General features: G+C 63.4%; 54 protein-coding genes, 1 tRNA gene and 1 pseudogene. 21 read left to right on the top strand and 35 right to left on the bottom strand.

Annotation, left to right across the window (positions count from 1 at the left end; all coding sequences use genetic code 11):
- A pseudogene (locus tag FJ964_RS29435) lies at positions 1-237 on the bottom strand (DNA-binding response regulator); the annotation flags it as partial.
- 45 nt (positions 238-282) lie between these two features.
- Here FJ964_RS29435 and FJ964_RS29440 point away from each other — a divergent pair.
- Both FJ964_RS29440 and FJ964_RS29445 read left to right on the top strand, forming a co-directional pair.
- Positions 283-1,056, top strand: coding sequence for a response regulator transcription factor (locus tag FJ964_RS29440; protein ID WP_181172658.1), 774 nt, complete (start codon positions 283-285; stop codon positions 1,054-1,056).
- A gap of 159 nt (positions 1,057-1,215) precedes the next feature.
- A complete protein-coding gene (locus FJ964_RS29445) occupies positions 1,216-3,303 on the top strand; it encodes a sensor histidine kinase (protein ID WP_181172659.1) in 2,088 nt (695 codons plus the stop codon).
- 135 nt (positions 3,304-3,438) lie between these two features.
- On the opposite strand, the gene FJ964_RS29450 is transcribed toward FJ964_RS29445, so the two are convergent.
- Positions 3,439-3,849 carry a hypothetical protein gene (locus FJ964_RS29450; protein ID WP_140554122.1) on the bottom strand — a complete coding sequence of 137 codons (411 nt, stop codon included), beginning with the start codon at positions 3,847-3,849 and terminating at the stop codon, positions 3,439-3,441.
- Positions 3,850-3,908: 59 nt separating this feature from the next.
- Entirely contained in the window at positions 3,909-4,301 is a 393-nt protein-coding gene (locus FJ964_RS29455; protein ID WP_140554124.1) for a hypothetical protein, read from the bottom strand.
- Here FJ964_RS29455 and FJ964_RS29460 point away from each other — a divergent pair.
- The gene (locus tag FJ964_RS29460) at positions 4,290-5,492 is read left to right on the top strand and encodes an aromatic ring-hydroxylating dioxygenase subunit alpha (RefSeq protein ID WP_140500615.1); all 1,203 of its coding nucleotides are present in this window, start codon (positions 4,290-4,292) and stop codon (positions 5,490-5,492) included. The genes FJ964_RS29455 and FJ964_RS29460 overlap by 12 nt on opposite strands.
- Positions 5,493-5,542: 50 nt before the next feature.
- Here FJ964_RS29460 and FJ964_RS29465 read toward each other — a convergent pair whose 3' ends face one another.
- Together FJ964_RS29465 and FJ964_RS29470 are read right to left on the bottom strand one after the other, a co-directional pair.
- The gene (locus FJ964_RS29465) at positions 5,543-6,961 is read right to left on the bottom strand and encodes an aminotransferase (protein WP_140554125.1); all 1,419 of its coding nucleotides are present in this window, start codon (positions 6,959-6,961) and stop codon (positions 5,543-5,545) included.
- A 26-nt stretch (positions 6,962-6,987) separates the two neighbouring features.
- On the bottom strand, positions 6,988-7,233 hold the full coding sequence (locus tag FJ964_RS29470) for a hypothetical protein (RefSeq protein ID WP_140554127.1): 246 nt from the start codon (positions 7,231-7,233) through the stop codon (positions 6,988-6,990).
- Between the two features lie 63 nt (positions 7,234-7,296).
- Between FJ964_RS29470 and FJ964_RS29475 the strand changes: the two genes are divergently transcribed.
- The 3 genes from FJ964_RS29475 to FJ964_RS29485 are packed head-to-tail and all read left to right on the top strand — an operon-like array spanning position 7,297 to position 10,146.
- On the top strand, positions 7,297-8,214 hold the full coding sequence (locus FJ964_RS29475; protein ID WP_140554128.1) for an ABC transporter permease: 918 nt from the start codon (positions 7,297-7,299) through the stop codon (positions 8,212-8,214).
- Positions 8,211-9,035 (top strand): ABC transporter permease, encoded by an 825-nt coding sequence (locus tag FJ964_RS29480; protein ID WP_140554129.1) that lies wholly within the window; start codon positions 8,211-8,213, stop codon positions 9,033-9,035. The genes FJ964_RS29475 and FJ964_RS29480 overlap by 4 nt, the downstream gene beginning before the upstream one ends.
- A 37-nt stretch (positions 9,036-9,072) precedes the next feature.
- Positions 9,073-10,146, top strand: a complete 1,074-nt coding sequence (locus tag FJ964_RS29485; protein ID WP_140554209.1) for an ABC transporter ATP-binding protein — start codon at positions 9,073-9,075, stop codon at positions 10,144-10,146.
- On the opposite strand, the gene FJ964_RS29490 is transcribed toward FJ964_RS29485, so the two are convergent.
- From FJ964_RS29490 to FJ964_RS29510, 5 genes are all read right to left on the bottom strand, one after another.
- Positions 10,110-11,420, bottom strand: coding sequence for a flavin monoamine oxidase family protein (locus FJ964_RS29490; RefSeq protein ID WP_140554131.1), 1,311 nt, complete (start codon positions 11,418-11,420; stop codon positions 10,110-10,112). The genes FJ964_RS29485 and FJ964_RS29490 overlap by 37 nt on opposite strands.
- A complete protein-coding gene (locus FJ964_RS29495) occupies positions 11,417-12,493 on the bottom strand; it encodes an extracellular solute-binding protein (protein ID WP_140554133.1) in 1,077 nt (358 codons plus the stop codon). Before FJ964_RS29495 ends, FJ964_RS29490 begins: the two co-directional genes overlap by 4 nt.
- A 110-nt stretch (positions 12,494-12,603) precedes the next feature.
- Positions 12,604-13,704: an ABC transporter substrate-binding protein gene (locus tag FJ964_RS29500; protein ID WP_140554134.1), complete on the bottom strand. Its 1,101-nt coding sequence runs from the start codon at positions 13,702-13,704 to the stop codon at positions 12,604-12,606.
- A gap of 34 nt (positions 13,705-13,738) precedes the next feature.
- Entirely contained in the window at positions 13,739-14,425 is a 687-nt protein-coding gene (gene betI, locus FJ964_RS29505) for a transcriptional regulator BetI (protein WP_140554136.1), read from the bottom strand.
- A gap of 27 nt (positions 14,426-14,452) precedes the next feature.
- Complete coding sequence (locus tag FJ964_RS29510; protein ID WP_140554147.1) at positions 14,453-15,253, bottom strand: class I SAM-dependent methyltransferase; 801 nt, start codon at positions 15,251-15,253, stop codon at positions 14,453-14,455.
- A gap of 200 nt (positions 15,254-15,453) precedes the next feature.
- On the opposite strand from FJ964_RS29510, the gene FJ964_RS29515 reads away from it, so the two are divergent.
- The 4 genes from FJ964_RS29515 to FJ964_RS29530 are packed head-to-tail and all read left to right on the top strand — an operon-like array spanning position 15,454 to position 20,177.
- On the top strand, positions 15,454-17,073 hold the full coding sequence (locus FJ964_RS29515; RefSeq protein ID WP_140554148.1) for an NAD(P)/FAD-dependent oxidoreductase: 1,620 nt from the start codon (positions 15,454-15,456) through the stop codon (positions 17,071-17,073).
- On the top strand, positions 17,060-18,625 hold the full coding sequence (locus FJ964_RS29520; protein WP_140554150.1) for an NAD(P)/FAD-dependent oxidoreductase: 1,566 nt from the start codon (positions 17,060-17,062) through the stop codon (positions 18,623-18,625). The genes FJ964_RS29515 and FJ964_RS29520 overlap by 14 nt, the downstream gene beginning before the upstream one ends.
- Positions 18,626-18,684: 59 nt before the next feature.
- Positions 18,685-19,920, top strand: coding sequence for an aminomethyltransferase family protein (locus tag FJ964_RS29525; RefSeq protein WP_140554151.1), 1,236 nt, complete (start codon positions 18,685-18,687; stop codon positions 19,918-19,920).
- Between the two features lie 2 nt (positions 19,921-19,922).
- Positions 19,923-20,177 (top strand): hypothetical protein, encoded by a 255-nt coding sequence (locus FJ964_RS29530; protein WP_140517897.1) that lies wholly within the window; start codon positions 19,923-19,925, stop codon positions 20,175-20,177.
- Positions 20,178-20,182: 5 nt separating this feature from the next.
- On the opposite strand, the gene FJ964_RS29535 is transcribed toward FJ964_RS29530, so the two are convergent.
- The 4 genes from FJ964_RS29535 to FJ964_RS29550 form a co-directional block, all read right to left on the bottom strand.
- Complete coding sequence (locus FJ964_RS29535) at positions 20,183-21,241, bottom strand: dipeptidase (protein ID WP_140554153.1); 1,059 nt, start codon at positions 21,239-21,241, stop codon at positions 20,183-20,185.
- A gap of 153 nt (positions 21,242-21,394) precedes the next feature.
- Positions 21,395-21,694 carry a GNAT family N-acetyltransferase gene (locus FJ964_RS29540; RefSeq protein WP_140500600.1) on the bottom strand — a complete coding sequence of 100 codons (300 nt, stop codon included), beginning with the start codon at positions 21,692-21,694 and terminating at the stop codon, positions 21,395-21,397.
- Positions 21,687-22,316 carry an alpha/beta hydrolase gene (locus FJ964_RS29545; RefSeq protein WP_140554155.1) on the bottom strand — a complete coding sequence of 210 codons (630 nt, stop codon included), beginning with the start codon at positions 22,314-22,316 and terminating at the stop codon, positions 21,687-21,689. The genes FJ964_RS29540 and FJ964_RS29545 overlap by 8 nt, the downstream gene beginning before the upstream one ends.
- Positions 22,317-22,327: 11 nt before the next feature.
- Positions 22,328-23,260 (bottom strand): VOC family protein, encoded by a 933-nt coding sequence (locus FJ964_RS29550; RefSeq protein WP_140554156.1) that lies wholly within the window; start codon positions 23,258-23,260, stop codon positions 22,328-22,330.
- Positions 23,261-23,481: 221 nt separating this feature from the next.
- On the opposite strand from FJ964_RS29550, the gene FJ964_RS29555 reads away from it, so the two are divergent.
- On the top strand, positions 23,482-25,047 hold the full coding sequence (locus tag FJ964_RS29555) for an alkaline phosphatase family protein (protein WP_210243398.1): 1,566 nt from the start codon (positions 23,482-23,484) through the stop codon (positions 25,045-25,047).
- A 41-nt stretch (positions 25,048-25,088) separates the two neighbouring features.
- Here FJ964_RS29555 and FJ964_RS29560 read toward each other — a convergent pair whose 3' ends face one another.
- A complete protein-coding gene (locus FJ964_RS29560) occupies positions 25,089-26,384 on the bottom strand; it encodes a PRC-barrel domain-containing protein (protein WP_140554158.1) in 1,296 nt (431 codons plus the stop codon).
- 272 nt (positions 26,385-26,656) lie between these two features.
- Between FJ964_RS29560 and FJ964_RS29565 the strand changes: the two genes are divergently transcribed.
- Positions 26,657-27,577 carry a diacylglycerol kinase family protein gene (locus tag FJ964_RS29565; protein ID WP_140554159.1) on the top strand — a complete coding sequence of 307 codons (921 nt, stop codon included), beginning with the start codon at positions 26,657-26,659 and terminating at the stop codon, positions 27,575-27,577.
- 29 nt (positions 27,578-27,606) lie between these two features.
- On the opposite strand, the gene FJ964_RS31145 is transcribed toward FJ964_RS29565, so the two are convergent.
- Positions 27,607-27,780: a hypothetical protein gene (locus FJ964_RS31145; RefSeq protein WP_181169562.1), complete on the bottom strand. Its 174-nt coding sequence runs from the start codon at positions 27,778-27,780 to the stop codon at positions 27,607-27,609.
- Between the two features lie 155 nt (positions 27,781-27,935).
- Between FJ964_RS31145 and FJ964_RS29570 the strand changes: the two genes are divergently transcribed.
- On the top strand, positions 27,936-29,468 hold the full coding sequence (locus tag FJ964_RS29570; RefSeq protein WP_224713210.1) for an HWE histidine kinase domain-containing protein: 1,533 nt from the start codon (positions 27,936-27,938) through the stop codon (positions 29,466-29,468).
- A gap of 11 nt (positions 29,469-29,479) precedes the next feature.
- Here FJ964_RS29570 and FJ964_RS29575 read toward each other — a convergent pair whose 3' ends face one another.
- The 3 genes from FJ964_RS29575 to FJ964_RS29585 form a co-directional block, all read right to left on the bottom strand.
- Positions 29,480-29,944, bottom strand: coding sequence for a hypothetical protein (locus FJ964_RS29575; RefSeq protein ID WP_140554161.1), 465 nt, complete (start codon positions 29,942-29,944; stop codon positions 29,480-29,482).
- A 9-nt stretch (positions 29,945-29,953) separates the two neighbouring features.
- Entirely contained in the window at positions 29,954-30,280 is a 327-nt protein-coding gene (locus FJ964_RS29580) for a DUF883 family protein (protein ID WP_140517891.1), read from the bottom strand.
- Positions 30,281-30,475: 195 nt separating this feature from the next.
- The gene (locus FJ964_RS29585; protein ID WP_140554162.1) at positions 30,476-31,237 is read right to left on the bottom strand and encodes a Crp/Fnr family transcriptional regulator; all 762 of its coding nucleotides are present in this window, start codon (positions 31,235-31,237) and stop codon (positions 30,476-30,478) included.
- 173 nt (positions 31,238-31,410) lie between these two features.
- Between FJ964_RS29585 and FJ964_RS29590 the strand changes: the two genes are divergently transcribed.
- Positions 31,411-31,731 carry a response regulator gene (locus FJ964_RS29590; protein ID WP_181172661.1) on the top strand — a complete coding sequence of 107 codons (321 nt, stop codon included), beginning with the start codon at positions 31,411-31,413 and terminating at the stop codon, positions 31,729-31,731.
- Positions 31,732-31,799: 68 nt separating this feature from the next.
- Here FJ964_RS29590 and FJ964_RS29595 read toward each other — a convergent pair whose 3' ends face one another.
- Together FJ964_RS29595 and FJ964_RS29600 are read right to left on the bottom strand one after the other, a co-directional pair.
- Entirely contained in the window at positions 31,800-32,351 is a 552-nt protein-coding gene (locus FJ964_RS29595) for an RNA polymerase sigma factor (protein WP_140500591.1), read from the bottom strand.
- A 3-nt stretch (positions 32,352-32,354) separates the two neighbouring features.
- On the bottom strand, positions 32,355-32,558 hold the full coding sequence (locus tag FJ964_RS29600; RefSeq protein WP_181172662.1) for a NepR family anti-sigma factor: 204 nt from the start codon (positions 32,556-32,558) through the stop codon (positions 32,355-32,357).
- 219 nt (positions 32,559-32,777) lie between these two features.
- Between FJ964_RS29600 and FJ964_RS29605 the strand changes: the two genes are divergently transcribed.
- The 5 genes from FJ964_RS29605 to FJ964_RS29625 all read left to right on the top strand — a co-directional run bounded on the left by FJ964_RS29605 (position 32,778) and on the right by FJ964_RS29625 (position 35,845).
- Entirely contained in the window at positions 32,778-33,572 is a 795-nt protein-coding gene (locus tag FJ964_RS29605) for a response regulator (RefSeq protein ID WP_140500589.1), read from the top strand.
- A 184-nt stretch (positions 33,573-33,756) separates the two neighbouring features.
- A complete protein-coding gene (locus FJ964_RS29610) occupies positions 33,757-33,921 on the top strand; it encodes a DUF1328 domain-containing protein (protein WP_140554166.1) in 165 nt (54 codons plus the stop codon).
- A 176-nt stretch (positions 33,922-34,097) separates the two neighbouring features.
- Positions 34,098-35,132, top strand: coding sequence for a PAS domain-containing sensor histidine kinase (locus FJ964_RS29615; protein WP_140554167.1), 1,035 nt, complete (start codon positions 34,098-34,100; stop codon positions 35,130-35,132).
- An 89-nt stretch (positions 35,133-35,221) separates the two neighbouring features.
- On the top strand, positions 35,222-35,425 hold the full coding sequence (locus tag FJ964_RS29620; RefSeq protein WP_140554169.1) for a hypothetical protein: 204 nt from the start codon (positions 35,222-35,224) through the stop codon (positions 35,423-35,425).
- Positions 35,426-35,599: 174 nt separating this feature from the next.
- Entirely contained in the window at positions 35,600-35,845 is a 246-nt protein-coding gene (locus tag FJ964_RS29625; protein ID WP_140500585.1) for a YMGG-like glycine zipper-containing protein, read from the top strand.
- A 208-nt stretch (positions 35,846-36,053) separates the two neighbouring features.
- Here the strand turns inward: FJ964_RS29625 and FJ964_RS29630 are convergent, their stop codons facing one another.
- The 4 genes from FJ964_RS29630 to xylF all read right to left on the bottom strand — a co-directional run bounded on the left by FJ964_RS29630 (position 36,054) and on the right by xylF (position 41,172).
- Positions 36,054-37,676 (bottom strand): CHASE domain-containing protein, encoded by a 1,623-nt coding sequence (locus FJ964_RS29630; RefSeq protein WP_140554170.1) that lies wholly within the window; start codon positions 37,674-37,676, stop codon positions 36,054-36,056.
- A 145-nt stretch (positions 37,677-37,821) separates the two neighbouring features.
- The gene (locus tag FJ964_RS29635; protein WP_140554172.1) at positions 37,822-38,622 is read right to left on the bottom strand and encodes an ATP-binding cassette domain-containing protein; all 801 of its coding nucleotides are present in this window, start codon (positions 38,620-38,622) and stop codon (positions 37,822-37,824) included.
- A gap of 15 nt (positions 38,623-38,637) precedes the next feature.
- Positions 38,638-39,990, bottom strand: coding sequence for a sugar ABC transporter permease (locus FJ964_RS29640; RefSeq protein WP_140554174.1), 1,353 nt, complete (start codon positions 39,988-39,990; stop codon positions 38,638-38,640).
- A 141-nt stretch (positions 39,991-40,131) separates the two neighbouring features.
- Positions 40,132-41,172: a D-xylose ABC transporter substrate-binding protein gene (gene xylF, locus FJ964_RS29645; protein WP_140500579.1), complete on the bottom strand. Its 1,041-nt coding sequence runs from the start codon at positions 41,170-41,172 to the stop codon at positions 40,132-40,134.
- A 256-nt stretch (positions 41,173-41,428) separates the two neighbouring features.
- Between xylF and FJ964_RS29650 the strand changes: the two genes are divergently transcribed.
- On the top strand, positions 41,429-42,670 hold the full coding sequence (locus tag FJ964_RS29650; RefSeq protein WP_140554175.1) for an ROK family protein: 1,242 nt from the start codon (positions 41,429-41,431) through the stop codon (positions 42,668-42,670).
- A gap of 7 nt (positions 42,671-42,677) precedes the next feature.
- Here the strand turns inward: FJ964_RS29650 and phoB are convergent, their stop codons facing one another.
- The 8 genes from phoB to FJ964_RS29695 all read right to left on the bottom strand — a co-directional run bounded on the left by phoB (position 42,678) and on the right by FJ964_RS29695 (position 54,110).
- A complete protein-coding gene (gene phoB, locus FJ964_RS29655; protein WP_010911896.1) occupies positions 42,678-43,367 on the bottom strand; it encodes a phosphate regulon transcriptional regulator PhoB in 690 nt (229 codons plus the stop codon).
- Positions 43,368-43,386: 19 nt separating this feature from the next.
- A complete protein-coding gene (gene phoU / locus FJ964_RS29660; protein WP_140554177.1) occupies positions 43,387-44,094 on the bottom strand; it encodes a phosphate signaling complex protein PhoU in 708 nt (235 codons plus the stop codon).
- Between the two features lie 25 nt (positions 44,095-44,119).
- Positions 44,120-44,923, bottom strand: coding sequence for a phosphate ABC transporter ATP-binding protein PstB (gene pstB / locus FJ964_RS29665; RefSeq protein ID WP_140554179.1), 804 nt, complete (start codon positions 44,921-44,923; stop codon positions 44,120-44,122).
- Positions 44,920-45,771, bottom strand: a complete 852-nt coding sequence (gene pstA, locus FJ964_RS29670) for a phosphate ABC transporter permease PstA (RefSeq protein ID WP_140554181.1) — start codon at positions 45,769-45,771, stop codon at positions 44,920-44,922. Before pstA ends, pstB begins: the two co-directional genes overlap by 4 nt.
- A gap of 3 nt (positions 45,772-45,774) precedes the next feature.
- Positions 45,775-46,764, bottom strand: coding sequence for a phosphate ABC transporter permease subunit PstC (gene pstC, locus FJ964_RS29675; RefSeq protein ID WP_140554182.1), 990 nt, complete (start codon positions 46,762-46,764; stop codon positions 45,775-45,777).
- Positions 46,765-46,829: 65 nt separating this feature from the next.
- Complete coding sequence (gene pstS, locus FJ964_RS29680) at positions 46,830-47,888, bottom strand: phosphate ABC transporter substrate-binding protein PstS (protein WP_140517885.1); 1,059 nt, start codon at positions 47,886-47,888, stop codon at positions 46,830-46,832.
- Between the two features lie 516 nt (positions 47,889-48,404).
- The gene (locus tag FJ964_RS29685) at positions 48,405-52,538 is read right to left on the bottom strand and encodes a PAS domain-containing protein (protein WP_181172660.1); all 4,134 of its coding nucleotides are present in this window, start codon (positions 52,536-52,538) and stop codon (positions 48,405-48,407) included.
- Positions 52,539-53,144: 606 nt separating this feature from the next.
- Positions 53,145-54,110: a DUF2865 domain-containing protein gene (locus tag FJ964_RS29695; protein ID WP_224713209.1), complete on the bottom strand. Its 966-nt coding sequence runs from the start codon at positions 54,108-54,110 to the stop codon at positions 53,145-53,147.
- A 262-nt stretch (positions 54,111-54,372) separates the two neighbouring features.
- Between FJ964_RS29695 and FJ964_RS29700 the strand changes: the two genes are divergently transcribed.
- Positions 54,373-54,576 carry a hypothetical protein gene (locus FJ964_RS29700; RefSeq protein ID WP_140554187.1) on the top strand — a complete coding sequence of 68 codons (204 nt, stop codon included), beginning with the start codon at positions 54,373-54,375 and terminating at the stop codon, positions 54,574-54,576.
- Between the two features lie 175 nt (positions 54,577-54,751).
- Here the strand turns inward: FJ964_RS29700 and FJ964_RS29705 are convergent, their stop codons facing one another.
- Both FJ964_RS29705 and FJ964_RS29710 read right to left on the bottom strand, forming a co-directional pair.
- Positions 54,752-55,123, bottom strand: coding sequence for a hypothetical protein (locus tag FJ964_RS29705; protein ID WP_140554188.1), 372 nt, complete (start codon positions 55,121-55,123; stop codon positions 54,752-54,754).
- 389 nt (positions 55,124-55,512) lie between these two features.
- A tRNA-Glu gene (locus FJ964_RS29710) sits at positions 55,513-55,587 on the bottom strand.
- Positions 55,588-55,614: the final 27 nt, after the last annotated feature.

The raw sequence follows: 55,614 nt of genomic DNA on the forward strand, positions 1-55,614 counted from the left end.
GCCCTCGCCACCCCCGCCTTGGCCGCCATAACGCCTGAGCAGATCACGTCCCTCCGCCTGGCTGAGGCTGTCACCGACGACGACGACGTCGACGTCCTTCCCCGCCAGCATCGATTCCGCCTCCCAGGGCTGGCGCGCCTGACGCACGTCGTGGCCCCGGCGATCGAGATGATCGGCGAGTTCGGTCGCCACCACGTCGGCGACGCAGATAAGCCCGATGACGGCGCGTGCGGCCATGTTTTCCAACCGTTTCCTGGCAACCCGATATGAGTGCTGGACATCATGTTTATACCCAATCTACTTTCCACCGAAAGTGGGAGCGAGCGCATCGTGCGGGCGAGAATTGTCATTGTCGAGGATGAGCCCGATCTGAGAGAGGCGGTTGCCGAATATCTCGGCGCCGCCGGCTATGACGTGGCGACCGCCGAAACGGCGGCCGCCGCGCGCAGCCTGGTCGAAACGCAGTCATTCCATCTCGCCATCCTCGACATCGCCATGCCGGGTGAGGATGGTCTATCGCTCGGCCGCTGGTTGCGCACGAGACTGCCGATCGGCATCATCTACGCCACCGCCGCCGGCACCGCGCTCGACCGCATCGTCGGGCTGGAACTCGGTGCCGACGACTATATCGTCAAGCCATACGAGCTGCGCGAGGTGCTGGCGAGAGTCCGCAGCGTGCTGCGCCGCGTTCCGCAGCCAACGGAACCGCAGGACAGGAAAGCCGGGACGGAGCGCCGCTCCGTCGCCTTCGGACCGTTCCGGGCCGATCTCGACGGCAGGCTGGTCACCGGCGCCAACGGTGCGGTGATCGAGATGGCCAAAAGCGAATTCGACGTGCTGGAGATTTTCCTCACCCGCGCCAACCGGCTTTTGACGCGCGCCGCGATCTCGGAGGCGATCGGCTTCACCGAGGATCCCGAATCCTCGCGCGCCGTCGACATCCGCATCATGCGCCTGAGGAAGAAGATCGAGGCGGACCCGGCCAACCCGAAATTCCTGCGCACGGTGCGCGGCGAAGGCTATATCTTCTCGCTGCCGGCCGGCGACGGCAACTGAGCGGGCGCAGGAGATTCCTCCTTCGCCCGTGCTGGTCTGTGGACGGATCCGACGCAAATGCCTGCCGTCCAAAAACGCTCTCGGTTTGGGACAAGGTATAAAACAAGGATTTGAAACGCGGCGCATGAAATCCGCTTGGCACCGCAACAATGGCTGAAAATGACCGCTGAAGCAGCAGGCACGGACATGCAAGACGGCCGGCAAGGCGCGGCGATGGCGGCAGTGCGTGTGGTCCGCCGGCTGCGCGAGGCCGGCGACTGGCAGCGCGAGATGGACGCCATACTGGAAACGCTGTGCCGCGCCATGGACTGCCAGCGCGGCATCCTGTTCCGCCTGCGCGAACTGCCCGGCCAGGGATTTGCCCAATCCGTCGCCGCCTACTGGATCGATCCCGTGTTCGGTGGCGAGCTGGCCTCGCCGACGGTGATCGTGCAGTCGATCATCAACGCCGATCCGTTGCTGGAACGCCTGCAGGAGGATGAACGGCAGGGCAAGATTTTCGCCGGCCATACGCGCGACCTCGAAGGCTTCCTGAGAGCCGATTTCGAAAAACAGAGCATCAAATCGTTCCTGTCCGTGTCCGTTTTCGCGCACGGCCATCTCTGGGGGACGCTGGCGGTCAATGATTGCGTCGAGGAGCGCGAATGGACCGACGAGGAAGAGGCGACGCTGCACATCATCGCGCTGGCCATCGGCGATGCCATCGAACGCTCGCCCTCCGACGCCCACGCCAGCGAGGTCATCCGCCGCACCATGCTGCAGGCCTCGCTCGATGCCATCATCGTCATCGACGAGACCGGCTCGATCGTCGAATTCAATCCGGCCGCCGAGAAGATGTTCGGCTTCCTGCGCAGCGACATCCTCGGCAAGGACCTGCTCGACACCATCGTGCCGATCTACTACCGCAAGGGCTATGCTTCGGGAGCCGAATATATGTCCGGGCGCGGCGCGCCGATGGTCGGACAGCGGCTCGAGACCGTGACCCAGAACGCCGCCGGCGAGATTTTCCCCATCGAACTGACGGCGACCGAGATGCGGGTCGCCGACCGCCGCCTGATCTTCGGCTCCATCCGCGACCTGCGCGACAAGCTGCGCGCCGAGGAGGAGATCAACCGGCAGCGCGAGAAGCTGCATCAGAACGAGAAGATGGCGGCGATGGGTTCGCTGCTTGCAGGCGTCTCGCATGAGCTCAACAACCCGCTGGCCGTGGTCGTCGCGCAGTCGACATTGCTGCACGAATTCGCCTCCGATCCGCAGACCAAGGTTCGCGCCGAGAAAGTGCGCGCCGCCGCCGAACGCTGCGGCCGTATCGTCAAGAGCTTCCTGTCGATGGTCCGGCTGCATCCCACCGAGCGGGCCGAGACGGACCTCAACCAGGTGATCCGCGCGGCGCTCGAGGTGACCGCCTACGGCGCGCGCTCGAGCGGCATCATCATCGATACCGATTTCGCGCCTGGCCCGTTGCTGGCCATGGCCGACGCCGATCACGTCACCCAGGTGGCGGCCAATTTCCTCATCAACAGCCAGCATGCGCTGGCCGGCGTAGGCGGCGACCGTTTGATCAAGGTGCGGACCTTCCGCAGCGAGCGCGGCGATCCCGGTTTCTCGGTCGAGGACAATGGGCCTGGCGTGCCGGAAACGATCCGGTCCCGCATCTTCGAATCTTATTTCACCACCAAACCGGTCGGCGTCGGCACCGGCATCGGCCTGTCCATCTCGAAATCGATTATCGAGCGGCACAATGGCAATGTCTGGTTCGAGGAAGTGCTGCCGAATGGCGCCCGTTTCGTCGTCCAGCTCCCGGCCATTGCAGCCGGCATCGCCATTGCCGGCCAGAGCCAGCCGCGATCGAGCGGGCTGCGCCACGCCTTGATCATCGATGATGAGCCCGACGTCGCCGGTTCGCTCTCCGACATACTCGAATTAATGGGCATCAAGTCACGGATCGCGCTCGTCTGGGACACGGCCACAACCATATTGGCTGGCCACATGCCGCCCGACATCGTCTTTTCGGACCTGCGCATGCCTGGAACAAGCGGCATAACCATCTATCGAGAGTTGCTTGCCGAAAGGCCGGAACTGGCGCGGCGTTTCGTGCTGGTCACTGGCGACCTGATCGGCGCCAAGGCCGAAATCGAGGCGTTGCCGCCCTTGCAGCGTCCGCAGATCCTGGAGAAACCGTTCAGCACGCTGGATGTGCGCAGCGTGCTTTCCGCCATCGCCGAACAGGCGGCTTTGAAGGGATAGGCCGCGCCGACCGGTATCAAAAAGGGCCCCCGACCGACAAAGCGGCGGGAGCCGAAGGGAGCGCTGGAAGCGCTCGGGGAGCGCCGCGACATGATCCAGAGCGGAGCCGCTTCGGAATCATGTTTCAGCGAATACTCAGAAGACGTTCGGCGTATTGGTCAGTGGCGCGGCATTGGCGATCATCCGGATCGCACGGGCTTTGTGCGCTCCGGACTGCTCGGCTATGGCCCGCAGGCAATCGACGCTCTCGGCGCCCCACGCCTGACCCTTGCAGGCAAAGTCGATCATCGGCACCGGCAGGCGTGCGGTTCTGGTGGTGGTCATTGCGCCGCCGACGACGTTGGCCGGTGGATTGAGCGAAGCAAAGGCGGGGCCGACCGTCGGCGTGAACGCCATGCCGGCGAAGGCGCAAGCAGCCAGCGCCATGAACATTGCCATGGGGTGGTCGCTGGCGCGCTGGCGCAATGCCAGCTTCGGGCGGCGGCTAACGCGCTCCGGAGCCTGGGCCCGGCAGTCGTTCTTGGCAATCTGAACTTTCGCATGCATCATCATCCCCTTCGTTTAAGGTTCTTTTTTGAATGAAACGAACTTAGTCGCGCTCTGTATCAGCGGAAAGCTGGCGTGGATTTGATATTGTAACCGCCTTGAAACGGCACTTCGCGGCCAGATTCCACCAAGGGGACATCACGCGCGTGCTTGCCGATCCCGGCTCGGCGGATCGGCAAGCGGGCAAGACGCGTGGCGCCCTTTTGCCTCGGCTTCCCTGCTGGCAGGATTTGCTTCGAAACCATGCCGGAACCAAGCTTTGAAACCCGACCTAACGCCCGGATTCTCCGGGGTTTTCGGGGCGAGCCGTCACATCGGATCGGATCGCAATCGGCACGCAAATTTTCTTTCCAAAACATGCCTGTTTGCACAAGCCATTGCATTTCAATGAAAAATATGATTATATTGAACGGATATTCAATAAAAAGAAGAGACGTTTTATGAACCCGCATCTCCGTGACGTGGCCATTCCCAACGATTGGGACCGGCGGGGACTGCCTGGCTGGAGCTACCATTCCGATGCCCTTCTCGAACTCGAGAAGGAGCACGTTTTCCGCAACCATTGGCAGATCGCCGGACATGTCAGCGACATCCCTGACGCCGGCGACTACCTGGCCATGGACGTCGTAGGCGAACGCGCTCTGATCGTGCGCGGCAAGGACGGCGTCGTGCGGGGTTTCAACAACATGTGCCGCCATCGCGGCAGCCGTGTCGTCGCCGACAGCCAGGGCAACTGCAAGAACGCGCTTGTGTGCCCGTTCCACGGCTGGGTCTATAATCTCGACGGGACGTTGCGCGGCGCTGCCCGCCCGCGTTCCTTTCCCGATCTCGACAAGACCGAGTTCGGCCTGATGCCGCTCGATCTGGAGGTCTGGATGGGCTTCATCTTCATCCGCTTCCGCGCTGGCGGCCCGCAGCCGTCCGTCGCCGAGCTGATGAAGCCGATCGAGCCCGAATTCTCGCACTACAAGGCCGCCGACATGGTGCCATCCTGGGGCATCTGGACCCAGAAAACTCCGGTCAACTGGAAGTCGGTGCGCGACGTCGACAATGAGGGCTATCACGTCGCCATGGCGCACCCGGCCCTGCAGGACCTCTATGGCGCGACCTATTTCGACGAACCCTTCGTCAACGGCGTGTCGCGCTCCTTCGCCAGCTACAACCCGCATGCCGGCCGTCGCTGGAGCGTCAGGAACTACGTCAAGATCGCGCCGGAGCCGGCGCATCTGCCGGACTATCTGAAGAAGGCCTGGGTCTATTACGGCATCTTCCCCAACGCGGTGCTCTCGGTGATGCCGGAATCGGTGCAATTCTATCAGGAGTTCCCGCTGTCGACGGGTGAGACCCTGCTGCGCGGCGCCATCTACCGCTATCGCGACGAAAGCCGCGAGCAGGCCGCGGCCCGCTACCTCTCCTTCCGCATCGACCGCGACACCATGTCGGAGGATGTCCAGCTTTCGGTGTGGTCTAACGAATCCATGCTGTCGGAAGCCTTCGAGGGTTTTTACCTCTCCGACCTCGAATACGGAGTGCGCACCCACCACGACCATCTGCGCAGGCAGATCCCCGTGCTTGGGCTCGAAACGGCGCCGGAGGAGAAGGACATGTGGAACTTGAACGACGCGCTCAGGTCGCGGGGGTAGCTGCGACCGCGAAGCTGCCGATCTCCCCCCTCGTGGGGGAGATCGGCCAATCACCCCCGCCACACCCCTTCTTTCCTGAGATCATCCATCGTGCGCGAAATGCCCTCGCGCAAAATGCTGACCATGTCGTCGATCTGCTCGCGCGTGATGACCAGTGGCGGCGACATCACGCACATGTTGATCAGCGGCCGCACCAGCAGGCCGAGCTCGTGGCAATGCGCGTCGATGCGTTTGCCGACATCTTTGTCGAGCTGCAGCGGATCCTTGCTTTCGCGGTCGGCGACGCATTCGACGCAGCCCATCAATCCCAGGCCGCGCACCTCGCCGACCAGCGGCAATTCTTCCAGCGTCTTCAGTTGCGCCTGGAAATAGGGCGCGACCGCCTGCGTGTGGGCAAGTATCCCCTGTTCCAGAAGGTCGAGATTCCTGAGCGCCACCGCGCAGCCGACCGGGTGCGAGGTATAGGTCAGGCCATGGCCGAACATCGCGTCGGGATGGTTCGACCGGCGCAGTTCCTCCAGCAGCCGTTCCGATATGATGACGCCGCCGAGCGGGAAATAGCCTGACGTCACACCCTTGGCGAAGGTGATCATGTCGGGATCGATGCCGAACACATCGCCCGAGGCAAAGACATGGCCCAGCCGTCCAAAGCCCGTCACCACCTCATCGGAGACATAGAGGATGTCGTTGTCGCGGCAGATCTCGCGGATGCGCTTGAGATAGCCGTCCGGCGGCACGACAACGCCTCCGGAAGCCTGTATGGGCTCGCCGACGAAAGCACCGATCCTGTCGGCGCCGACACGCGCGACGGTGCCGCGGAACTGGTCGACGAGGAAGTCGGTGAAATCAGCTATGCTCATGCCCTGTGGACGACGGAACGGATCGGGCGAGGACAGCTTGATCACCAGATCGTCGGCGCCGTCCATCCAGTCACGGTCGCGCGGGCGGCCATTGAGCGAGGCCGACAGATAGGTCGAGCCGTGATAGGCGCCGCCGCGCGACAGGATCAGCTTCTTCTCCGGCCGGCCCCGCACATTGTTGTAGAACTGCATGAAGCGCAGCGCCGTCTCTACCGCCGAGGAGCCGCCCGTGGTATAGAAGACGTGGCTGAGATCGCCGGGCGCGTGACCGGCTATGCGACCGGCAAGTTCCGCTGAAGGCACGTTCATCGTGTACCACGGGGTGTTGTAGGACAACGCCATCGCCTGGTCGTACATCACCCTGGCGAGTTCCTCGCGCCGATGACCGACATTGACGCACCACATGCCGGCCGGCCCGTCGATCAACCGCTTGCCGGTGCCGTCGGTGATGTAGATGCCGTCGCCTTCGCCGATCAGCGCGCGCGCTTCCGCGCCGACCGAACCGGCATACGGCCAGGGCTGGACGAGGTGGCGCCTGGCCAACTCGACGGCATCGGCGGCTCCAGCTCCGGCCATGTCGCTCGCCTTCAGGTCCCTCGCAGCCGCCATTGTCATCTCCACATCATTCGTCGATTTCAGGATTTCGAAATTTGGCCGGCAGTGCCGGAAATATCCGGCATAACCCGCGCCATTTTGAATGTCTGTTCAATCAATATCTCAGAAATAGCGCTTGATTTCAATCCGCGGATGCGGGCATGATGAAAGAAAGCCGGCAAGCTTGGAGCGCGATCAGCAAAAGTGGTCACCGGTTTTGCGTTCGATCGCGCTCCAGAACAAAATTGGGAACAAACAGCCGGCGCCAGTCCAATGGGATACCGCATGGCGGGACGCTCCAGGCCAGCAACCGAGATCACAGCCGGAGCCCTGCCCTCCGGAGTCTGGCAATGACGGCGGCGGCGGAAGGGTCGCCCCCGTTGCGCGTGACGCGGGCCAGACGAAACGCCCTTCTGCAATCCGAACCCGTGCAGGGCTTTGCCCTGATCAGCCCGACCTTTCTCTACGCGCTCATCCTCCTGGTCCTGCCGATCCTGGTGGTTATCGCCCACTCCTTCTGGACGCAGAACTATCTGACCATCGACCGCACCTTCACGCTGGAAAACTACCGCATCGCGCTGACCGAGCCGATCTATCGCGATCTGTTGTGGCGCTCGCTGTATATCTCGCTGACGGTCAGCTTCTTCACCGTCGTCCTGGCTTATCCGATCGCGTATTTCATTTCCTTCCATGGCGGCCGCCACAAGAGCCTGTGGCTGTTCCTCATCACCATCCCGTTCTGGACCAGCTACCTGCTGCGCGTGATGTCGTGGAAGGTCATCCTCGGCTATAATGGCGTCTTGAACTCCGGGCTGATCGGCCTCGGCATTATCGACGAGCCGTCGACGGCGCTGCTCTACAATTCGAGCGCCGTCATCATCACGCTGACCCACGCCTGGGCGGCCTTCGCCATCCTGCCGATCTTCGTCTCGCTGGAGAAGATCGACCGGACCCTGGTGGAGGCGGCCACGGATCTCGGCGACGGTCCCTTTCGTTCGTTCCTTCGCGTGACCTTGCCGCTTTCGGCGCCGGGCATCATCTCGGCGGCGCTGATCGTCATGATCCCGACGGTCGGCGACTACGTCACCCCCAAGCTCGTCGGCGGCAAGGACGGCGTCATGATCGCCAACGCCATCCAGGCGCAGTTCGGCAAGGCCTCGAACTGGCCACTGGGTGCCGCCCTTTCCGTCACCACGATGCTGGTCGTGACATTGATGGCCGGCGCCACGGTGCTGGTCATCCGTGCCGCCCAGAGGCTTGCGCGATGAGCGCGGCGCAACGTCTGCTGCCGGGCGGCTGGCTGTCGGTCTACGCCTTCCTCTATATCGTCTTCCTCTATCTGCCCGTGATCTTCCTGCCGATCTTTTCGATCAACACGGCGGCCACGCCGAAATTCCCGCTGACCGGCTACACCCTCAAATGGTACGAGGACCTGCCCAACACACCGGCGCTGCTCGACGCCACCTGGAACAGCCTGATCGTCGGCGTCTCGGCGTCCGTCCTTTCGACGGTCCTCGGCATCCTCGCCGCCCGCTCGATCACCCGCTACCGCTATCCCGGCCGGCGGGCCATCAACGGTCTGATCATGGCGCCGCTCGTGCTGCCGGAAGTCATCGTCGCCATCTCGATGCTGCTGGTGATGCTGCAGCTCGGCTTGAGCCTCTCCCTGTTTACCGTCGTGCTCGGCCATGTCCTGGTCTGCATCCCCTATTCGATGACGGTGCTGACCTCCGGCTTCGAGGGTTTCGATCGCAGCCTCGAGGAGGCCTCGGCCGACCTCGGCGAGAGCGCCTTCGGCACCTTCCGGCGGGTGACGCTGCCGATGGTGGCGCCGGCGATCATCTCCAGCCTGCTGGTCTGCTTCACCATTTCGCTGGACGAGTTCATCATCGCCTTCTTCCTGACCGGTACCGAGGCGACGCTGCCGATCTATATCTGGGGCCAGTTGCGCTTCGCGGCCAAACTGCCGGGCGTGCTCGCGCTCGGCACGCTGCTGCTGGTCGCCTCCTTCCTGCTGATGACCGTCGCCGAAATCCTGCGCCGCCGCGCCGCCAGACGCACCCAGAACGAGGGAGGGCTTTATGCCTGAGCAGGCCCCATCCGGACGAGCCCTGTCCGAACGGACGATGATCGAGATCAACAGCGTCACCCGCAGCTACGGCGCCTTCAAGGCGCTCGACGATGCCTCCCTGAGCATCCGCGAGGGCGAATTCTTCTCGCTGCTCGGCCCGTCCGGCTGCGGCAAGACCACGCTGTTGCGCATGATCGCCGGCTTCGACAACCCGACTAGCGGTTCGATTTCGGTCGGCGGCCAGCCGATGGAAGGCATCGCACCCAATCGCCGGCCGACCAACATGGTCTTCCAGAGCTATGCGATATTCCCGCATCTCAACGTCGAGCAGAACGTCGCCTATGGCCTGAAGCGGCTGAAGCTCCAGGGCGGCGAGGAGAAGCGCCGCGTCGAGGAAGCCCTGGCGCAGGTCTCGCTGACCGGTCTCGGCAAGCGGCTCGCCACTGAACTGTCCGGCGGCCAGCGGCAACGCGTCGCGCTTGCCCGCGCGCTGGTGATGCGGCCCAAGGTGCTGCTGCTCGACGAGCCGCTATCGGCACTCGACAAGAAGCTGCGCGAGCAGATGCAGGTCGAACTGCGCCGCCTGCAGCAGGCCGTCGGCATTACCTTCGTGCTGGTCACCCACGACCAGTATGAGGCGCTGGCCATGTCCGACCGCATCGCCGTGATGTTCGGCGGCAGGATCGCGCAGGTCGCCTCGCCCAAGGAGATCTACCAGCGGCCGGTCAACCGCCAGGTCGCCGACTTCCTCGGCGGCATGAACTTCGTCAAGGCCGAGATCGTCGAGGAGAACGGCGCCTCACTGGTCGTCGACACGCTTGGCTTCGGCCGTGTGAAGACCGACAAGCCAAAAGCCTTCGTGCGCAGTGGCGGCGGCGCCACGCTCGGCATCCGCCCGGAGCGCCTGCGCGTGTTGTGGGACAATGCGACGGCCAAGTTCGAGGTTGCCGGAAAGGTGGTCGAACGCCACTATTTCGGCGAGATCACCCATTTGATCGTCGAGATCCCCGGCCTGGAAAAGCCGCTGTCGGTAACCGAGACCAACGATTTCGGCGCCGACGATATACCGGTCGGCACTTCGATCCGCCTTGCCTACGATCCCGAAGCCTTGGTGGCGATGGCGGATTGACGGTCCGCGATGATCTTTCGCGCCGCAATGCGACCGGCAACGATCGCCCCTTCGACATAGCCGGGGAATGACGGCGACAGCTCCGACGACGCGAAATGAACAGGCGGCGCGCCGGCCAGGAGCACGGGCTCGGCATCGGTCGCCGCGACGTCGACGATGAGGTCGCTGTAGCCGCCGCCGCTCCAGCGGTCATGCGTCCAGTCGCGCTGGCTGAAACCCGCAATTTCGGCCGCGTCGGGGCCGAGGGCTTCCACCAGTTTCCCGGTCACTTCGGCGCGCAGCGCAGCCTCGCCAAGCTCACCCCAGCGCAGGGCGAGCGGGCCGGCGACGAAGACGACCAGCGCCGCGTGGCCTTCATCCGGACTGGCATCGCAGGCGAACAGCCCCGGCAGATCGCGCCACATCACCATGCCGCTCAAGCCGCGGCGGCGCCAGAAGGCAGCGGGGTAGCGCACCAACACCTTGATCACGGCGCCGCTTTCCCAGACGCCGAGCGCCTTCGCCAGGGATTCGGGCAGAGCGGGTGCGAAGTCCAGTTTCGCCGCCATGACCGGCGGCACCGCGACAAGTGCCGCCCGTGCTTCAATGATATCCGCCGCCGAGACGATGCGAACGCCTTGCGGCCCATGCTCGATGCGTGAAACGGCTGCGTTGAGCCACAGCCGGTCGCCGAGATCGTCGGCCAGGTCCTCGGCCAGCGACTGCATCGTCTCGCGCAGGGAATACTGCAGCTCCGGCACCTCATTGGTGATGCGCCGGTCATTGTCGATCAGGTGCCAGAGCGGCAGTTTCTCCAACGCCAGGCACCACAGGCCCTCGATCATCGAGCGGAAGGCTGCCTTGGCGGCATCGGCATCGTCCTGCCGGTCGAGCCAGGCGGCAACGGTCAGCCCGGCAATCGAGGGATCGTCCGGCGCGATCGCGTTCATCCGCTCGCGGATCGCCATCGAACCAGAATAGGTTCGCTTCGCCTCGGCGGCGGAGATCGGCGGCTGGAGAATGAACTCGCCATGGACATAGGTTTCGACCAGCGTCTTGCCGCGCGCGCCGACGAGCGCCATCAACTCCGGCATGTCCTCGCACAGGAACTGGCCGCCATTGTCGATGCGCTCGCCGGAGCCGATCTCAACCGACTCGACTCGCCCGCCGACACGGTCGCGCGCCTCGAGCAGCACGAAATCGACGCCGGCCCTTTTCAGCTCGAGCGCGGCCGACAGCCCGGTGAAGCCGGCGCCGATGATGACGACATCGGCTCTTGCGGATTCGCTGTTCAATAGCCGGCCTTGATCTTCTCGAACTCGGCGACCATGCGCTGCTTGAGCTCCGGCGCCACCGGCTGCTGGAACAGCGTCTTATCGAGGAATTTATCGAGATCGTCGAAGCCGCGGTCGGCCAGCACCTGGTGATCGACCGCGGCCATGCCGGCACCGTTGCCATGGCCGTAGCCGAAGGTCTTGACCATATAGTCCGACACCCCGGGCGCATTGACCGCGCTCAGGAAATCATAGGCCTGGTCGAGCTTGCCCGGCGCGTCCTTCATCAGCACATAGCCGCACACCCAGGTCGAGATGCCTTCCTTGCTGTCGCGGTTCATCGCGATCGGCAGGCCTTGCCCCTTCAGCGTCACATAGGTCTCGTTCCAGCCCCAGACGAGATCGACCTCATTGCCGATGAAGGCCTGGTTGAGATCGGTGTCGTCGGTCCAGTAGAAACGGATGTTCTTGTGCACGTCGCGCAGGAAGGCGGACGCCTCCTGGAACTGGGCATCGGTCATCCTGGTCCAGTCTTTCAGCCCGATGACCAGGCTCGCCAGCGCATAGGCGTCGTCGACATTGTCGCCGATGGTGACGCGGCCCTTGAACTTCGGGTCGGCGAAGATCCTGAGCGATTGCGCCTGCTCCGGCGTCACCTTGTCGGTGCGGTAGAGAAGCGAGGTGTTGCCCCAGTCGAACGGCATGAACCACGCTTTGCCGTCGTTGGTGGTGGCGAGATCCTTCATCGCCATGATGCCGGGATTGAGGTCTTTCCAGCCTGCTATCCTCGACGTGTCGAGCGGCTGCAGCATGCCCGCCTCGCGCCACTTGACCACGCTTTGCGAACAGGGATGCGCGATGTCGGCCCTGAAGCCGGCTCGCATCTTCTCGAAGGCCTCGTCCTCGTCGCCGAAGAAGGCGAAGGTCGGCTCGGCGCCGTATTTGGCGGCATAGGCGGGGTGCAGCAGCGGGTCCTCATAGCCGGACCAGTCGAACACGACGAGGTCGCCGCCACCTTCCGCCCAGGCACAGACGGCGCCGGCGCCGATCACGCAGGCGGCGGCAAGGGCAAGGCGGCGCAGCACTGGCTTCATGGTGCGAATTCCCCGTCGCGAAAAGGCTGCCGCGAGGTTAGGAGAATTCGCCTCTCTTGGCGAGCCCGTCCGCCCACCATCTCCGCAGGCGGACGGGCGGCCGAACCGGCTCAATAGCCGGCTTTGATCTTCTCGAACTCGGCGATCATCTTGAGCTTGAGCTGCGACGGCACCGGCGACTGGAACAGCGTCTTGTCGACGAATTTCTGCACATCGTCATAGCCTTTTTCCTTCAGCACGGCCTGATCGACGCCGGCCATGCCCCTGGCATTGGCCTGACCGTAACCCCAGTCCTTGACCAGCACCTTGGCGATGTCGGGATCGTTGACCGCGTTCAGATAATCATATGCCTTGTCGACATTGCCGGGCGCGTCCTTGAACAGCACATAGCCGCAGACCCAGGTCGAAATGCCTTCATCCGTGTCCTTCTTGGCCTTGATCGGCACGCCGGCGGCGACCGATTGCACGGTGGCGTCATTCCATGCCCAGGCAAGATCGACCTCGCCACCGCTCAAAAGCTGCACCACGTCCGTTGTGTCGGTCCAGTAGGAGCGCACGTTCTTATGCACCTGGCGCAGGAAATCCGACGCCTGTTTGAACTGGTCGTCGGTCATCTTGGTCCAGTCCTTGACGCCGATGGCGAGGCTTGCCAGCGCATAGGCATCATCGACATTGTCGCCGATCGATACCCGGCCCTTGTACTTCGGATCGGCGAACGCCTTCAGCGACTGTACGTCCTTGGCGTCGACCTTTTCGGAATTATAGGTGAGCTGCGTATTGCCCCAGTCCCAGGGCATGAACCAGGCCTTGCCGTCGGCAGTCGTGGCGAGATCCTTCATCGCCATGATGCCGGGATTGAGATCTTTCCAGCCGGTGATCTTCGACGTATCGAGCGGCTGCAGCAGGCCCGCCTCGCGCCATTTCACCACGCTCTGCGAGCAGGGATGGCCGAGATCGGCCTTGAACCCCGAGCGCACCTTTTCGAACGCCTCGTCCTCGTCGCCAAAGAAGGCGAAGGTCGGCGAATCGCCGTTCTTCTCGACATATTTCGGATGGAAGCTCGGATCCTCATAGCCGGACCAGTCGAACACGACCAGGTCCTTGTCGGCGGCAACCGCCAGGGCTGCGGCCGAGGCCGCCAGCACACCGGTCAATGCCAGGGTCAATGTCAGGCGTCGGGCCAATGTCAGTCGCTGGATTGATGTCCTCATTGCTGTTCCATCCTCTTTTATTTTATCGATTGCTTCATGCCTTGCGACGGGTGGCGGCTGCTCCCTGGTAATGTTTGGGGAATGCGGCCGACAGGAATTCATTGGCTGCCTGCAAGGCGCTCTCGCGGGTGGTGTCTTCGGTGCCCATCATCAAGCGCAGCCACAGCCCCTCCAGCATCGCGCTGAGCGCCAGCGCCATGACCTGCGGCTCATAGGCATAGCCGCCGCTTTGCTTGAGCGTCGCGCAAAGCTCGATGAAGATGTTCTGGTAGACGGCATCGCGGGCGCTGCTCAGCGCCTGGTACGTCGGTCGCGACTTGGCCTCGCCCCAGAAGGCGCACCAGGCCGCCAGCTTGCGCTTGTTGCAGATCGAACGGTCGAAATCGGCCGCGACCAGGGTCCGCAGCTGGTCGGCGGGGTCGTCCCCCGCCTTCTCCAAGGCATTGCGCCAATGCGCCGAGTACTCGTCATACATATGTTGCAAGGTCGCGATCAGCAGTTTTTCCTTGCTCTCGAAATGGAAATTGACGATGCCGCGCGACAGGCCCGCGCCATCGGCGACGTCGGCCATCGTCGTCTCCGAATAGCCGCGCTTGGCCAGCGAATCGATCGTCGCCTCGATCAGTTGAAGCTGCCTGACCTCCTTGGAGGCCTTGCGCCCGCGTTTCTCGGGTTCGCTCGATGCCTCGGCGGACTGCTCTTGGCGTACTGCAATTTTCATGGGTACGGTCATGCTCCACATCGCCGGCTAGCCGACCATCTTCGGTTTTTGCCCGCGAAGATGAGTGGGACGGTGCTCGCCACTGTCAAGCACCTTCTGCATGGCCTCCCAGGTTCGTATGTTCTTGTCGACATAGGCGGCGCCCACCGCCGCCGCGACCGTCGGATAGAGTGGCCCCTTCAGCCTTTCCAGTTCGCCCCGCGCCACTTCGCGATACCAGGGATTGCGGTCGCGAATCGCGATTTCGGCAAAGCCCGCCTGGCGCATCGCCCGTGCGTAGCGCGCCGGCGAGGCCATGGCGAAGGACAGCCCTTCGGCGGCGACATAGGCCTTCATCTCCGGTGATGGTTCGCCGTCATGCGAGATCATCCAGTTTGATGCCGCAAAGGCGCCGCCGGTCTTGAGCACGCGGAATATCTCCGCAAACAGCGCATCCTTGTCGGCGACATGCAGCAGCGCATCCTTGGAGAAGACGACGTCGAAGGACTGATCCTCGAAAGGCAACCGCCCAGGCGGCGCCTGGATGAAGCGGGCGCGGTCGGCAAGCCCGCGTGAGGCTGCCCGCCGCCTGGCCGTTTCGATCACCGGCCGCTCGACATCGAAGCCGGTGACGTGCGCAGCGCCATGCCGTTCGACCAGATGCAGCGTGATGCCTCCGGACCCGCAGCCGATGTCGAGGATGGTCTTGCCTGCGAGCGAAAGTCCCTTGAGCACGCGGTCGACTTCGTCGGGCCCGCCCGGCGACAGGTAGCCGTCGCCCCACAGCGCCTCGAGGAAGCGGATGGCGGCATCGTCATACTCCGGCTCGGCCTCGGCCGTTTCGATCATCAACCCTCGATCCCCAATCGATGAATGTCCGTCTCGAACGCCTGCAAAGCCTAGCCCATGTCTGGGAAAACGCAATATCATTTGTTGAACATTCATTCAGTATGGCTGGACAAAACGACGACTGCCATGCCAAATTTCGCGCATTGAGGGGACGGATTGCGCCAAATGAACAGCCGATCGCATGGAAAGACTGGGCCAAAATGAAAGCTTGGGATGCGATCGTCATCGGCGGCGGACACAACGGCCTGGTCAACGCCTGCTATCTCCAGCGCGCCGGGCTCGACGTGCTGGTGGTGGAGAAGAATCCCTGGGTCGGCGGCGCCGCCACCAGCCGGGAGTTGACGCCGGGCTTCCTCTATTCCAACTGTTCCTATGTCTGTTCGCTGTTTCGCCCTGAAATCATGCGCGACCTCGAACTGCCGCGCTTCGGCCTGCAGGTCATTGCCTATGAGGGCGGCGCGGTGTTCACCAGGGACGGCGATTATCTTGCCAATTACCGGGACCACGATGCACACCGGCGCGAATTTGCGCGCTTCTCCCGACGCGACGCCGAAGCCTATGACCGCTATGCGCGCGACGTGACGCGCCAGTGCCGTTTCATCCAGCCGCTGTTGATGCGCACCGCGCCCGACCCGACCAGCCTGCGGCCGAGAGATCTGGGCGAGCTGCTATATCTGGGTAAGAAATTCGCGGGCCTGTCGGCGGAAGAAATGGCGCTGACGCTGCGCTTCTGGACCATGTCGATCTCGGATTTCCTCGATGAATATTTCGAGACTGATGTCATCAAGCCAAACTTCGCTTTGTCCGGCATCATCGGCACCGCGCTCGGGCCGATGTCGCCTGGCACGGCCTACGTGCTTTTGCATCACTATATGGGCGAGGTCGACGGCTCGGTCGGCGCCTGGGGCTATGCGCGCGGAGGCATGGGTGCGGTGACCAAGGCGCTGGCGGCGTCCTTCAAGGCGTCGGGTGGAACCATTCGCACCGGCGCCGAGGTCGACCATGTTCTGGTGAGCCGCGGCAAGGCCAAGGGTGTGGTGCTGGCCGGCGGCGAGGAGATCCGTGGCAAGCTCGTCGTCTCCAATGCCGACGTGAAGCGCACCTTTCTCAAACTGGTCGAGGAAAAGGAACTGCCCGAGATTTTCCTGCGCCGGGTCAGGAACTTCAAGATCCGAGGCTCGTCCGGCAAGGTCAACATCGCGCTCGATTCGCTGCCCGAATTTCCGGCGTTGCCGAAGGATTCGCCGGTCTATCGCGGCGACATGCACTTCACCGATTCGATGGAGCGCATGGAGCGCGCCTATGACGACTGGAAGGCCGGACGCTGGTCGGCCGATCCCTTCCTCGACATGGTCATCCCGACAACGCTCGACCCGACCATGGCGCCGCCCGGCAAGCATTTCATGAGCTGCTTCGTGCAATACGCGCCGCCCAAAGTGAACGGCCATGAATGGACCGACGCCGATCGCGACGGCTTTGCCGAAAGCGTGATTGCGCAGATTGCCGGCTACTCGCCCGGCTTTCGCGACCGCATCGTCCACATGGAGGTGCGCACGCCGCGTGAGATCGAGGCCGAGGTCGGGCTGACCGAAGGCAACATCTTCCAGGGCGAACTCACCTTCGACCAGCTTCTGTTCAATCGTCCGGTGCCGGGCTACGCACAATACCGCTCGCCGGTCGGCGGGCTTTATATGTGCGGCTCCTCGACCCATCCCGGCGGCGGCGTCATGGGCGCGCCCGGCCGCAATGCAGCCGCCGAGATCCTGCGCGACCTCGCCAAATCGACCTCGCATATGAGCCCGGCCCATGACGTCATTTGATGCCATCGTCATTGGCGGCGGCCATAATGGCCTCGTCACCGCTGCCACGTTGGCGAAGGCCGGGCGCAAGGTGCTGCTGCTGGAAGCCGGGAGCGATCTCGGCGGCGCCGCGCGCACGGAGGAATTCGCGCCGGGTTTTCATGTCTCGTCGATCGCCCATCTGCTGAACCGCCTGCATCCCGAGGTGGTGAAGACGCTGGAGCTGGAGAAGCATGGCCTGCGGGTCACCCCAGCCGACTTCGTGCCGTCGATTGCGCTGTCGATGGACGGCCCCTCGCTCGTCCTGCACGGGGCCTATGGCGAAATGCTCACCGGCGCAAGTTCGTCGGAGCAATCCGCGTGGAAGCATTTGCGCGCGCAGTTGCTACGCTACGCCGGCATCCTGGAACCCTTCCTCTCGCGTCGTCCGCCCGATCTGGCCGGCATGTCGCTGCTGGAGACGGCGGCGCTCGGCAAGACCGCTCTGGCGCTGAAAAGGCTCGGCAAGGAAGACATGCGCGACTTCCTGCGCGTGCTCTTGATGAACGTCGCCGACCTGCTCGACGAGCAGCTTGCCGACATCAGGCTGAAAGGGCTGCTTGCCTTCGACGCGACGCTCGGCAGCCATCTCGGTCCGCGCTCGCCCACCTCGCTGCTCGCCCTCTACTACCGGCTGGCCGGCGAGGCCGGCGGTTCGGCCGGCGCGCAGATAATGCCGAAGGGCGGCATGGGCGCGGTGATCGCCGCCATCCGCGCCTCGGCCGAAAAGGCCGGCGTGAACGTCCGCACATCGGCGCCTGTCGCAAGGATCATTGTCGAGAAAGGCCGCGCCGTCGGTGTCGCATTGGACAATGGCGAGCTGCTGCGCGCCAGGACGATCGTCTCCGCGATCAATCCGGCGACGACTTTGCTTGACCTTGTCGGTCCACGCGAACTCGACACCGGCTTCGTGCGCAAGGTGAACAACATCCGCATGAAGGGTGATGTCGCCAAGCTTCACCTGGCGCTCGACAGGCCGCCGCAATTCACAGATGTCGATGCCGCCGGCCACAAGGGGCGGCTGGTTATCGCCCCCTCGCCCGATCACGTCGAGCGCGCCTTCAATCCATCCAAATACGGCGCGTTCTCGCCCGAACCGGTGATGGAGATCACGCTGCCCAGCCTCGCCGATCCATCGCTCGCGCCCGACGGCGCCTGTGTGTTGTCGGCGGTGGTGCAATACGCTCCCTATGCGCTCCGAGAAGGCTGGTATGCCGGCAAGCCGAAATTCCTCAAGGCGGTCATGGCGCAGCTCGAGGCCTACGCACCCGGCATCGGCAACAGCGTCGTCCATGCCGAGCTTTTGACGCCCGCCGACATCGAAACGCGCTACCGCATGCCGGGCGGCCACTGGCACCACGGCGAATTGCAGGCCGACCAGATGCTGATCTCGCGCCCGGTCTCGGGCTGGTCCGGTTACGACACGCCACTCGACGGGCTGTTCCTCGCCGGCGCCGGCTCGCATCCCGGCGGCGGCGTCTCCGGCGCGCCAGGGCTCAACGCCGCGCGACGCGTCATCGCGATGAGGGGGTGAGCATGATTTCGCAATTCGTCAAGGCTGAATTCTACGGGGGGGCGCGAAGGATCGCCGGCATGAACCATCAACCCACCATCCTTCCACCATCCGCCCGCATCGCCGCCCAATCCCATTTCCGCACGCTGCGTCTCGGCACGCCGTTCCAGCCGCGCATCGATGCTCTGGCCAGGACCCAGGATTGGTACAACTGGGCGGGCTACCGCGCCCCCCATTCGCTGTGGGACGAGGAGCTGGAATATTTCGCCATTCGCAGCCAGGCGGCACTCTTCGACATCTCGCCTATGACCAAATACCGTATCGAGGGCACGGATGCCGAAGCCCTCCTCGATCGTGTCACCTTGCGTGACGTGACCAGGCTCAGGCCGGGCCGCGTCCATTACACCGCGTGGTGCGACGACGAGGGCTTCGTCCTTGATGACGGCACGCTGTTCCGGCTCTCGCCGATGCGGTTCCGGCTGTGCTCGCAGGAGCGGCATTTGCCTTGGCTGCTCGACAGCGCCATTGGGTTCGATGTGACGGTGGAAGAAGAAACCGACGCCGTCGCGGGCCTGGCATTGCAAGGTCCGACCTCTTTCGCCGTGCTGCGTGATGCCGGTTTTGCCGGAGTCGAAAAGCTGAAGGCATTCGACCTCGCCGAATTCCCGCATGATGGCGAAACCGTCACCATCTCGCGCACCGGCTTCACCGGCGATCTCGGCTACGAACTGTTCTTACCGGTCGACAAGGCGCTGAGCCTGTGGGACCGGCTGATGGAGGCCGGCGAATTGCGCGGCATCCGCGCCATCGGCTACACCGCGCTCAACCGCGCCCGGCTCGAGGCCGGGCTGATCGTCGCCAATGCGGACTTCACGACAGCCGAACACGCCATCCGCGCCGACCGCTTGCGCATGCCCGACGAGATCGGGCTCGGATTCATGATCGATCTGGAAAAGGCCCATTTCAACGGCCGACGCGCCATCTTCGAGGCGCGCGCCAAGCGCAAGCTGCGGCATGTGCTGGTCGGGTTGGAGATCGAAGGCAACATCCCGGCCGAACACGCCATCGTCTATTACAAGAAGAGCCAGGAGGTCGGGCTGGTCAGTGCCGCCATGTGGTCGCCGATGGCCAAGCGCAACATCGCCATCGCTTCGCTGGCGCGACCATATGGTGATACTGTCGTCGACGACCTCTGGGTCGAGATCTACGCCATGCGCGAGTTGCAATACCAGAAGCTGATGAAGCGGGCCAAGGTGGTGCCGCGGCCCTTCATCAAGCTCGATCGCCGCGCCGCCAATCCGCCGGCGGATTTCTGACCATGGGCGAGGAAGCAGACAAGCAGCAAGAAGAGGCGGCCGAACAGTGGGAACTGGTCAACACGCCGCTCGGCGAAAAATGGTCCGGCCGCACACGCTATGCCGCCGCCATGTTCTTCTACAAGCGCGGCGAGATGAGCGCCGAGACGCTTGAGGTCTACCGCATCTGCGCGCGGCTCGATTCGGAAAACCCGCTGCCGATCATCCGCGACCGCGGCGTCGGCAAGGACTGGCTGAAGCGCATGGGATTCGGCTGAACTTCCTATCCTATGGTCTTCTCCAGCATGGCCAGCCAGTTTCGGTAGGCGATCTTTTCGATCAGCGCGCGGCCGAAGCCGCGTGCGGCGAGCGCATCGATGAGCTTCGGCAGGCCGGCGGCATCGCCAATGACGGCCGGGATCATGGCTCCGTCGAAATCGGAGCCGAGGCCAACCCCATCCTCACCCAGCGCCTGCAGCAGGGAATCGATGTGGCGCACCATGATGTCGAGGCCGGTATCGGCGTTCATCTTTCCGTCCTCGCGCAGGAAACCGGTGGCGAAGTTCAGCCCGACCATGCCGCCGGTTTCGCGAATCGCGCCGAGCTGCCAGTCGGTGAGGTTGCGCGAGTGGCCGCATATCGCATGCACGTTGGAATGGGTCGCGACCAGCGGCGCATCGCTGAGCGCGGCGACATCGCGAAACCCCTTCTCGTTGAGATGCGACAGGTCGATCATGATCCTGAGTTGGTTGCAGGCCTTCACCAGCGCCTTGCCGGCATCGGTCAAGCCCGGACCGGTATCGGGCGAGGACGGAAAGCGGAACGGCACGCCATGGCCGAAAGCGTTGGGGCGGCTCCAGACGATGCCGAGCGAGCGCAAGCCGGCGGCATGCAGCACGTCGAGCATGGTGAGTTCGGGATCGATCGCCTCGACCCCTTCGATATGGAATACCGCGGCGATCGAGTCGCGCGCCATGGCGCCGCGCACATCGGCGGCATTGCGGCAGACGCTCAGCGCTCCGGCGCGTTCCAGCCTGAACAGGATCGAGGCCATCGCCATCGTCGAGACCAGCGCATCGCTGTGCGGGAGTTCGGGCGGCAAAGGCTCGGTGTCGCTGGGTGTCGACGGGACAGCGCCGCGCCGACCTCTCTCGACAGGCGGCGGGAAGATCGCGAACATGCCGCCCACAAACCCGCCGGCTCGTGCGCGCGGCAGATCGATATGGCCGCCCGATTTCCCTTCCATGAACAGCTTTTCGACGTCCGGGTCTTTCGACTGATAGAGTCTGAGCAGCGTGTCGTTATGGCCGTCGAAGACGGGAACGAGATCGGTTTCGGTCATGAAGGGATCATTCGGTTCGATGTGTCGCACGCCGCCCGCGATATATCATATCTACTTAGGCAAGATGGGCCGAGCGTGCAAATGCCAAAGCCGTGCTGGCCTATCACACTGTTTTACTCCCGCGGGTCCCGACTGGTAAAGCGCCGGCTGATTCTACCCCTTCAGCACGTCAGCCCACTCCGGATGACGACGGAACTGGGCGTTGGCGAAGGGACAGAGCGGGATGATCTTCTTGCCCGCCGCGCGCGCGTCCTCGACGGCGCGGGTGACGAGCCGAAGCCCGGCACCCTGGCCGCGAAACGCGTCGGGCACTTCGGTGTGGTCGATGATGATCTGGTGCTCGCCGATCCTGGTGAAGGTCATCTCCGCCTCGGCGCCGCCCGGACCGCGCAGCACGTAGCGGCCCTTGGAACCACGATCTTCGAGTTCGATCTCCGGCAGTTGGTCAGGCATCACTTACTCCTTGGGCCACGCCGGCAAAGAGCCGCAGCGCCGCCTCGATTTCGTTTGGCCGCACTTCGTGCCCGCCTTCATGCCACTCCACTGTGACATCGGCGCCATCGGCGCGCAAATAGGCTTCGAGCCGCGAAGTCAGGTTCGGCGGACAGATCGGATCCCGCCTGCCGGCAGTCACCAGAATGCGGCGCCCGGCAAGACTGCCGTTCACCTCCGGTTCGAACGGGATCAGCGGGTGCATCAGCACCGCCGCGTCGAACAGGTCAGGAGCTTCGAACAGCAGCGATGCCAGGATGTTGGCGCCATTGGAGTAGCCGAGAGCGTATATCGCCGACGGCTTCGCCGCTGCTATCTGCGCCTTGACGAAGCCCGCCATCTTCCGCGTCGCGCGCGCCAAGTCCTGCATGTCATAGACGCCCTCGCCGGTGCGACGGAAAAAGCGCGCGGCGCCTTGTTCAGACACATCGCCGCGTGGCGAGATGATGGTTGCCTGGGGCGCGAGATCGCGCCCCAGCGGGACGAGCTGGCCCTCGTCGCCTCCGGTGCCATGGAAGACGAAGAGCAGCGGACCGCCCGGCGAACCGGGCAGCACCTTGTGGATGTAGCTGTCTGTGCTCATGACCCCGCCCCTCAGTCTTCCAACTTCTGCAGATGCTTTTCGAGATAGGGCCGCAGGTGCTGATGCTGCGCCGGCAGCTTCAAGGCTTCACCGAGATGGGCGGTGTCCTCGTCGCGGTCGAAGCCCGGCTCGTTGGTGGCGACTTCGAACAGAACGCCGCCCGGCGTGCGGAAATAGATCGCCCAGAAGTAATCGCGGTCGATCACCGGCGTCACCTGGTAGCCGGTATCCATCAGCGCCTTGCGCACTTCGAGCTGCTTGGCGCGGTCCTCGACGGCAAAGGCGACGTGATGGACCGAGCCCGCGCCGAGATCGGCAAAGGCGGCACCGGGTAGCGATTCGATGTCGACGACGTCGGCGCCATTGCCGTTCCTGACCGCCAGCCGCCTGACATTGCCGGATTTGTCGACCTCCTCATAGCCCATGAACTTCAACAACTCCTCGGTGGCGCCGCCATCCTTCAGGCGCAACGACACGGAGTGAAAGCCACGGATCGCCTCGTCGGCGGGAACACCGCCCTTCGCCCATGGCGCGCGCGTGTCGGCGCTGTCCTCGACAAGCGCGAAGCCGTCGCCGTCCGGCCCGGCGAAGGCCAGACGCTTCTCGCCAAAGGCCTCGTCGCGCGACAGCCCGGTGATGCCTTTCTCGGCGAAGCGCTGTTCCCAATAGGCGAGCGTGCCTTGCGGCACCGAATAGGCGGTGGTGCCGACCTCGCCGACGCCGTGACGACCCTTGCCGATGTTCGGAAACGGAAAATAGGTCATCACCGAACCAGGCGTACCAAGCTCGTCGGCATAGTAGAGGTGATAGACGTCGGGCGCGTCGAAATTGACCGTTTTCTTGACCCGGCGCAGGCCGAGCTTCCCAGTGAAGAACTCATTGTTCTGGCGGGCATCCCTGGCCATCGAGGTGACGTGATGCAAACCCTTGATCTGATCGAGCATGAGTGCTGCTCCCTTGTTGTGTCGCGGCCCCTGCCGCTGTCCCCGCCAATATGAGCATCGGCCTGTTCCCGTCAAAGGCGACAAAGGCGGGATGGACTGTACTCTGGAAGTGAACAATCAAAAGCAGTTTGTTCACCGATCCACCAGCAGCCCGGGCTTGCGCCGGGGGCGGATTTCGGTTCCATGAGCGACGCTCGAACATTAGCCAAGGATATCGCCCAGTGACCGGAAAAGGCAGGCGTCCGAACGTTCTCCTGATCACATGCGACCAATGGCGCGGCGATTGCCTTTCGGCGGCTGGCCATCCCCTGGTGAAGACGCCGAATGCCGACGCATTGGCAGCGGAAGGCGTATTGTTCAAGCGGCACTATGGCGGCGCGGCACCCTGCTCGCCGGCCCGTGCCTGCCTCTATACCGGCCTCTACCAGATGAATAACCGGGTTTGCCGCAACGGCACGCCGCTCGACGCCCGTCACGGCAATATAGCGCTTTCGGCGCGCGCGCTGGGCTACGATCCGACGCTGTTCGGCTACACCGACGTGTCGCTGGATCCGCGCCGGCTCGCTCCGGCTGACCCGCGGCTGCGAAGCTATGAAGGCGTACTGCCTGGTTTCACGGTGCGCCAATTGCTGCCCGAGCATCAGAAGCAGTGGCTGTCATGGCTGGGAATGCAGGGCCTCGATACCGATGCCGGCTCCCCCGAGATCCATCGACCGGCGAAAGGGGCAGGCGATGCCGGCTCGGTGACGACTGCGCCGCCCGTCTATTCGAAGGATCAGACGCCGACGGCTTTTCTTGCCGGCGAATTCATCCGATGGCTGGGCGAACAGGAGCATGCCGCGCCCTGGTTCGCGCATCTGTCCTTCATCAGCCCGCATCCGCCTTTCATCGCGCCTGCGCCATACGACAGTATGTACGACCCCGCCGACGGCCCCGGCTTTCGCCGTGCGGCGGGCTGGCGCGACGAGGCGGACAGCCATCCCTATCTCGCTTATGACTTCGGCAGGCAAAAGAAGAACAAGTTTCGCCCTGGCGCCGCGGGCAAGGTCCATGAGTGGAGCGAGGATGATTTCCGCCGCATCCGCGCGATCTATTACGGCATGATCTCGGAAGTCGATGCGCAGCTCGGCCGGATCTGGCAGGCGGTCAAGACGGCGGGCGCGTGGGACGATACCGTTGTCGTGCTTACCTCCGACCATGCCGAGATGATGGGCGACCATTTCATGCTGGGCAAAGGCGGCTTCTTCGATGCCAGCTACCATATCCCCCTGGTCATCCGCGACCCGCGTCACGACCGAACCGCAGGCGTGGCCGTCGACCGCTTTACCGAGGCGGTGGACATATTGCCGACCTTGCTCGAGCTGCTCGGAGGGGAACCCGCGCCGCATCTGGACGGACGTTCGCTGCGGCCGTTCATCGCCGGCGAGGAGCCGTCGGACTGGCGCGATGCCGCGCATTGGGAATTCGATTTCCGTTCGATCGCGGACGGGGAAGCGGAACGGCATTTCGGCCTTGCGTCGCGCCAGTGCAACCTCGCCGTGATCCGCACGGAAAAATTCAAATATGTGCATTTCGGCGGCGGCCTGCCGCCATTGCTGTTCGACCTGGAGAAGGATCCCGCCGAGCTTGCCAATCTCGCCGCCGATCCCGCCTATCTCCCGGTCAGGCTGGAGTTCGCCGAACGGCTGCTTGCCTGGCGGGCCGAACATCTCGACCAGTCGCTGGCGCTGGCGGAACTGACCAGCGATGGCGTTGCGGGCTATGTAAGTAGGGCAGTAGGGGAATAGGAATCCTACTGCCCTACTGCCCTACTGCCCTACTGCCGTTGCTATCTCACGATCATCCGCTGCTGCTCGCGGTTCTGCGCGTAGCTGCCTTTGTCATAGGCGGCCTGGGCCTCGAGCTGCTCCTTGGTGAAGGTCGTGTAGAGATATTTGTTGCCGTCCTTGTCGGTCATGAACTTCAGATTGTCCATGCCGACGGCGACTTCCTTCTCGCCCACGCCGAGGAAACCGCCGACATCGACGATGACCGCGTCGGTTTTGTTGTCGGGCGTCAGCACGACGTCGCCGATCTCACCGACCTTGGCGTCGTTGGCGCCATAAACGGTGGTGCCCTTCAGATCGTCTGCCCTGATTTCGCCGACCGGCATGGCGGTCAGCGTCGACTTGTCGATGGCGGCCGTCTGCGTCTGGTCCGGAGCCGTAGCTGCCGGAGCCGCGGCCGTCTTGTCAGCCGGAGCTGCGGCAGGTGCCGTGGTGGCGGCCGGCGTGGTTGCCGCCGGTGCATTGGAAGCGGTCGTGGCCGGAGCCGGATCGTAGGCCTTGCGGTTGAAGTCCGGCAATGCCTGGAGCTCTTCCTTGGTGGTTTGAGCAACCAGCCAGCGGTCGCCGTTTTTCTCGGCCCACTGAGCCTTGCCGAAATCATAGGTGACGTTCTTCTCGCCGATGCCCAGGAAGCCGCCGACGCCGATGACCAGCGATTGCGCCTTGCCTTCCTTGGTCAGGACGATGTCGTTGACGTTGCCGATGTTCTGCGCGTCGTCGCCGGTCCCGTTATAGACGCTTTCGCCGATGATATTGGTGGCGAGATTACCGTCGGCCCGCTTCACCGGTTCCGCCGGAGCCGCGTTCATGTCGGCGGGCGCTTGCGCAGTATCGGTCGGCGCCGATGTGGACGGCGCCTGTGCAGCCGTCGAGGCGGCAGGTGCCGGAGCATAAGGCTTGGTGTCGAACTCCGGCTGCGCCGTCAGTTCGTCCTTGGTCGTCTGGGCGACCAGCCAGCGATCGCCGTTCTTTTCGGCCCATTGGAGCTTGTCGTAATCGAAAGCGACATTCTTCGTTCCGACGCCGAGAAAACCGCCGACACCGATGATGACGGATTTCGCCTGACCGTCCTTGTCGAACACGACATCGCTGACCTTGCCGATGTTCTCGGCATTGTCGCCGGTGCCGTTGTAGACTGATTCACCAATGATGTTGGTGACGATGCTGCCCTCGGCGTGCACCACCGGGGCGGCGGGTTCTTCCGCGCCAGGCGCAGCCGGTGTCGGGGTCGTCTGCGCATTGGCGCCCGTCGCCACAAGCATGGCGAGAGCTGTGGTGGCCAAAAGATTGCGGATCATGATGATGTCTCCTCGTGCCTGATTTCATGTATGCCGCCCGTCATGCGCCGTCGCAGGCGACGAATGGCGCGGCATTCGCCTGTTCACAACGTCGTGACCACCTTGTTGTTCCGACAAAAGCGGCCGCTCATATTCACTGCCAACAGCGCCTGCGAATTGTATGCCGCAACCGGAATTCCCTCGATCGTACGGAACCTTTTTGCCACTTGCGCCGTTCAGCCGGCGGCTGGAGCTTCTCCGGGCTGGAGTTGTCTTGAGAACATGGAGCAGGCATGCGGTTTGCGGCGGTGCTGAACCGGGACGGTGGCACCTTACGCACCACTGATCTTGAGGCCTTTTGCGATCGCATGCGCGACATGCTGGAGGCGGCAGGCCATTCCATCGATATCGACGTGGTTGCCGGCAAGGATATCGTGCCCGCATTGGACAAGGCGGCTTCGCGACGCGGCGTCGACGTGGTGCTCGCCGGCGGCGGCGACGGCACGATCTCGGCGGCGGCGGCGCGGCTGATGGGCAAGAAAAAGGCGCTGGCCATATTGCCCGCGGGCACCATGAACCTCTTCGCGCGCGGACTCGGCATCCCGCAGACGCTGGACACGGCCTTGCGATCCTTCGCCGATGGCGAGGTAATGGCCGTCGATATCGCCACCGCCAATGGCCGGCCTTTCGTGCATCAATTCTCGATCGGCATGCATGCCAAGATGGTGCAGCTACGCCAGAAGATGGAGTTTGGATCCCGGCTGGGAAAGATGCGAGCATCCGTCAAGGCGGCTTGGGCGACGATCAAAAATCCGCCGGCGATGACGGTCGCCCTCACTATCGGTGAAGCCGAGATCACGGCGCGAACCACCGGCGTCGGCATAACCAACAACCTCTTTGGCGAGGGACACTTGCCCTTTGCCGACAATCCGGCGGGCGGCGTGCTCGGCATCTATGTCACGGTCGCGCAGCAACGCGCCGAACTGATCAAGTTCCTGTTCAACGTCGCGCGTGGCAAATGGCGTGACAATGAACATGTCGAGATCCATCAGACGGAGCGGGCTGTGCTGAAGATCCGGTCGGCGGCCAGAAAATTCCGCGCCGTGCTGGATGGTGAACTCATCAAGCTCGAGGACGAAATCACCATCGAGATTCATCCGGGCGCATTGAACGTGCTGGTGCCGCGGCACGGTGTGCGGGCAAAGGCGGCCTGATGCAAAGGCAGCCGACGAGAGATCGACGACTAGCCGCTCGGAGCGCTGCCTTGTTCGGTCGTCGGCGATTTCGTGTACTCGCCATAAATCTCAACGACGCCCCAGACGACGAAAGCCAGGAGAAGCCCGGCAATCAGGATTCGCAAGCCGTGCCAGCCCCAGTGCCCTTGACGCGCTTTGTTTTCAGGAATGGTCTTGGGCATGGCCGGCCTCGATGCGATTTGGACGGGTTGGACTCTGGCAAAACATCATCGGGTAACGGTTCCTTGCTACGAAGGTTCCGCGTTTGGCCAAGCCCTTCGCCGGCAAGTCGGCAGAGCGAAGACGGAAGGCTCGCGGGGAGGCGTTGGGAGCGCTGGTGAACAAAGCGGGCAAATTGGCTCCGGGCCTGCCGGCCGAAGTATCGCGCGTCGTCAACGACGCCGGCCGGCTGGCCGTGCTGCATGGCTTGCAGGCGCTGGATACGATGGCCGACGCCGACTTCGACCGCGTCAGCGGCCTTGCCGCAGCCGCCATGCGCACACCGATCGCGCTGGTCACGCTCGTCGACGTCGAGCGGCAGTGGTTCAAGTCGCGGGTCGGCCTGGACGAGACCGAAACCGCAACCGACATCTCCTTCTCCGCCCATGCGATTGCCGCGGGCGAAGAACCGATGGTGGTAACGGACGCGACGTTGGATCCGCGTTTCAAAGCCAACCCGCTGGTCACTGGCCAGCATCACATCCGCTTCTTTGCGGGCGCGCCGGTGACCGTCGCGGGCGCCAGGATCGGAACTCTGTGCGTTTTCGACCGCAAACCCCGTTCCTATCCATCGCGCGTCAGGCTCGACCAGTTGAAGGAACTGGCCGGCCTCGCCGCCAGCCTGTTCACGCTGAAGGACGCGACGCGCAGCGGCGCCATCGCCGAGGCGGCGCTGGTCCGCGAAGAAAAAAGGCGCGCCATAGCGCTCGACGCGGCATCGCTTGCCAGTTGGGCTTGGGACATCCGCACCGACATGATCGAATGCGACGTTCTGCTGCCGGAATTGTTCAATCTGCCGCGATCGAACCGGTTGCGGGCGCGCGACATCGTGATGGCGATAGATCCGCGTGACGCCTACCAGACCGAAACCCGCTTCCGCGACGCCTTGGCCGGCGGCGACGACTATTTCGGCGAGTACCGTGTGAAAGGCTTCCATCCGCCGCGCTGGCTGGCGACGCGCGGCCGCGTCATCGAGCGCCATGCCGACGGCAGGCCGACGCTGATCTTCGGGGTCAGCTACGACATATCCGAACGCAAGCTCGGCGAAGAACGACAGCGGCTGCTGCTGCGCGAACTCAATCACCGCGTCAAGAACACGCTGGCGACCGTTCAGGCGCTGGCGACGCAGACCGTGCGCCATGCCCGCCAGCCGAGCGCGTTCCTCGAGGCCTTCGGCGCCCGGCTCCAGGCCCTCGGCATCGCCCATAATCTCCTATCCGACCGGGAATGGCGCGGCATCGGCATCCGTGAACTCGTCCAGATCGAGGTGAGGCCCTTCGACACCGCCGAGCAGCTGCGCATGACGATCACCGGTCCCGATCTGTTGCTGTCGCCCGACCAGGCAGTGGGGCTGGGCCTGATCCTGCACGAACTGGCCAGCAACGCGCTGCAATATGGATCGCTGTCGGCGACATCCGGCAAGGTCGATCTGAGTTGGAAGACACGAGGCAGAAAAGCCGGCCGCCGCCTTGTCCTGACCTGGCGCGAAAGCGGCGGTCCCGCGGTTGCCCCGCCCGAGCGGCATGGTTTCGGCTCGATCCTGATCCGCCGCAGCCTGGCCAAGGTCATGTCCAGCGAAGTGGCGCATGAGTTCCGGCCGGAAGGCGTTTTCGCCGAAATATCCATGCCGCTGGAGGATCTACCCAAGTAACGGGCGCCAGCTTAATCCGGGTCGCCGCCAGCCGGCTTGTGTGGACCTGGTTTCACGTTCTCGCGATAGATGGCATAGGCGGCCAGCGCCACGGCGGGACCGAGAATGGCTCCGAGGCCGCCCTTTCCCTTGAGCAGCGCCGGCAGCGCCGCCAGTGCGGCGGTGACGCCGATCGCCGTCATGTCGGCCTTGCGCCGTTCTGCCCGGCGCCGTGCGCGTGACCCGGCCGAGAAACGATAAACCAGCAGAATCAGGCCCGCGACGATCAGAAAGCCGACGCCGAATCCCAAAGCCGCCGCGAGCGGTCCATACCGGCCCGCAGCCAATATATAGCCGGCTCCGATCAGGAAGCCGAGACCGCACAGCGCCGCGAGCGCGGCAAGCGCATAGACGATTGCAGCCGTGCGCGCGCGGCGCATGGCTGCAACGGTTTCGCCCGAAGCCAGGCCCGAGACAAGGGAAGCCAGCATTCCCATTTGCGGGTACTAGCGGCGTGCCAGGAGCGCGAATAGGAAGCCGACGCCGGCGGCGATCGCCAATGATGTCACCGGCTTCTCGCGCACGCTTGCCGCTATCTGCGCCTCGATATCCCTGGTGTTGCTGCGCAGGCTGTCAAAGGCTGCCTCGCCTTGGGCGCGCAGATGCTCGACGCCTTCGGCAGCGGCGCGGCGGGCGGTGCCATATCCATGCTCGCCCGTCTTGGCCAACTGCTTCGTAAGCTTGTCGATATCGGCCTTCAACTGCCTGATATCGGCTTCGAGGTCCGAATTCGCGCGGGCTTCGCTTGCGTTCTTTCCTGCGGCAGCTGCCATTGCTTAACTCCTTGTGATTGCTTTGGTTTCAACGCGCTGCATGTCTCAAGGTTCCGAGCGGTTCGGATAAACGGGCATGATCCCGCAAAGCGGGTATCGGTTTGCGGAAAAGATCACGCTCACTCCAATGGATAGAGGCCATCCCGGTTCCATCGATATCGAACCTTAGCTCAAAACGGGTCCTCCTGCATCCGGTCAGATCAGTGGCCGCTGTCCCTCGCCCAGCCCCTCCCAGCCGGCAAGCTCCTTCAACCCTTCATCATCGATGATCTCGCAGCCGCCGTCGCGCCAGGCGATCAGCTTGCGATCCATCAGCTTGCGAATCGTCTTGTTGGTATGGACCAACGACAGGCCGAGCGTATCGGCGATGTGCTGCTGCGTGAACGCGATCCGGGTGAGCCGCCCGCTATTGAGGCCGACGGCCTTGGCACGGCTGCCGATGAAGGCGATGAGATAGGCGGTGCGCTCGATCGCGCTGCGGCGGCCGACGCTGAGCAAGTTCTCGTCCAGCATCCGCTCCTCGCGTGACGCGATCCAGGTGATGTCATAGGCCAGCCCCGGATGGTTGCGGTAGAGCTCATGCAGGGACTCCCGCTCGAACACGCAAAGCAGCATCGGCGACAGGGCTTCGACGGAATGCTGCATCTCGCCCATCACGCTGCCTTGCAGCCCGATGAGATCTCCGGGAATGGCGTAGTTGAGGATCTGACGGCGGCCGTCCGACAACAGCTTGTAACGGAAACCCCAGCCCGACAGCACCGTGTAGAAGTGGGCGCTGCGGCGTCCTTCCACCAGCACCGTTGCGCCCTTGTCGACCGCGAGTTCGCCTTTCTTCAATTTATCGATAAAGGCCAGTTCCGATCTCTCGAATTTGCGGAAACCCGCCAGCGGCCACAATGGGCAATTCTCGCAATCAAACCGACGGCTGGAGCTAGCAAGACCGTTCTGGATTGACATTTCGAGCGCTCCTCGAGAACCGCGGGCTCAGCCGCTACGATGGCACGTCTTTTTTAAATGACAGCGCGCCAAATAGCGATCATGACTCGCTGTGTTTCAAGGAGCCATTGCCTGTGCCCCCTTTGCTTGATGGATTGCGCATACTTGTCCTGGAAGATGAATTTCTTATCGCCATGGATGTCGAGCAGCTTTGCCGCGACCATGGCGCCCGCGAAGTGGTGATCGTCCGCGACCTGGCCGAGATCGATGGTCGACAGGTTGCCACCCAATTCGATGCGGCGATCATCGATCTCATGCTGGGCGGCACCCCGACCTTCGACTTTGCATCAGGCCTGCGCGAAATGGGAGTCCCCTTCGTCTTTGCCTCCGGTTATTCGGATGCAGACGAGATCAAAGCTGCCTTTCCAGGGATAAGGCTGGTCAGCAAACCTTATTCGGGCGAAGATCTTGTGGAAGCGTTGGCCCTGGCCTGCGGGCGAGTTCCACCCGCCTGACAGCGCCAAATTGCGTAGTGGTCAGAGAGGCGATGGCGATTCTCCCTGCCGTTTCGAGGCGACGCGCTTCAGTGCGCCGCCGTTCCCGTGACCTGTGCTGAGATCGCGTCGGGACCGTACTCGTCCTCACCGGAGATTTTCAGTATCTCCTGCAGGCGCGTGCGGGCTCGGCTGACGCGGCTCTTGATCGTTCCGACCGCGCAGCCGCAGATCTCCGCCGCCTCCTCGTAGGAGAAGCCCGAGGCACCGATCAGGATGATGGCCTCGCGCTGATCTTCCGGCAGTTGCTCGAGTGCACCGCGGAAATCCTTGAGGTCGAGCTGGCCGTGCTGGGCGGGATGCACCGCAAGCCTGGCCGTCATGATGCCGTCGCTATCCTGCACCTCGCGGCCGCGTTTGCGCATCTGCGAATAGAACTCGTTGCGCAGGATGGTGAAGAGCCATGCCTTGAGGTTGGTGCCGGGCTGAAAGCTCTCATGCTTGTCCCATGCCTTGACCAGCGTTTCCTGTACGAGATCATCGGCTTTATCGGCATTCTGCGTCAGGGACACTGCGAAGGCGCGCAAGCTCGGTATTGCCCCAAGCAGATCGGTCTTGAAGCCTTGTGAGACCGTTGCCATGCCTCAGTCCTTCTTCTGTGCGGGCTCGGTCCGCTCCAGTTGCCTGAGCAACTGCGCGAAGCGATCCGGCACATCGTCGGAGACCAGCTCGTCATAATATTGTTTGAGTTTGCGTCCGATTTCGGAATTCGGCCCGAGCGGGTCGCCCGCGCCGTTCCGGCGCCTGCTTGCGGCGCCAGTCAAGACATCTTTCGTCATTTCCTTCATTTCGCCCTTTAATCCAGCCCCAAAGCCGCTCAACATACACTCAACACAAGGCAAGCGGCATCCTCATCTGGTTGCCCATCCCCAACTCAAACGCCGTTCAAGCGCATTGGTTCCCAGGCCGGAACTTTTTACGAAGGCGCGCGTTTATGTCGTTGGGGCTTGCAATGGGGCTTGACCTGCATTTTTAGTCAATCACGTCATCTGAGGGAGACGTCCGTCATGAGTTTATCCGCCACCATCGCTCCGCACCTGCCGTTCCTGCGCCGCTTCTCGCGTGCCGTCTCGGGATCGCAGGAGAGCGGCGACGCGCTGGTTGCCGCGATGCTCGAGGCCATCATCGCCGATGTGGACATTTTTCCCGAGGCATCCAGCGACCGCATCGCGCTGTACAAGGTCTTCGCCAAACTGTTCACGTCCGTCGCCATCCGCGTTCCACAGGAGCAGGCGCAGTCGGCATGGGAACAGCGCGCCGCGGCCAATCTCAATGCGATCGCGCCGCTTCCCCGCCAAGCCTTCCTTCTGGTTGCCGTCGAGGGTTTCAGCGAGGATGAGGCGGCCGAAATCCTCGGCGTCGGCGAACAGGAATTCTCAGAGCTGCTTGCTCAGGCGAGCAATGAGATTTCCCGTCAGGTGGCGACCGACGTTCTGATCATCGAGGACGAACCGCTCATCGCCATGGACATAGAGGAGATGGTCGAGAGCCTGGGCCATCGCGTCGTCGGCACGGCCCGCACCCATGCCGAAGCGGTGACGATGTTCGGCAAGACCCGGCCTAAGATGGTGCTGGCCGACATCCAGCTCGCCGACGGCAGCTCGGGCATCGAGGCGGTAAACGAGATCCTGTCGTCGACTTCCGTGCCGGTGATCTTCATTACCGCCTTTCCCGAGCGGCTCCTGACCGGCGAGCGTCCCGAACCGGCCTTCCTGGTGACGAAGCCGTTCAACCCCGACATGGTCAAGGCGCTGATCAGCCAGGCTCTGTTCTTCGACCGGCAGGCGAAGGCAGCCGCATAGCATGCGCATCTGAAGTCGCCGCACACGCGCGAAAAAGCAGGGCACGGCCAGCTGGAGGTTCCGCTGGCCGTGCCCTGTTTTTTCGCGCCACAATGGTGCCCCGGGGGATCGTCTTTTTCGGCAAATAGTGGAACAAACCGCATCCACCCACGTTTTTCTTGCACAGTTGGAAGGAGATGGAACCATGCTTTACTGGGCGCTCGTATTTCTCGTCGTGGCAATCATCGCCGGCGCGCTTGGTTTCGGCGGCATTGCCGGCACGTCTGCCGGGATAGCACAGATATTGTTCTTCATCTTTCTGGCTTTCCTCATCATTTCGCTTCTCGCCGGCCTGTTCAAACGGGCGTGAGCGATATTGGGCGAACACTGGAAGCCGCACCCCTCAAACGGTTTCCAGCCACCGCCGGGTAGTGTCCCACAAGGACGCCGCCCGGCGGACCGTTTTTAGGCCTCTGCTTCCCGTAAACCTGCTTGGAACCCATTGGACGGTGAGCCGTTCAGCCTGAGTTGGGGTGGACAGGTCAGATGCGTTCCAGGGGTCGAGATACCAAGAAAAACGAGCGGGGCGAAGAGGTTATCGCCCTGCATCCTGCCGAAAGCGGCATGCAACTCGGCCGGGCGCTTCTCCACGCACTGCACAATGCCGGCATTTCCGTCCTCTATCAGGACCGCGACATGAAAACGGTCTGGGCACGCAACATGCGTGCGCCCTGGGCCGCCGACAGCAGCGAGGGCGAGGGCGTCTTGCCGCCGGCACAGGCCGACCGCATCGGCGCTGCCAAGCGCGATGTCGTCGCAAGCGGCAATCCGCAGCGCCTTGAGATCGGCGTTCCGATGGAGGACGGCGTCCGCTGGTTTCAGGTCTGGATCGACGCCGACCACGGCGAGGCTGGCGACGTGCAAGGCGTTGTCACCACCATGGTCGAGACGACGGAGCAGCGACGCCGCGAACAGACGCTGACGACGCTGTTGCGCGAAGTCACGCACCGCTCGAAGAATTTGCTGGCGATCATCCAGAGCATCGCCACCCAGACGGGGCGCTATTCCGATGGCATCGGTGATTTCCTGACGCGCTTTCGCGGTCGGCTTCAGTCGCTGGCCTCCTCCCAGGATCTGGTGACCTCCTCCAACTGGCGCGGTGCTGCCCTTCGCGAACTCGTGGCGGGTCAGGTTGGCCGCTACGGAACCGGCGCGTCGCACAGCCTTCGCTTCCGCGGCGCAAATCCTTACCTCAATCCCAATGCCGCGCTGCACATCGGCCTTGCGATGCATGAGCTTGCCGTCAACTCGGTCAGCTACGGCGCCCTGTCGCGGCCGGAGGGCTTCGTCGAAGTGACCGCCGTCCTCGACGCCGCCACCGATGGCGACATTGCCCTGTCGCTGACCTGGGCCGAAACCGTAGGAACCGACAGCAACCAAGAGGGCAAGAAGCGCTTCGGCAGCGTCGCACTGGAACGCGTGGTGCCCTCTTCCCTGAACGGAACGGCGCGACTCGAGATCGCGGATGGTCGCCTCGAATACCGCCTCGTCGTTCCGCACGGCAATTTCGAGACGGACTAGGCGATCCGGCCATGCTTTTAACCGGCTGTTCACCATAAAGGCAGATGCTGTGTTTCCCAGATACCGACGGAACTGCCGAGTCGAGGAGCATGCTTTCGACGGCTTTGCAGCAGCGGAGGAGCATCCTGACGATCGCCGACATGAACAGACTGGAGCAGGCCGCCCGCATTTCGATGGGCGAATTCCAGGATCCCGGGCTATCCGCGGCATCGCCGGCTGCTCATGGCATTCTGCGCATCGTTGCCCCGCTGGTAGCGATAATTGTCCTGATCGCCCTATCCCAGCTGCCCTGATCGAAATTCCCGCTCCTGTCTTGGCTCACGTGTCGCCCGCAATTTCCGGGTCCGCGCCATCAGAAATCCATGTGCCCGGAAAAGACTCTCTTCACCAACAATAAATTGGAGCAGCAAAAGCCGATTTTTCATGCTAAGTGACGGCTGGAGCTTATTAAAGTGAGGAGTGACCCTATGCGGAAAATTCTTATTGCCATGGCTGCCGTGGTCGCCGTCAGCGGCTGCACCTCGACCGAGCAGGATGTCGTCGGGGGCGGCTTGATCGGCGCCGGCGTAGGCGGCTTGGTCGGCGGCGGCAAGGGCGCGCTGATCGGCGCGGCCGTCGGTGCCGGCTCAGGCCTGCTGGTCCGCAACCTGCGCAATGGCTACTGCCAGTATCGCGATCATCGGGGTCGCATCTACACGGCGCGCTGCAACTAAGGCAATTCCAGGAAAAGCGTGGAGCGTTTCCGGGGAAAGCGCGTAGCGCTTCCCCAGGGAATTGCGAAACAAAGAGCTTGAGCGGGTCGGCGATTCTATCGGACGCTGGACCGCTCGGGCATAGTGAACCGCACCGCTGTCGCGAACCCGACAGCGGTGCGGCAATTATCGGCGGGCCTGGAGCGATTCCGGCAAGGGCCGATGGCATTCACCCCGGCAGCGGAATCCTGATTTCCACATTCAATCCGTCATCGCGATAGTCGCGGTGGATCGTGCCACGCAGTTCACGCGTGACATTGAGGTCGATCAGTTTGGTGCCGAAGCCGGTCGTGGCCGGCGCGTCGACCTTCTTCTGCCCGGTTTCCTGCCAGCTCAGAGCCAGGACCCGGTCACGCCCGCGCCCCTCGACCGACCATTCGATCCTGAGGGCGCCGACCGTATTGCCGGCCTCGCCATATTTCAGCGCATTCGTCGCCAGTTCGTGGAAGGTAAGGCCCAGGGCCTGCGTCGTGGTTTCGTCAAGCAGCACCTCCGGCCCGGACAACAGCTCTTCCGGCAGCTCTTTTCCGAACACCTGGCCAAGCTCGATGCGCAGCAGGTCGCCCAGATCCGCCTTCTGCCAGCGCGAGCGCGTCAGCATGTCCTGGGACGCGGCCATTGCCTGCAGCCGGGCCGAGAACGACGCCGAGAACTCATTGACGTCGCTGGCGCGCGATGCGGTCTGGCGCGCGATCGCCAGCACCCGCGTGATCGAATTCTTGATGCGATGCTTCATCTCTTGCAGCATCAAATCCTTTTCGAGCAGGCTCTTTTCCGTCGTCTCGTGCAGCAGCGATGCCGCCTCGTAGGCCCGCTCCTGGTAGCGCGCGACGAGCGCGATGGCGCCGGCCAGCAGCAGCCCGAACAGGCCGAGCATGACCGGGATGGCCCGCGACGATGGCTGCGAGAAGGCGCTTGTCGGCCTGAACTGCACGGTCCACGGTCGGCCCGCGACGCTGATCTTGCGGGTGACCAGCAGCCTGTCGCCAAAGCCCGAGACCGGCGGCGTCTCCGACCGGAACAGCAGATGATCCGGATCGACGGCGCCATCGTAGATTTCGGTGTTGACCGGCAGCAGCGGCGCGCGGCTGAGCGCGATCTGGAACAGATCCCGGGCCCGGAAGGCCGCATAGAGAAAGCCTACAGTCGAGGATCGCGATGCGTTTATGGCGTAGGGTGCGGTTTCGACGTTGAGCCGCACGAAGACGTAGAAGCCGGTGAAGGTCTGCGCCGCGCCCGTGCCCTGGCCGAGTTGCACCAGCCCGCTCGCGTGCTGCTGGTCATCGCCCATTGCCTTTTCGATTGCCGCGCGCCGCACCGGCTCGGTGAACATGTCGTAGCCGATGATGGCCTTGTTGGACGGGCCGAGCGGCTCGAACAGCACAATGGGTGTGCGCCATGGCTGCGTCGTATCCGGATAGATCGGACGCCTGATGCCCTGGTCATGCATCATATCGCGTTCGACCGTCGTCTCGTCGCCTGCTTTCACCAGCCGGAGAACGCCGATGCCGCCCAGGCCTGCGAAATTGGTATCGACATCGAGCGCGTCGAAGAACGCTTTGAACTCATTCTGCGAGATGTCGCCATTACGGGCGTCGAACAATGCTTGCGACGAGCGCAGCAGCGACAGCTGCAGGTCGATCCGGCTCTCGATTCGGTTGAGCGCGTCGTCCGCGGTCGCGTCGAACTTGATGCGAGCCGCCTCCTGCGTCGCGAAATAGGCGAACCCCGCCATCGTCATGCTGATCAGCGCAACGGCAACGAAAGCGACGATTGGAAAAAGCTTCTTCAACGGATGATGCGGCCCATCAGCATGTGCGCCCTTTATGGGCAAGTCGCCTTGCCAATACAATGGCAAGGCCAAGCCATCCCGGCGGCTGGCATATCACATGACCGGCAGATCGGGATCTTGCGACTAGGCGGCAACCGGACAGGCTTCAGGCAGCGATCTTCAGCGCGCCTGGTCCGGGAATGGCGCCGGGCGGACATTTGCCCAGGATGATCATGCCGAGCACCTCGTCCTGGGTCACATCGCTGGTGCGGGCAGTGCCGACGACCTGGCCGTTTTTCATGACGCACACCCGGTCGGCCAGTTCGAACACGTCGTGGATGTCATGGCTGATCAGGAAGATGCCGATGCCGTCGGATTTGAGCTGCCTGACCAGTTCCCCGACCTGGGCGGTTTCCTGCGGTCCAAGTGCTGCCGTCGGCTCGTCCATGATCAGGATGCGGGCGTTGAACAGGATCGCGCGTGCGATCGCCACCGACTGCCGCTGTCCGCCCGACAGCTTGATCACCGGCTCCTTGAAGCGCTGGAAGCGGGGATTGAGCCTGCCCATCACCTTGCGCGCCTCGGCCTCCATGGCGACGTCGTCGAGCGTGCCCCAGGCGGTTCTCAGCTCGCGGCCGAGGAACAGGTTGGCGGCGGCGTCGACATTGTCGGCGAGCGCCAGGGTCTGGTAGATCGTCTCGATGCCGTATTTCTTGGCATCGCGCGGATTGGAGATCGAGGCCTCCTCGCCGTTGACGAAGATTTGGCCCGCATCGCGCTTGTAGGCGCCCGACAGGATCTTGATCAGCGTCGATTTGCCGGCGCCATTGTGGCCGAGCAGGGCCACGACCTCGCCGGGGAAAAGATCGATCGAGGCATCGTCGACGGCGCGAATGCCGCCGAACGCGATTGAGATGTTGCGCATGTCGACCAGCGGGTTGCCGGCGGGAGCGATCCTGTCAGCCATGATTGTCCTCCTCCCTCAAACGCGTTTGCGATAGACGGTGTCGAGCCACACCGCGATCACCAGCACGGCGCCGACGACAATGCTCTGCAGCGGCGAGTCGACGCCGAGCAGCACCATGCCGGATTGGAGCGACTGCATCAAAAGCGCGCCCAGCATGGCGCCGATGATGGTTCCCGAACCGCCGGCGAGCGACGTGCCGCCGATGACGGCCGCCGCGATCACCAGCAATTCATCCAGCGTTCCAAGCACGTTGGTGGCCGAGTTCTGCCGGGCAGACGAGATCGCGGCGGCGATCGTGGCCAGCACCCCCATGATCATGAACACTTTCATCGTGATCCAGCGCGTATTAATGCCGGCGAGGTTGGCTGCTTCCGGATTGCCGCCGATGGCAAAGACATAGCGGCCGAAACGGGTGCGTTTGGTGATGAAGGTCATGACCAGCCCGACGGCGATGGCCATCAGCACCGGTATGGCGATGCCGTGGGCGATGAACAGGCCGCCCTCGGGCACGGTGATGTTGTTGGCGGCTGCATATCTGTTCACGATGCCGACCGGCCACGGATAGGAATTGGCCAGCCAAACCGCGCCCATGATGACGGCGCAGGTCACCACGCCAATCAGCGTCTCGGCCCAGATCGGACGCAGCGGGAAACGGAAGCGCTTGCGCTGCACCCGCCCGTTGAACAGCGCAAGCACCACCGCAAGGCAGGCGGCGATACCGACCACCCAGCTCCAGGTGGCGCCGATCGATCCGGCCGGGCCGCCGCCCATCAGCTGGAACGTCGTGTTGAGCGGCGCCACCGTCTGGCCGCTGGTGACCCACCAGGCGGCACCGCGCCAGACCAGCAATCCGCCCAGCGTGACGATGAAGGCCGGCACTTCGAGATAGGCGATGACGAAGCCCTGGAAGGCGCCGATCAAAAGGCCGAGCACCAGGCCGATGATCAGCGCCAGGATCCAGATCCATGGGTTGCCGAGCTCGAGTCCGACCATCCGCACCAGGAAATGCACCTGGGCGAAGCCCATGACCATGCCGATCAACCCTTCGGCGGAACCGACGGACAGATCGATGTTGCGCATGACGATAACCAGCACCATGCCTGAGGCCATGATGGCGACGGCCGAGGTCTGCACCGACAGGTTCCACAGATTGCGCGGCGTGAGGAAGGTACGGCTGTCGAAATCGAGCGGATTGACGCCGAGACGCAGGCTGGACAGGACATGCAACCCGATCCAGATCAGCAGCAGCGCGCCGATCATGCCAAGCATGCGCGTGTCGATCTCGGTCGCCTTCAGGAACCGGGCGACGGCGCCGAGCTCCGACGCACGCGCGGTGTCGGCCTGCGGGTTGGACGTCGTGTCGGTCATGATTTTCTCCCACCGGCCTGCCCGTCTGACGCGGATGCCGGAACCCAGCCTAGAAGTTACCCGCCCGGGGCGGAAAAACAAATCTTCTTGAAAAAACGCCGCGGCTTGGCAGCCGCGGCGTTCATCGCTTGAAATGGAAGATCAGTTGCAGGCCGCGACGCTGCCCGCCGCGACGCCGGCACAGACCTCGTCCTTCTTGATCCAGCCAGCGTCGATCACGACGTTGAGATTGTCCTTGGTGATCGCAACCGGGGTCAGGAACAACGATTTGACGGTGTTCCCGCCGGGCGTGGTGAAGTCCTTGACGCCGGCAATATCGGTCATCTTCTTGCCGTCGGCCAGTTGCGAGGCGATCTCCGCGGCGTTCTTGCCGAGTTCCCGCGCGTCCTTCCACACCGACACGGTCTGCGTGCCGAGCGCGATCCGGTTCAGCGCGGCATGATCACCGTCCTGGCCCGACACCGGCACGGTGCCGGCCAAACCTTGAGCCGTCAGCGCCGCGACGACGCCGCCGGCAGTGCCGTCATTGGCCGCGACCACCGCGTCGACCTTGTTGTCGTTGGCGGTCAGGAACTGCTCCATGTTCTTCTGGGCGTTGGCCGGCAGCCAGCCATCGGTATAGGCCTCGCCGACATTCTTGATCTTGCCGCTGTCGATGGCGTCCTTGAGCACTTCCATCGAGCCCGAGAACAGGAAATCGGCATTCGGATCCGCACCCGAGCCCTTGATGAAGACGTAGTTGCCTTCCGGCTTCACCTTGAACACTTCGCGGGCCTGCATGCGGCCCACTTCCTTGTTGTCGAAGGTCAGATAGAAAACGTCCTTATTCTCGATCAGGCGGTCATAGCCGACGACCGGAATGCCTTCGTCGAGCGCTTTCTGCACCGCCGGGCCGATGGCGGAGGCGTCCTGCGCCAGGATGATCAGCGAATTGGCGCCCTGCGAGATCAGGCTCTCGACGTCGGTGAGCTGCTTGCCGGGGTTGGACTGGGCGTCGGCGGAAATATACTTGTCGCCGGCGGCTTCGATCGCCTTCTTCATGGCGGCCTCGTCGGTCTTCCAACGCTCTTCCTGGAAGTTCGACCAGGAAACGCCGATGACCTTGTCCTTCGCCTGCGCGACCGACGCGAGCGTCAGCGACATGGCGACACCCGCCAGGATAGCGGCTGTGAATCTCTTCATCTTATCCTCCCTGCGCCGCGTATGGCGCGACCAAACAGGCCCGAAGGCCGGCACAAAGGCTCTATTTTTTCGAGCCTCGAAAAAACACTGGTCCATCGTCGGAACGCTGTCAACGTCGATTCTGATGTATTTTGATGTCCTCGTGAATTTTTTTCGAGCTCCGGAATAAATAATGACAGCCAAGGCCGGTTCTGCCAGTATTTGGCGGTCGCTGGGCCTGGGGAGAGAAGACGGCGACCGGGAGGATGCGAGAAACATGTCGGTCGGAATTCGCCACGACGATCTGCGCCGACGCAATCGGGCGATGGTGATCGCGGCCGTGCGCCGTGCCGGGCAGCCGTCGCGCACCGAGATTGCCGCGACCACCGGGCTCAGCCACTCCACCATATCGGCGATCTCCTCCGACCTGATCGGCGAAGGCATCCTGGCGCAGAGCAAGCCGAGCGAGGCCGGTGCGATGAAACGCGGCCGGCCGCAGATCGGCCTCAGCCTCAACCCTGAAGCCGCGGCGGTGATGACCGTGGTGCTGTCGCTGAATTTCCTCTCCGTCGCCGTCATCGACTATGCCGGCCAGGTGATATCGGAGGAGCAACGCCGGCTGGACACGCTGACCATGTCGCGCGAGGCGCTGATCGGCGAATGCGTGGCCATCGTCAGGCGACGGTTCGAGGATCCCGACCTCGACGTCGCCAGCATCGCTCGTATCGCGCTGGCGATCCAGGGCATCACCGATACGGATGCGCGCGCCATGCTGTGGTCGCCGATCACGCCGCAGACCGACATCGCCTTCGCCGACATACTGGAGGCCGAGTTCGGCATTCCCGCCACCATGGAGAACGATTGCAACATGATGGCGGTGGCGCTGCGCTGGCGCGATCCCCGGCGTTACCGCGACGACTTCATCGCCATCCTGTTGTCGCACGGCATCGGCATGGGCCTGGTGCTGAAGGGCGAACTGTTCACCGGCACCCATTCATCCGGAGGCGAGTTCGGCCACATGATCCATCGCCCGGGCGGGGCGCTCTGCCGCTGCGGCCGGCGCGGCTGCGTCGAGGCCTATGCCGGCAACTATGCCATCTGGCGCAACGCGAGGCAGCTTGGCGAGGACACCGAGCCCGTCGACGTCAGCGACGCCGACATGCGTGCGCTGGCGGCCTCGGCGCGCGAAAAGGACGGGCCGGAGCGCGAAGCCTACCGCAAGGCCGGCGAGGCGCTGGGCTATGGCCTTGGCAGCCTGTTCGCCCTGATCGATCCGGCGCCGGTCGCCATGGTCGGCGTCAGCGCCGCCGCCTTCGACCTGATCGAGCCGGCTCTGCGCGAAGCCATTGCCCAGACCGCCGGCGGCCAGCACTCGAAATCGATTTCCTTCGACACCGAGCCGAACGAACTGCCGCTGATCCGCGAGGGCTGCGCCATGCGCGCGCTGACCTACGTCGACCAGGAAATTTTCGCACCGGGGGCACAGGCGAAATCAGGCGTGGGCGAGAATGTTGCGTGACATATCCCTAGTCTTCGCGGATCGCATACCCCGCGCCACGGATAGTACGGATCACGTCAGGCATGCGGCCGTTGTTGACCGCCTTGCGCAGCCGGCCGACATGGACGTCCACGGTGCGCTCGTCGATGTAGATCGTTTCGCCCCAGACATTGTCGAGCAGCTGGCTGCGCGAGAACACCCGGCCCGGATGGCGCATCATGAATTCGAGCAGGCGGAACTCGGTCGGCCCGAGCCGGATCTCGCTCTTCTTGCGGTAGACCCGGTGCGATTCACGGTCGAGCACGATGTCGCCGACCTTGAGCACGCTGGACAGCACTTCCGGCTTGGCGCGGCGCAGCAGCGCCTTGACGCGTGCCATGAATTCCGGGGTTGAGAACGGCTTGACCAGATAGTCGTCGGCGCCGGTGGAGAGACCGCGCACCCGGTCGCTTTCCTCGCCGCGCGCCGTCAGCATGATGATCGGCAGCCGCTCGGTCTCGGGGCGCATCCGGAGACGGCGGCAGAGTTCGATGCCGGAAACCGCCGGCACCATCCAGTCGAGCACAAGAAGGTCGGGGACATTCTCCTGCAAGCGGATCTCGGCTTCGTCGCCGCGCGTCACCACCTCGACCTGGTAACCCTCCGATTCCAGATTGTAACGGAGCAGCACACCCAGCGGCTCCTCGTCCTCCACCACCATGATGCGTGGCGCGATCATCGACTGGTCACCCCTGCCGTCACGCCGCTGGCGCCGACATCGCCGTCTCGTCCTGCTTCGGGCGATTGGCGGGCAATTGCGTGCCGGTCAGCACATAATAGGCATTTTCGGCAATGTTGGTCACATGATCACCGATGCGCTCGAGGTTCTTGGCGCAGAACAAAAGATGCGTGCAGGCGGTGATGTTGCGCGGATCCTCCATCATGTAGGTCAGCAGCTCGCGGAACACCGATGTGTATTTGACGTCGATGCGTTCATCGTCGGCGCGCAGCTTGGCAAGCGCCGAGGCATCACGGGCGCCATACTCCTCGATCACGCCCTGCACCTGGATCAGTACCAGCTGCGCCATGGCATCGATGGAGTGCGACAGGTCGCGCGGCGTGGCGGCCAGGCCGACGGTGCCGACGCGCTTGGCGATGTTCTTGGCCAGATCGCCGATGCGTTCGAGATCGCCAGCCATGCGGATCGAGCCGACGACATGGCGCAAATCATCCGCCATGGGCTGCCGCTTGGCGATCAGGGTGATGGCGCGGTCGTCGAGTTCGCGCTGGCGCGCATCCATGATCGCGTCGTCGGAGACGATGCGCTGGGCGAGCGCGTTGTCGGAATTCAGGAGCGCCTTGGTGGCGCCGCCGACCATCGATGAGGCGAGATCGCCCATGTCGCGGATCAGCCTGCTGATCTGTCCGAGATCTTCGTCAAAGGCTGCGACTGTATGTTCGGCCATGATCTTGGTCCTCGTATGCCTGGGATCAGCCGAAGCGGCCGGTGATATAGTCCTGCGTGCGCTTCTCGCGGGGCGACGTGAAGATCTTCTCGGTGCGGTCGAACTCGACCAGCTCGCCCAGATACATGAAGGCGGTCTGCTTCGACACGCGCGCCGCCTGCTGCATGTTATGGGTGACAATGACGATCGTGTAATCGGCCTGCAGCTCGTCGATCAGTTCCTCGATCTTGGCGGTCGACAGCGGATCGAGCGCCGAGGCAGGCTCGTCGAGCAGGATGACCTCTGGCTTCACCGCCACCGTGCGGGCGATGCAGAGGCGCTGCTGCTGGCCGCCCGAAAGGCTGAGGCCACTGGCGTTGAGCTTGTCCTTGACCTCGCTCCACAGTGCCGCGCGCTTCAGCGCCTGCTCGACACGGCCGTCCATCTCGGCCTTGCTGAGCTTCTCATAGAGCCTGACGCCGAACGCGATGTTCTCGTAAATCGACATCGGGAACGGCGTCGGCTTCTGGAACACCATGCCGATCTTGGTTCTGAGCAGGTTGAGGTCCTGCGAACGGTCGAGGATGTTCTGGCCGTCGAGCAGCACCTGGCCCTCGGCGCTCTGCTTCGGGTAAAGCTCGTAGATGCGGTTGAAGACGCGCAGCAGCGTCGACTTCCCGCAGCCCGAAGGCCCTATGAAGGCGGTGACGCTGCGCTCGGGCAGCGACAGGCTGATATCCTTCAGCGCCTTCGACTGGCCGTAGTAGAAATTGAGGTTCTTGACCTCGATCTTGGCTTTCTCGACCGCGACTTCGGGCGTGTTCAACTCGGTGGACAACATCGGTTTCATCTGTCCTCTCTGCGTCCGGTAAGGCTGCGGGCCAAGATGCTCAGCCCGAGAACCGTAAGGGTGATTATGAGTGCGCCGGTCCACGCCAGCTGCTGCCATTCCTCGTAGGGGCTGAGAGCGAACTGGAAGATGGTGACGGGCAGGCTGGCCATCGGCGCGTTGAGATTGCTCGACCAGAACTGGTTGTTGAGCGCTGTGAAGAGCAGCGGCGCCGTCTCGCCGGAAATGCGGGCGATGGCCAGCAATATGCCGGTGACGATGCCCGACAGCGCCGCACGGTAGGCGACCGAGCGGATGACCACCCAACGCGGCGCGCCGATCGCGGCGCCGGCCTCGCGCAAGGCGTTAGGCACCAGGTTGAGCATGTCCTCGGTGGTGCGCACGACGACCGGGATGACCAGGATGGCCAGCGCGACGGCACCGGCGATCGCCGAGAAATGTCCCATCGGCCGCACCAGCAGCTCGTAGACGAACAGGCCGACGATGATCGAGGGTGCCGACAGCAGGATGTCGTTGATGAAGCGCACGATCGTGGTGAGGCGCGAGAAGCGGCCATATTCGGCCATGTAGGTCCCAGCGAGGACACCGATCGGCGTGCCGACGATGACGGCGATGACTGTCATCATGATACTGCCGTAGATGGCATTGAGCAGGCCGCCGGCATCGCCGGGCGGCGGTGTCATTTCGGTGAACACAGACAGCGAAACACCCGACAGGCCCTTATAGAGCAGTGCGCCGAGGATCAGCGCCAGCCAGGCCAGACCGACGCCCGCCGCCGTGACGCATAGCGTCATCATCACGGCATTCCTGCGCTTGCGTCGATTGTGAAGCGATGTGGCCGTCGACATCGGTCAGGCTCCCGTGCGGCTGTCCATGCGCAGCAGCATGTAGCGCGCAAGGGCAAGGATCAGGAAAGTGATGACGAACAGGATCAGGCCGAGCGCCACCAGCGAAGACGTATAGAGATCGCCGTCGGCTTCGGTGAATTCGTTGGCGATGGTTGCCGAGATCGTCGTGCCGGGCGCGAAAAGCGAGGCGCTGATGCGGTGGGCGTTGCCGATGACGAAGGTTACCGCCATGGTTTCGCCGAGCGCGCGGCCGAGGCCGAGCATGACGCCGCCCATGATGCCGACGCGGGTATAGGGGATGACGACGCGGCGCGTGACCTCCCAGGTCGTGCAGCCGATGCCATAGGCCGATTCCTTCAGCACCGCCGGCACCGTGTCGAAGACATCCTTGGTGATCGAGGTGATGAAGGGCAGGACCATGATGGCAAGGATCAGCGCCGAGGTCAAAAGGCCGATGCCGTAGGGCGGACCCGCAAACAGGCTGGAGAGCCCCGGCACGTCGTGGAAAAGCTTGATGATGAAGGGCTGCACCGTCGTCTGCAGGAACGGCGCGAACACGAACAGGCCCCAGATGCCGTAGATGATGGAGGGTATGCCGGCAAGCAGCTCGACGGCGATGCCGATGGGGCGCCGGAGTGGCCGTGGGCAGAGTTCGGTAAGGAAGATGGCGATGCCGATGCCGATGGGAACGGCGATCAGGATAGCGATGGCGGCGGTGACGATGGTTCCGTAGATCGGGGCCAGCGCCCCGAAATTCTCGGTAACCGGGTTCCACGATTCGGTCGTCAGGAAGGAGAACCCGAATTTCGACAGCGCTTCCCACGAGCCGGCAAACAGCGAAATCGCCACGCCGCCGAGGATGAGCAGGACGAGGATGGCGGAAAAGCGTGTCGCCGCCCGGAAAATCGTATCGGTGAGCGCGAAGCGCCGGACCGTCGCTTCCCTGGCCCGCATGGCGGCCGACGATGGCATGGCTTCGGAGACGGCGGTCATCTGGCCCTCGCGTTTCAAGGAAGACAGGGAGGGCGCCGTGAAGCGCCCTCCTCATTCAGCAGGGATTACATGGCGGAATAGAGCGGCTTGCCGTCTTCGCCGACGATGTCCTTGGCCCACATGTCCTCGACGCTCTTGACGACCGCGTCGGGGATCGGAACGTAGTCCAGCGCCCCGGCCATGTCGTCGCCCTTCGCGTAGGACCAGGCGAAGAACTTGAGCGCTTCACCGGTCGCAGCCACGTCGCCGGGCTTCTTGTAGACCAGAATCCAGGTGGCCGACGTCATCGGCCAGGATTCGGCGCCCGGCTGGTTGGCCAGGATGACGCCGTAACCCGGCTGCGAGCTCCAGTCGGCATTGGCCGCCGCCGCCGAGAACGCCGCCGCCGTCGGCTCGACCTTCTTGCCGTCCTTGTTGATCATGTCGGCATAGGTCAGCTTGTTCTGCTTGGCGTAGGCGTATTCGACATAGCCGATCGAGCCGCCGGTCTGCGAGACGTTGTTGGCGACGCCTTCATTGCCCTTGGCGCCGATACCGACCGGCCATTCGAGCGCGGTGTTGACGCCGACCTTCGACTTCCAGTCGGCGCTGACGTCGGCCAGATAGTAGCTGAAGTTGAACGTGGTGCCCGAACCATCGGAGCGATGCACGACGGCAATCGCCTGGTCGGGAAGCTTGACGTCGGGATTGAGCTTGGCGATCGCCGCGTCGTTCCAGTTGGTGATCTTGCCGACGAAGATATCGGCCAGCGTCGGGCCGTCGAGCACCAGTTCGCCCGGCTTGATGCCTTCGAGATTGACGACCGGAACGATACCGCCCATCACCATCGGGAACTGTGCAAGTCCGGTGGATTCGAGATCCTCGCCCTTCAGCGGCGCATCGGAAGCGCCGAAGGTGACGGTCTTGGCCTTGATCTGCTTGATGCCGCCGCCCGAGCCGATCGACTGGTAGTTGAGACCGATGCCGGTCTCCTTCTTGTAGGCATCGGCCCACTTCGCATAGATCGGGTAAGGGAAGGTGGCGCCGGCGCCGGAGATGTCAGCTGCCATTGCCGCTGAAAGGGTGAGGGTGGACGCCGCAGCCATTGCGATCGCAACGGCCGCCGAGCGGATGAAATGTCTCATGTGGCCTGCTCCTGTTCGGAAGATGGTCTCTCGGCGCCATTCCTTGCCAGCGCCCGCTGAGCCAATAGCGTTCGATTATAACAGTCGCATGACAGTTTCGTGTCAGCCCGGTAACGCGTCGCCGACGCTTGGAAAGGCGATGGCGGTCAACGGCTGCGGCATGGCGCCGGTTTGCCTACGGGAATCAGGGACTTGCGCTATCCGGCCACCCAAACAGCCATCGGATTCGGCATGGATCGCTGATCGAAGAAAAGCCGGACGGGAGCGCGTTGCTCGAGGCCAGAGGATGTCTTGGCCGGGCCATCGCCAAAAACAGGTCCGTTGGGGTAGATTGACGCTGCTTCGTACTGGCGGTCGCTGCTCCCGCCCGTAACTAGAAGAGAGCGGAAATTCGATGCCGTCATTGTCCCGGCTGGACGCCGGCTTTGATATGGTGCGATCGCACCATAGTCTTGCTCGAAGGGCAGCGGCCGACCCCGACTGATTCTCGCCGCAATCCCGTGGAAGGCGCGAAGCCTATCCCGCGTTGCGCCGGGCCTGGCGACCGGCGCCGACCCAGCGCTCGACCTTTTCGAGCAGGGCCCTGGGGCTGATCGGCTTGGGCAGATAATCATCCATGCCGGCGTCAAGGCAGCGTTCGCGATCGCCCTTGAGCGCATGCGCGGTGACCCCGACGATCGGCACATGCGTGCCGGTTTCCTCCTCCAGCCGGCGAATGGCGGCGGTCGCCTCGAGCCCGTTCATCTCCGGCATCGAGACGTCCATCAGGATCATGCACGGATTGAGCCTGCCGAAGGCGTCCAGCGCCTTGCGGCCATTGCCGACGATCTCGAAACCGTAGCCGGTCTCGCCGAGGATCTGGGTGAAGACCATCTGGTTGACCTCATTGTCCTCGGCCACGAGGATGTCCAGCCGCTGCTCGCCGCCGGTCGCGGCAAGCCGAGGCCTGACCGGCGGTGGCTGCAGCAACGCGCGTTGCCCCGACGCCGCCGCTGGCGATGGTTGCGGACCGTTCCCCCCGCCTCCCTCAACGGCAAGCGGCCGGGCGACATCGGTAGCGTGGCGATGCCGTTGGATGGTGGCGACCAGCGTTTCCAGGAGCACCGAGGAGCGTGCGGGCTTGATCAGTTGGGCATCAATGCCGAGATCGCGGTAACTGGTGTTGGCCAGCGACTGGTCGACGGACGTCAGCATGATGATCGGCGTGTCGGCAAGCCCGGCGGTCTTGCGCACGACACCTGCCATCTCGGCGCCGCTCATCTCGGGCATCTGATAGTCGAGTACGACGCAATCGACCGGCACGCCGTAGGCGGCGGCAGCGATCAGCACTTTCAGTCCCTCGGCGCCGCTCTCGGCCGCGCAGGAATCGAAGGTCCATGACGTCATCTGCTCGGTCAGGATGGCGCGGTTGACGGCATTGTCGTCGACGATCAGCACCCGCGCGCCGGTCACATCCACCGGCATGATGCGCTGCGCGTTCTGTTGTCCGGCCCTAGGCAGCGTGACCGCGAACCAGAAGGTCGACCCCTTGCCTTCGGCGCTTTCCACGCCGATGTCGCCGCCCATCAGTTCGACCAGCCGCGAGGTGATCGCGAGCCCGAGCCCGGTGCCCTCATGCCGCCTCGTCGAGGAGGTGTCGACCTGGCTGAATTTCTCGAACACCTGTTTCAGCTTTTCCTCCGGGATGCCGATCCCGGTGTCGGTGACCGAGATCGTCAGCCTGGTTCCGTCCGGCACACTTTCGCCGGTGACGTCGACGAGCACATGTCCTTCGTCGGTGAACTTCACCGCGTTGCCGAGCAGGTTGGTGACGATCTGCCGGATGCGGCCGACATCGCCGATGAACAGGCTTTCGAGCCCAGGTTCGATGCGTACGATGAGCTCGAGGTCCTTTTCCTTGGCGCGTGTCGATACCAGCGTCGCCACGTCCTCGATCGCCTCGGCGAGATTGAAGGGAGCGGGATCGAGCACCAGCTGGCCGGCATCGATCTTGGAGAAATCCAGGATATCGTTGATGATGGTGAGCAGCGCATTGCCCGATTTGACGATGATGTCGGTGAACGTCTTCTGCTTCGGATCGAGATCGGATTTGGCCAGGAGTTCGGCCATGCCCAGCACGCCGTTCATCGGGGTGCGGATCTCATGGCTCATATTGGCGAGGAATTCCGACTTGGCGCGGTCGGCAAGTATGGCGCGCTGGCGCGCGTCGCGCAGTTCCGCCTCGCGCAGCTTCAATTCGGTGATGTCGGTGGTCGACCCGATCAGGTAGAGCGACCCGTCGGACGCGATCATCGCGCCCTTGCGGGCGAACTGGTGGCGCACGCTGCCGTCCGGGAGTGTCACCGTCTCCTCGACCTCCTGGGTTTCGCCGCTGCGCAGCACCGCGAGGTCGCCATTGACGAAGGCTTCGCCGTCCGGCCCGAAAATTTCGATGTCGGTCTTGCCGATCGCGTCCTGCTTGCTGAAGCCGGTGAGGTCGCACCAGCCCTTGTTGACGTAGAATTGCCTGAGATCGGAGCGCTTGGCGTAGATCGACACCGGCACGTTGTCGATCAGGCTGCGGAACACCTCGTTCTCGCGCATGCTTTCTTCCAGCGCCCGCTCGCGCGCCTTGACCTCGGTGATGTCGGTGCTGGAGCCGACCAGATGCACCGATCCGTCCAGCGCCACCAGCCGGCTCTTGCGCGTCATCAACTGCCGCACCGTGCCGTCGCGATGGGTGACGGGCTCCTCGACCTCCCTGACGCTGCCGGTGAGGGCGACTTCGGTGTCGTCCAGGCTGTAGCTCTCTCCATCCCCGTCGCCGAACAGCTGCCGATCGGTGCGGCCGATGACGTCTTCCTTGGCGAACCCGGTGATCGCGCACCACGCCTTGTTGACGAACTCGATGCTGAGATCCTGCGCCTTGATGAAGGCGGCCACGGGCAGTTCGTCCAGCACGTGCCGGAACAGGTCGATCTGCCGCATCGAATCGTGCAGCGCCTTTTCGCGGCTCTTGATCTCGGAGATGTCGACACGCACGCCGATGAACGTGCCGTCCTCGGTGCGCATGTCGTAGACCTGATACCAGCGGCCGTCGGGATTGAGACGTTCGAAGGATGAGTATGGCAGGCGGTAGCGGGCGAGGATGCTGTCCAGCCAGGGATCGAGATCGCCATCATAGAGCGCATCGACCCGCGGATCGCCGCTCGAGCGGAAATAGCCGGCCGAATGACCGAGCGACAGCGCGTCTCGAAAGGTGCGGCCGGGCTGCCATGCCGGCTTCAACGCTGGCAGCGTGTCCTGCATCTTGCGGTTGGCGAAAACGAAATTGTCGTCGCGGTCGTAGATGATCACGGCGGCCGGCAGCGATTCCAGCACGCTGGCCAGGTGTTTGCGGGCGTCCTGCGCCTCGGTCTCACGACCCTTCATGTCCGAGACGTCGAAGAGGAAGCCGGCCACGTAGTTGCGGCCGCTTGCCATTCTAACGCGGTTCTTCCTGACGACGCGCGAGCGGTTGACGCCGTCGACCTCGAAATTTTCTTCCACCTCGTAAGGCCGCCCGGTCGCCAGCACCGCGCGCTCGCTTTCCTCGAACAGCGCGACCTCGGCCGGCGCGAGGAAATTGCCGCCGGGCTTGCCAAGCATGGCTTGCGGCTTTTGGCCGAACAGGCCCGCGAACGCCTCGTTGACGAAGACGAAGCGCAGATCGTCGTCCTTGACGAAGATCGGATCCTTGACACCGTTGATCACCGCTTCCGCCAGTCGCGCCTTTTCCAGCGCGTCGGCCAGCTCGGCCTCGCGGTCCTTCATGTCGGTGACATCGACATAGGAGATGAGCCGCTTGCCGCCGGCCAGCGGGGCCAGCGATGCGATCAGGGTACGCCCGTCATTGCGCGGCAATTGTCTCGAGCCGGCGACGCCGGCCCTGATCTCGGCCTCGCGCTCGGCGGCATGGCGTTGCCAGGCAACGTCGTCGTCGCCGTAGGAATCGACGGCGCGGCTGGCGTCCATCAACTCGCGGAAGCCCGAGCCGACCCCGGCGCGCTGGGGATCGATTTTCCACAAATTGTAGAAGGCCTGGTTGATAACTTCGGCGCGCAGGTCGGCGTCGAGGACCATGATCCCGATCGGCATCGAATCGACCATCGTGCGAAGGTCGGCAAGGCCTCCCGAAGACGCCTCTTGCTGCTTCTGTTCCAGTTCTTCGAAGGCGCCCGCCAATCCCGTGACGTTGCGTCCAATGCCGCGGTAGCCCGCAAATTTCCCCTCATCGTCGAAGCGTGGAAAGCCTGAGGTCAGCACCCAGCGGCAATCGGCGCGACCTCCCTTCAGTTCGTAGACGAAGTCACGGAACGGCCGATGCGCCTGCAGATCCTCCAGATGCATTGCCGCGCTGCGGTTGCCGTTCAGGACCTGCTTCAGGAAATCGAACCGGAAGCGGCCGAGCACAGCGGCCGGGTCGATGCCCGTGACCGTCTGGTAGTTGTGCGAAAGCCAGGAAAAGCGCAGCTCGGCATCGGTCTCCCAGATCCAGTCCGAGCCCGTCTCGACCAGCTGGCGTAGCATGGCCAAGTCCATGCCCTCGGCGAACGAGGCCGCGTCGTTCACCGCCATTTCGCCCGACCCGCGCTCGCCGCGCACGCCGGCTGTCTCGTTCGCTTCAGCCATGCCGTCCCCACCCCGAATCCAAGGCCGAACCCTCCCTCCGCGGTTCGTCGGCGGAATGTGCCCGAGAAGCATTAACGATCCGCTAACCTTAACAAGCCGTTGCGCACCGGAGAGGCCTGGCCTGCGCTATTGCGCCCGGTTGTCGGCCGGATCGAAGCCGCGCTATAAGCCCATACGGGGGTGTTGCTGATGTTTGGACGGATTGTGCCTTGCTTGCTGAGCGCGGCGCTGCTTTTCGGTAGCGGCTGTTCGCGCAGCTATGACGGCACCGTCGTCATTCCGCGCCCGCTCGATGTCCGGCGTTTCTGGGACCGGCCGCCGCCCAATGTGGAATACGGGCCGTCCGGAATGGAAAACGGCGCTTTTCCGGCGCCGCCACAACCGCCAACCCGGTTTTCCGAGCGCAGGCCCGCGCCGCGCGCCGCGCCGAGGCGTCATCTTTCAAGAGTTTCGAGACCACCTCCACCGTCCTCCGGTGAGGAAAAGCCCCTGGCATGCAGGAATGTCAGCGAACCCGGAAAGAGGGTTCGCATGGTCTGCGACTGATGGATGCCACCCGAAATTGACATTGGCTGGGAAACCGGCGCCTACGCCCCGAGCGCATGATCATTCGGCTGGGAAGAAGGCCGGGCCAACTATTCTCACCGGCCGCTTGCCGGCCTCTATCGACTGATGCTGGGCCGCCCCGGAAGCTTCGGCGCCCGCCGCGGGAATTGCCGCGACGCTGCCGAGGTCCGGCTTGGCCGACGGCAAGGGGATGATGGCATTGGTCATGTTTGTGGGCGTTACCGTTCTGGCCCTCAATTCGGCGACCCTGCTGTAGTAGCGTTTTAGGTCACATGCCTTGAAATTGACGTCGTCGCGGTAGCGGAATGCGGTCGGCAGATCGGTGTAGGGCTTGCGCGTGTCGAGAGCGACCATCTTTTCGGTTTCGAGGCTGATGTCGCTGAGCGTATAGAGGTCGACCCCCGGCTCGTCGCAGATGTAGCGGCATTGATCGGCCATATCCTTCACATCGTCGCTGCCGGCGAACTGCGACTTGGGTGCTGGGAAGAAATATCCATCCGAAAGGCGCACACAGAACAGCATCGCGTTGCCGGCGCCCGTTGCCCTCGCCGCTGGCGCCGTCGCAGACGCCGATTGGGTCTTCGCCGCCCCGCGCTTTGCCGCAGGCGCGCAGCCAAGCGCGACAAAGCGCGCCCGCAGCCCCGACATGTCCCGGCCTGAATTGGAGGCCGCCGCGATCCGGCGCTGCACCTCGCTCCTGTTCTTGGCAAGATCGGCGCACGCGTTGAAGAAACCACCGAGGAAATTTTTCGCCGTGCATTTGCGCTGCCTCTCGAGCCCTTGGATCGCGGCAAGCTGGCGGTGCAACTGGGCAAGCTCGGCGCTCGTGCCGCCGCCACGGCCGGCCGACGACAATTGATTTCTTATCGCACTGCAACTGTCGGCATAAGAACTGGACATTCCGAGCGCCAGCACCGTCAGGATGACGAGCGCGATCATCATGGAGAACCAGAAACGGATCATCAGAACGACGAGGTCCTTGTTGCTGAGAACCTGGAATGACAACTATTTCGAGTTCGGCAAGCTTTCACTAAATGAGTTTTATCTAATCTTTCCAGTCCCCATGCATTGAGAGACTTATCTCTAGCTTAATAGAAGAACCTCTGTGAACTCAATATTGCATTTTTATTTCAAGATTGAGACGAACTGCAAAACAATGCAGCCGAACGGAGGGTTGGCAGGCCTGCCGGATCACTCCGGCGTTACCGGAAACGGGTCCTGAAACCTTTGCCCGGTCTTTCGCGTTGAAGCGCCAAGGAGAACGCAGATGTCGATCCACATCACGGTATCGGAACTGACAAGAAGCCTTTTTCATTCCCTGGGGCTTGATCCGAGACCCCTGAGCGCCGAGCAAAACCTGCTGCTGGAATGCTATCTGGCCGGGCAAATCCCGGAATCGGCTTGGAACGACTATGTCTTCGAGACACCCGAACTGGCGCGGCACGCCGAGGCGCGGCGTACCAGCCACTGACCGGTGAAGGCGGTGCTGCGAGATGGTTTGGTGCTAATCGCTACGTGAGCGGGTCGCTGACGCTGGCAGATGTTTTCCGTCAGGAATTATTTAAATGAAAGCGGGATCGGCGATCCGCCGAACGGCTCTAGCACATTGAGCTGCGGCGCGCCCTGTGCGGAGAGCCGCGGAACAGCTATTGCTTGGGTGAGACGAATTGCAAGGTGAACACGTTGCCGGCAATCCCTTGCGCCAGTTGCGGCGAAAGGCTGAGCGGCGTGCAATTCTTCACCGCGGCCGTTGCGGCGTCGATAAACGATTTTCGCGCCTTGTCGTCGCCGGCCACCTTGGCGGCGGTCGGCCGTGGCGGACCAAGCAGCGTGCCGTCGCGCTTGAAGCTGAAGCTCAGCGTGACGATGGAATTTCCAGCATCCGCCGGCGGCGTCCAGCATGCCTGGATCGCCGTGCCGACTTCGTCCATCGTGTTGAGCTGGGCGGCAGCCGACGGGGATGTGGCAACCATCACCACCGCGCCGGCAATCAGGAGCATTCCAGCCATTTTTTTCATTGCAATTCCTCGACCTTCGACCCTCTCCAGCCCGCGTGCGATCGGCAGGATTGATGGTAGGGCCCGAAATGGCAAGGGCAATATGCTTTCACGAAGGTATTGCCGAAAGCATTGGAGGCGGCCTTACCGCAACGGCCGGCCGAAAAAACAAAAGGCCGGCGTGGGCCGACCTTTGTTTTCACCGCAGCGCCAGTACATCCGTGGTCGCGGGTGAATTGTCTCCAGTAGACAGGTTATAGGTAAACGAAACCTTAACCGACGCCCGCCTTCACGCCATAGCTCCGAGCCCGGCTCCAGCCAGCTTCCATGCACTGCATATGTCGGAGCGCTCGAGCGGGGCGGCTGAATATTGTTCGATGCTGGGGATCAACGGCTGAGCCGTTTTTTCTTGGTACGCCCAAGGGGAATCGAACCCCTGTTCCCGCCGTGAGAGGGCGGTGTCCTGACCGCTAGACGATGGGCGCGTTCAAGAACCGGCGATATAGGCTGGC

Origin of the sequence: Mesorhizobium sp. B2-3-2 (assembly GCF_006442295.1) — a bacterium.
Taxonomy (GTDB): Bacteria; Pseudomonadota; Alphaproteobacteria; order Rhizobiales; family Rhizobiaceae; genus Mesorhizobium.

Coding starts and splice junctions, on each gene's coding strand:
- FJ964_RS29480 (WP_140554129.1), top strand. CDS start 8,211: ATGAGCGCGGCGCAACGTCTGCTGCCGGGCGGCTGGCTGTCGGTCTAC.
- FJ964_RS29650 (WP_140554175.1), top strand. CDS start 41,429: ATGTCGGTCGGAATTCGCCACGACGATCTGCGCCGACGCAATCGGGCG.
- phoB (WP_010911896.1), bottom strand. CDS start 43,367: ATGATCGCGCCACGCATCATGGTGGTGGAGGACGAGGAGCCGCTGGGT.
- FJ964_RS29705 (WP_140554188.1), bottom strand. CDS start 55,123: ATGAAAAAAATGGCTGGAATGCTCCTGATTGCCGGCGCGGTGGTGATG.
- FJ964_RS29500 (WP_140554134.1), bottom strand. CDS start 13,704: ATGAGGACATCAATCCAGCGACTGACATTGGCCCGACGCCTGACATTG.
- FJ964_RS29685 (WP_181172660.1), bottom strand. CDS start 52,538: ATGGCTGAAGCGAACGAGACAGCCGGCGTGCGCGGCGAGCGCGGGTCG.
- FJ964_RS29560 (WP_140554158.1), bottom strand. CDS start 26,384: ATGATCCGCAATCTTTTGGCCACCACAGCTCTCGCCATGCTTGTGGCG.
- FJ964_RS29575 (WP_140554161.1), bottom strand. CDS start 29,944: ATGGGAATGCTGGCTTCCCTTGTCTCGGGCCTGGCTTCGGGCGAAACC.
- FJ964_RS29450 (WP_140554122.1), bottom strand. CDS start 3,849: ATGCATGCGAAAGTTCAGATTGCCAAGAACGACTGCCGGGCCCAGGCT.
- FJ964_RS29465 (WP_140554125.1), bottom strand. CDS start 6,961: ATGGCGGCTGCGAGGGACCTGAAGGCGAGCGACATGGCCGGAGCTGGA.
- xylF (WP_140500579.1), bottom strand. CDS start 41,172: ATGAAGAGATTCACAGCCGCTATCCTGGCGGGTGTCGCCATGTCGCTG.
- FJ964_RS29550 (WP_140554156.1), bottom strand. CDS start 23,260: ATGCTCGATCAGATCAAGGGTTTGCATCACGTCACCTCGATGGCCAGG.
- betI (WP_140554136.1), bottom strand. CDS start 14,425: ATGAAAATTGCAGTACGCCAAGAGCAGTCCGCCGAGGCATCGAGCGAA.
- FJ964_RS29600 (WP_181172662.1), bottom strand. CDS start 32,558: ATGAAGGAAATGACGAAAGATGTCTTGACTGGCGCCGCAAGCAGGCGC.
- FJ964_RS29535 (WP_140554153.1), bottom strand. CDS start 21,241: ATGACCGAAACCGATCTCGTTCCCGTCTTCGACGGCCATAACGACACG.
- FJ964_RS29610 (WP_140554166.1), top strand. CDS start 33,757: ATGCTTTACTGGGCGCTCGTATTTCTCGTCGTGGCAATCATCGCCGGC.
- pstS (WP_140517885.1), bottom strand. CDS start 47,888: ATGAGACATTTCATCCGCTCGGCGGCCGTTGCGATCGCAATGGCTGCG.
- FJ964_RS29640 (WP_140554174.1), bottom strand. CDS start 39,990: ATGACCGACACGACGTCCAACCCGCAGGCCGACACCGCGCGTGCGTCG.
- FJ964_RS29565 (WP_140554159.1), top strand. CDS start 26,657: ATGCGGTTTGCGGCGGTGCTGAACCGGGACGGTGGCACCTTACGCACC.
- FJ964_RS29545 (WP_140554155.1), bottom strand. CDS start 22,316: ATGAGCACAGACAGCTACATCCACAAGGTGCTGCCCGGTTCGCCGGGC.
- FJ964_RS29590 (WP_181172661.1), top strand. CDS start 31,411: ATGGATGTCGAGCAGCTTTGCCGCGACCATGGCGCCCGCGAAGTGGTG.
- FJ964_RS29475 (WP_140554128.1), top strand. CDS start 7,297: ATGACGGCGGCGGCGGAAGGGTCGCCCCCGTTGCGCGTGACGCGGGCC.
- FJ964_RS29585 (WP_140554162.1), bottom strand. CDS start 31,237: ATGTCAATCCAGAACGGTCTTGCTAGCTCCAGCCGTCGGTTTGATTGC.
- FJ964_RS29485 (WP_140554209.1), top strand. CDS start 9,073: ATGATCGAGATCAACAGCGTCACCCGCAGCTACGGCGCCTTCAAGGCG.
- FJ964_RS29625 (WP_140500585.1), top strand. CDS start 35,600: ATGCGGAAAATTCTTATTGCCATGGCTGCCGTGGTCGCCGTCAGCGGC.
- FJ964_RS29460 (WP_140500615.1), top strand. CDS start 4,290: ATGAACCCGCATCTCCGTGACGTGGCCATTCCCAACGATTGGGACCGG.
- pstB (WP_140554179.1), bottom strand. CDS start 44,923: ATGAAACCGATGTTGTCCACCGAGTTGAACACGCCCGAAGTCGCGGTC.
- FJ964_RS29595 (WP_140500591.1), bottom strand. CDS start 32,351: ATGGCAACGGTCTCACAAGGCTTCAAGACCGATCTGCTTGGGGCAATA.
- FJ964_RS29515 (WP_140554148.1), top strand. CDS start 15,454: ATGAAAGCTTGGGATGCGATCGTCATCGGCGGCGGACACAACGGCCTG.
- FJ964_RS31145 (WP_181169562.1), bottom strand. CDS start 27,780: ATGCCCAAGACCATTCCTGAAAACAAAGCGCGTCAAGGGCACTGGGGC.
- FJ964_RS29620 (WP_140554169.1), top strand. CDS start 35,222: ATGCTTTCGACGGCTTTGCAGCAGCGGAGGAGCATCCTGACGATCGCC.
- FJ964_RS29540 (WP_140500600.1), bottom strand. CDS start 21,694: ATGCCTGACCAACTGCCGGAGATCGAACTCGAAGATCGTGGTTCCAAG.
- FJ964_RS29440 (WP_181172658.1), top strand. CDS start 283: ATGTTTATACCCAATCTACTTTCCACCGAAAGTGGGAGCGAGCGCATC.
- FJ964_RS29470 (WP_140554127.1), bottom strand. CDS start 7,233: ATGCGGTATCCCATTGGACTGGCGCCGGCTGTTTGTTCCCAATTTTGT.
- FJ964_RS29635 (WP_140554172.1), bottom strand. CDS start 38,622: ATGGCTGACAGGATCGCTCCCGCCGGCAACCCGCTGGTCGACATGCGC.
- FJ964_RS29520 (WP_140554150.1), top strand. CDS start 17,060: ATGACGTCATTTGATGCCATCGTCATTGGCGGCGGCCATAATGGCCTC.
- FJ964_RS29510 (WP_140554147.1), bottom strand. CDS start 15,253: ATGATCGAAACGGCCGAGGCCGAGCCGGAGTATGACGATGCCGCCATC.
- FJ964_RS29455 (WP_140554124.1), bottom strand. CDS start 4,301: ATGCGGGTTCATAAAACGTCTCTTCTTTTTATTGAATATCCGTTCAAT.
- FJ964_RS29615 (WP_140554167.1), top strand. CDS start 34,098: ATGCGTTCCAGGGGTCGAGATACCAAGAAAAACGAGCGGGGCGAAGAG.
- FJ964_RS29700 (WP_140554187.1), top strand. CDS start 54,373: ATGTCGATCCACATCACGGTATCGGAACTGACAAGAAGCCTTTTTCAT.
- phoU (WP_140554177.1), bottom strand. CDS start 44,094: ATGGCCGAACATACAGTCGCAGCCTTTGACGAAGATCTCGGACAGATC.
- FJ964_RS29495 (WP_140554133.1), bottom strand. CDS start 12,493: ATGAAGCCAGTGCTGCGCCGCCTTGCCCTTGCCGCCGCCTGCGTGATC.
- FJ964_RS29525 (WP_140554151.1), top strand. CDS start 18,685: ATGAACCATCAACCCACCATCCTTCCACCATCCGCCCGCATCGCCGCC.
- FJ964_RS29445 (WP_181172659.1), top strand. CDS start 1,216: ATGACCGCTGAAGCAGCAGGCACGGACATGCAAGACGGCCGGCAAGGC.
- pstA (WP_140554181.1), bottom strand. CDS start 45,771: ATGTCGACGGCCACATCGCTTCACAATCGACGCAAGCGCAGGAATGCC.
- FJ964_RS29580 (WP_140517891.1), bottom strand. CDS start 30,280: ATGGCAGCTGCCGCAGGAAAGAACGCAAGCGAAGCCCGCGCGAATTCG.
- FJ964_RS29605 (WP_140500589.1), top strand. CDS start 32,778: ATGAGTTTATCCGCCACCATCGCTCCGCACCTGCCGTTCCTGCGCCGC.
- pstC (WP_140554182.1), bottom strand. CDS start 46,764: ATGACCGCCGTCTCCGAAGCCATGCCATCGTCGGCCGCCATGCGGGCC.
- FJ964_RS29530 (WP_140517897.1), top strand. CDS start 19,923: ATGGGCGAGGAAGCAGACAAGCAGCAAGAAGAGGCGGCCGAACAGTGG.